At 61.3% G+C, this 52,529-nt stretch carries 58 protein-coding genes (1 of these 58 cut by a window edge); 14 read left to right on the top strand and 44 right to left on the bottom strand.

Features of this window, described 5'->3' with window-relative positions; genetic code table 11:
- The 10 genes from CGS25_RS10905 to paaX form a co-directional block, all read right to left on the bottom strand.
- A partial coding sequence (locus CGS25_RS10905; protein WP_232802364.1) for a thiamine-phosphate kinase occupies positions 1 to 485 on the bottom strand: 485 nt, incomplete at its 3' end.
- Positions 486 to 518: 33 nt separating this feature from the next.
- Positions 519 to 1,031, bottom strand: a complete 513-nt coding sequence (nusB, locus tag CGS25_RS10900) for a transcription antitermination factor NusB (protein ID WP_101675470.1) — start codon at positions 1,029 to 1,031, stop codon at positions 519 to 521.
- The gene (gene ribH, locus CGS25_RS10895; protein WP_089033424.1) at positions 1,031 to 1,501 is read right to left on the bottom strand and encodes a 6,7-dimethyl-8-ribityllumazine synthase; all 471 of its coding nucleotides are present in this window, start codon (positions 1,499 to 1,501) and stop codon (positions 1,031 to 1,033) included. The genes nusB and ribH overlap by 1 nt, the downstream gene beginning before the upstream one ends.
- A 119-nt stretch (positions 1,502 to 1,620) precedes the next feature.
- Positions 1,621 to 2,751, bottom strand: coding sequence for a bifunctional 3,4-dihydroxy-2-butanone-4-phosphate synthase/GTP cyclohydrolase II (gene ribBA, locus CGS25_RS10890; RefSeq protein WP_089033425.1), 1,131 nt, complete (start codon positions 2,749 to 2,751; stop codon positions 1,621 to 1,623).
- A gap of 38 nt (positions 2,752 to 2,789) precedes the next feature.
- Complete coding sequence (locus CGS25_RS10885) at positions 2,790 to 3,458, bottom strand: riboflavin synthase (protein WP_101675469.1); 669 nt, start codon at positions 3,456 to 3,458, stop codon at positions 2,790 to 2,792.
- A gap of 202 nt (positions 3,459 to 3,660) precedes the next feature.
- Positions 3,661 to 4,473, bottom strand: coding sequence for a GFA family protein (locus CGS25_RS19125; protein WP_198588760.1), 813 nt, complete (start codon positions 4,471 to 4,473; stop codon positions 3,661 to 3,663).
- Positions 4,474 to 4,556: 83 nt separating this feature from the next.
- On the bottom strand, positions 4,557 to 5,870 hold the full coding sequence (gene paaK, locus CGS25_RS10875) for a phenylacetate--CoA ligase PaaK (RefSeq protein WP_101675468.1): 1,314 nt from the start codon (positions 5,868 to 5,870) through the stop codon (positions 4,557 to 4,559).
- A gap of 108 nt (positions 5,871 to 5,978) precedes the next feature.
- The gene (gene paaI / locus CGS25_RS10870) at positions 5,979 to 6,440 is read right to left on the bottom strand and encodes a hydroxyphenylacetyl-CoA thioesterase PaaI (protein ID WP_101675467.1); all 462 of its coding nucleotides are present in this window, start codon (positions 6,438 to 6,440) and stop codon (positions 5,979 to 5,981) included.
- A gap of 17 nt (positions 6,441 to 6,457) precedes the next feature.
- Complete coding sequence (gene paaG / locus CGS25_RS10865) at positions 6,458 to 7,249, bottom strand: 2-(1,2-epoxy-1,2-dihydrophenyl)acetyl-CoA isomerase PaaG (RefSeq protein ID WP_089033429.1); 792 nt, start codon at positions 7,247 to 7,249, stop codon at positions 6,458 to 6,460.
- Between the two features lie 304 nt (positions 7,250 to 7,553).
- Positions 7,554 to 8,480, bottom strand: a complete 927-nt coding sequence (gene paaX / locus CGS25_RS10860) for a phenylacetic acid degradation operon negative regulatory protein PaaX (RefSeq protein ID WP_101675466.1) — start codon at positions 8,478 to 8,480, stop codon at positions 7,554 to 7,556.
- A gap of 337 nt (positions 8,481 to 8,817) precedes the next feature.
- Here paaX and CGS25_RS10855 point away from each other — a divergent pair, with 337 nt between their 5' ends.
- The 6 genes from CGS25_RS10855 to CGS25_RS10830 all read left to right on the top strand — a co-directional run bounded on the left by CGS25_RS10855 (position 8,818) and on the right by CGS25_RS10830 (position 15,472).
- Complete coding sequence (locus CGS25_RS10855) at positions 8,818 to 9,969, top strand: ABC transporter substrate-binding protein (protein WP_089033431.1); 1,152 nt, start codon at positions 8,818 to 8,820, stop codon at positions 9,967 to 9,969.
- A gap of 85 nt (positions 9,970 to 10,054) precedes the next feature.
- A complete protein-coding gene (locus CGS25_RS10850; RefSeq protein WP_101675465.1) occupies positions 10,055 to 10,930 on the top strand; it encodes a branched-chain amino acid ABC transporter permease in 876 nt (291 codons plus the stop codon).
- The gene (locus CGS25_RS10845) at positions 10,930 to 11,916 is read left to right on the top strand and encodes a branched-chain amino acid ABC transporter permease (RefSeq protein WP_089033433.1); all 987 of its coding nucleotides are present in this window, start codon (positions 10,930 to 10,932) and stop codon (positions 11,914 to 11,916) included. Before CGS25_RS10850 ends, CGS25_RS10845 begins: the two co-directional genes overlap by 1 nt.
- A complete protein-coding gene (locus tag CGS25_RS10840; RefSeq protein WP_089033434.1) occupies positions 11,913 to 12,701 on the top strand; it encodes an ABC transporter ATP-binding protein in 789 nt (262 codons plus the stop codon). The genes CGS25_RS10845 and CGS25_RS10840 overlap by 4 nt, the downstream gene beginning before the upstream one ends.
- Positions 12,698 to 13,444, top strand: a complete 747-nt coding sequence (locus tag CGS25_RS10835) for an ABC transporter ATP-binding protein (protein ID WP_089033435.1) — start codon at positions 12,698 to 12,700, stop codon at positions 13,442 to 13,444. The genes CGS25_RS10840 and CGS25_RS10835 overlap by 4 nt, the downstream gene beginning before the upstream one ends.
- Before the next feature lie 147 nt (positions 13,445 to 13,591).
- Entirely contained in the window at positions 13,592 to 15,472 is a 1,881-nt protein-coding gene (locus CGS25_RS10830) for a hypothetical protein (RefSeq protein ID WP_101675464.1), read from the top strand.
- 250 nt (positions 15,473 to 15,722) lie between these two features.
- Here CGS25_RS10830 and lepB read toward each other — a convergent pair whose 3' ends face one another.
- Positions 15,723 to 16,490 (bottom strand): signal peptidase I, encoded by a 768-nt coding sequence (gene lepB, locus CGS25_RS10825; RefSeq protein WP_101675463.1) that lies wholly within the window; start codon positions 16,488 to 16,490, stop codon positions 15,723 to 15,725.
- Positions 16,491 to 16,664: 174 nt separating this feature from the next.
- Positions 16,665 to 17,564 (bottom strand): LysR family transcriptional regulator, encoded by a 900-nt coding sequence (locus CGS25_RS10820; RefSeq protein WP_101675462.1) that lies wholly within the window; start codon positions 17,562 to 17,564, stop codon positions 16,665 to 16,667.
- A gap of 147 nt (positions 17,565 to 17,711) precedes the next feature.
- On the opposite strand from CGS25_RS10820, the gene CGS25_RS10815 reads away from it, so the two are divergent.
- Complete coding sequence (locus CGS25_RS10815) at positions 17,712 to 19,130, top strand: acetyl-CoA carboxylase biotin carboxylase subunit (RefSeq protein WP_089033439.1); 1,419 nt, start codon at positions 17,712 to 17,714, stop codon at positions 19,128 to 19,130.
- 17 nt (positions 19,131 to 19,147) lie between these two features.
- Complete coding sequence (gene oadA / locus CGS25_RS10810) at positions 19,148 to 20,968, top strand: sodium-extruding oxaloacetate decarboxylase subunit alpha (RefSeq protein WP_101675461.1); 1,821 nt, start codon at positions 19,148 to 19,150, stop codon at positions 20,966 to 20,968.
- A gap of 214 nt (positions 20,969 to 21,182) precedes the next feature.
- On the opposite strand, the gene CGS25_RS10805 is transcribed toward oadA, so the two are convergent.
- A complete protein-coding gene (locus CGS25_RS10805; protein ID WP_232802363.1) occupies positions 21,183 to 22,895 on the bottom strand; it encodes a tannase/feruloyl esterase family alpha/beta hydrolase in 1,713 nt (570 codons plus the stop codon).
- Positions 22,896 to 23,188: 293 nt separating this feature from the next.
- Entirely contained in the window at positions 23,189 to 24,073 is an 885-nt protein-coding gene (locus tag CGS25_RS10795; RefSeq protein WP_101675458.1) for an AraC family transcriptional regulator, read from the bottom strand.
- 138 nt (positions 24,074 to 24,211) lie between these two features.
- Between CGS25_RS10795 and CGS25_RS10790 the strand changes: the two genes are divergently transcribed.
- Complete coding sequence (locus tag CGS25_RS10790) at positions 24,212 to 24,607, top strand: VOC family protein (RefSeq protein ID WP_089033445.1); 396 nt, start codon at positions 24,212 to 24,214, stop codon at positions 24,605 to 24,607.
- Between the two features lie 18 nt (positions 24,608 to 24,625).
- Here the strand turns inward: CGS25_RS10790 and CGS25_RS10785 are convergent, their stop codons facing one another.
- The 3 genes from CGS25_RS10785 to CGS25_RS10775 all read right to left on the bottom strand — a co-directional run bounded on the left by CGS25_RS10785 (position 24,626) and on the right by CGS25_RS10775 (position 26,183).
- Positions 24,626 to 25,024 (bottom strand): VOC family protein, encoded by a 399-nt coding sequence (locus CGS25_RS10785; RefSeq protein ID WP_101675457.1) that lies wholly within the window; start codon positions 25,022 to 25,024, stop codon positions 24,626 to 24,628.
- 134 nt (positions 25,025 to 25,158) lie between these two features.
- A complete protein-coding gene (locus CGS25_RS10780; RefSeq protein WP_101675456.1) occupies positions 25,159 to 25,755 on the bottom strand; it encodes a glutathione S-transferase family protein in 597 nt (198 codons plus the stop codon).
- An 11-nt stretch (positions 25,756 to 25,766) separates the two neighbouring features.
- On the bottom strand, positions 25,767 to 26,183 hold the full coding sequence (locus CGS25_RS10775) for a VOC family protein (protein ID WP_101675455.1): 417 nt from the start codon (positions 26,181 to 26,183) through the stop codon (positions 25,767 to 25,769).
- 193 nt (positions 26,184 to 26,376) lie between these two features.
- Here CGS25_RS10775 and CGS25_RS10770 point away from each other — a divergent pair, with 193 nt between their 5' ends.
- Positions 26,377 to 26,589: a LysR family transcriptional regulator gene (locus CGS25_RS10770; RefSeq protein WP_198588758.1), complete on the top strand. Its 213-nt coding sequence runs from the start codon at positions 26,377 to 26,379 to the stop codon at positions 26,587 to 26,589.
- A gap of 243 nt (positions 26,590 to 26,832) precedes the next feature.
- Positions 26,833 to 27,555: a LysR substrate-binding domain-containing protein gene (locus CGS25_RS10765; RefSeq protein ID WP_332872159.1), complete on the top strand. Its 723-nt coding sequence runs from the start codon at positions 26,833 to 26,835 to the stop codon at positions 27,553 to 27,555.
- Between the two features lie 128 nt (positions 27,556 to 27,683).
- Here CGS25_RS10765 and CGS25_RS10760 read toward each other — a convergent pair whose 3' ends face one another.
- Together CGS25_RS10760 and CGS25_RS10755 are read right to left on the bottom strand one after the other, a co-directional pair.
- On the bottom strand, positions 27,684 to 27,986 hold the full coding sequence (locus CGS25_RS10760; protein WP_101675453.1) for a HigA family addiction module antitoxin: 303 nt from the start codon (positions 27,984 to 27,986) through the stop codon (positions 27,684 to 27,686).
- Between the two features lie 9 nt (positions 27,987 to 27,995).
- Entirely contained in the window at positions 27,996 to 28,319 is a 324-nt protein-coding gene (locus CGS25_RS10755; RefSeq protein ID WP_332872158.1) for a type II toxin-antitoxin system RelE/ParE family toxin, read from the bottom strand.
- Between the two features lie 210 nt (positions 28,320 to 28,529).
- On the opposite strand from CGS25_RS10755, the gene CGS25_RS10750 reads away from it, so the two are divergent.
- Complete coding sequence (locus tag CGS25_RS10750) at positions 28,530 to 30,119, top strand: Fic family protein (RefSeq protein WP_101675452.1); 1,590 nt, start codon at positions 28,530 to 28,532, stop codon at positions 30,117 to 30,119.
- A 48-nt stretch (positions 30,120 to 30,167) separates the two neighbouring features.
- Here CGS25_RS10750 and CGS25_RS10745 read toward each other — a convergent pair whose 3' ends face one another.
- From CGS25_RS10745 to CGS25_RS19220, 11 genes are all read right to left on the bottom strand, one after another.
- The gene (locus CGS25_RS10745; RefSeq protein ID WP_101675451.1) at positions 30,168 to 30,443 is read right to left on the bottom strand and encodes a hypothetical protein; all 276 of its coding nucleotides are present in this window, start codon (positions 30,441 to 30,443) and stop codon (positions 30,168 to 30,170) included.
- Entirely contained in the window at positions 30,391 to 31,053 is a 663-nt protein-coding gene (locus CGS25_RS10740; protein ID WP_101675450.1) for a nucleotidyltransferase domain-containing protein, read from the bottom strand. Before CGS25_RS10740 ends, CGS25_RS10745 begins: the two co-directional genes overlap by 53 nt.
- 142 nt (positions 31,054 to 31,195) lie before the next feature.
- Positions 31,196 to 31,417 carry a HigA family addiction module antitoxin gene (locus tag CGS25_RS10735; RefSeq protein ID WP_232802362.1) on the bottom strand — a complete coding sequence of 74 codons (222 nt, stop codon included), beginning with the start codon at positions 31,415 to 31,417 and terminating at the stop codon, positions 31,196 to 31,198.
- Between the two features lie 121 nt (positions 31,418 to 31,538).
- A complete protein-coding gene (locus tag CGS25_RS10730) occupies positions 31,539 to 31,844 on the bottom strand; it encodes a nucleotidyltransferase family protein (protein WP_232802361.1) in 306 nt (101 codons plus the stop codon).
- Positions 31,825 to 32,085, bottom strand: coding sequence for a HigA family addiction module antitoxin (locus CGS25_RS10725; RefSeq protein ID WP_101675449.1), 261 nt, complete (start codon positions 32,083 to 32,085; stop codon positions 31,825 to 31,827). Before CGS25_RS10725 ends, CGS25_RS10730 begins: the two co-directional genes overlap by 20 nt.
- 5 nt (positions 32,086 to 32,090) lie before the next feature.
- Positions 32,091 to 32,327, bottom strand: a complete 237-nt coding sequence (locus CGS25_RS10720; RefSeq protein WP_101675448.1) for a hypothetical protein — start codon at positions 32,325 to 32,327, stop codon at positions 32,091 to 32,093.
- Positions 32,328 to 32,472: 145 nt separating this feature from the next.
- Entirely contained in the window at positions 32,473 to 32,931 is a 459-nt protein-coding gene (locus CGS25_RS10715; protein ID WP_101675447.1) for a DUF488 domain-containing protein, read from the bottom strand.
- A gap of 211 nt (positions 32,932 to 33,142) precedes the next feature.
- Positions 33,143 to 33,793 carry an Eco29kI family restriction endonuclease gene (locus CGS25_RS10710; RefSeq protein ID WP_101675446.1) on the bottom strand — a complete coding sequence of 217 codons (651 nt, stop codon included), beginning with the start codon at positions 33,791 to 33,793 and terminating at the stop codon, positions 33,143 to 33,145.
- Entirely contained in the window at positions 33,790 to 35,004 is a 1,215-nt protein-coding gene (locus CGS25_RS10705; RefSeq protein WP_101675445.1) for a DNA cytosine methyltransferase, read from the bottom strand. Before CGS25_RS10705 ends, CGS25_RS10710 begins: the two co-directional genes overlap by 4 nt.
- Before the next feature lie 10 nt (positions 35,005 to 35,014).
- A complete protein-coding gene (locus CGS25_RS10700) occupies positions 35,015 to 35,434 on the bottom strand; it encodes a very short patch repair endonuclease (protein ID WP_232802360.1) in 420 nt (139 codons plus the stop codon).
- A gap of 426 nt (positions 35,435 to 35,860) precedes the next feature.
- Positions 35,861 to 36,088 carry a hypothetical protein gene (locus CGS25_RS19220; protein ID WP_101675444.1) on the bottom strand — a complete coding sequence of 76 codons (228 nt, stop codon included), beginning with the start codon at positions 36,086 to 36,088 and terminating at the stop codon, positions 35,861 to 35,863.
- A gap of 621 nt (positions 36,089 to 36,709) precedes the next feature.
- Here CGS25_RS19220 and tcmP point away from each other — a divergent pair.
- A complete protein-coding gene (gene tcmP / locus CGS25_RS10690; RefSeq protein ID WP_157933808.1) occupies positions 36,710 to 37,516 on the top strand; it encodes a three-Cys-motif partner protein TcmP in 807 nt (268 codons plus the stop codon).
- On the opposite strand, the gene CGS25_RS10685 is transcribed toward tcmP, so the two are convergent.
- The 11 genes from CGS25_RS10685 to paaA all read right to left on the bottom strand — a co-directional run bounded on the left by CGS25_RS10685 (position 37,497) and on the right by paaA (position 48,181).
- Entirely contained in the window at positions 37,497 to 38,249 is a 753-nt protein-coding gene (locus tag CGS25_RS10685) for a DUF5131 family protein (protein ID WP_101675442.1), read from the bottom strand. The genes tcmP and CGS25_RS10685 overlap by 20 nt on opposite strands.
- Before the next feature lie 120 nt (positions 38,250 to 38,369).
- The gene (locus tag CGS25_RS10680; RefSeq protein ID WP_101675441.1) at positions 38,370 to 38,663 is read right to left on the bottom strand and encodes a SymE family type I addiction module toxin; all 294 of its coding nucleotides are present in this window, start codon (positions 38,661 to 38,663) and stop codon (positions 38,370 to 38,372) included.
- Positions 38,664 to 38,785: 122 nt separating this feature from the next.
- Positions 38,786 to 40,651, bottom strand: coding sequence for a hypothetical protein (locus tag CGS25_RS10675; protein WP_157933807.1), 1,866 nt, complete (start codon positions 40,649 to 40,651; stop codon positions 38,786 to 38,788).
- Positions 40,652 to 40,683: 32 nt separating this feature from the next.
- Positions 40,684 to 41,199: an ABC-three component system middle component 5 gene (locus tag CGS25_RS18985; protein ID WP_157933806.1), complete on the bottom strand. Its 516-nt coding sequence runs from the start codon at positions 41,197 to 41,199 to the stop codon at positions 40,684 to 40,686.
- Entirely contained in the window at positions 41,193 to 41,732 is a 540-nt protein-coding gene (locus CGS25_RS10665; RefSeq protein ID WP_101675438.1) for an ABC-three component system protein, read from the bottom strand. Before CGS25_RS10665 ends, CGS25_RS18985 begins: the two co-directional genes overlap by 7 nt.
- Positions 41,733 to 42,142: 410 nt before the next feature.
- Positions 42,143 to 44,194, bottom strand: a complete 2,052-nt coding sequence (gene paaZ / locus CGS25_RS10655) for a phenylacetic acid degradation bifunctional protein PaaZ (protein WP_101675436.1) — start codon at positions 44,192 to 44,194, stop codon at positions 42,143 to 42,145.
- A 250-nt stretch (positions 44,195 to 44,444) separates the two neighbouring features.
- Positions 44,445 to 45,521 carry a 1,2-phenylacetyl-CoA epoxidase subunit PaaE gene (gene paaE / locus CGS25_RS10650; RefSeq protein WP_101675435.1) on the bottom strand — a complete coding sequence of 359 codons (1,077 nt, stop codon included), beginning with the start codon at positions 45,519 to 45,521 and terminating at the stop codon, positions 44,445 to 44,447.
- A gap of 2 nt (positions 45,522 to 45,523) precedes the next feature.
- Positions 45,524 to 46,063 carry a 1,2-phenylacetyl-CoA epoxidase subunit PaaD gene (gene paaD / locus CGS25_RS10645; protein WP_101675434.1) on the bottom strand — a complete coding sequence of 180 codons (540 nt, stop codon included), beginning with the start codon at positions 46,061 to 46,063 and terminating at the stop codon, positions 45,524 to 45,526.
- Positions 46,050 to 46,805 carry a 1,2-phenylacetyl-CoA epoxidase subunit PaaC gene (gene paaC, locus CGS25_RS10640; RefSeq protein ID WP_198588756.1) on the bottom strand — a complete coding sequence of 252 codons (756 nt, stop codon included), beginning with the start codon at positions 46,803 to 46,805 and terminating at the stop codon, positions 46,050 to 46,052. Before paaC ends, paaD begins: the two co-directional genes overlap by 14 nt.
- A gap of 11 nt (positions 46,806 to 46,816) precedes the next feature.
- Complete coding sequence (paaB, locus tag CGS25_RS10635) at positions 46,817 to 47,098, bottom strand: 1,2-phenylacetyl-CoA epoxidase subunit PaaB (RefSeq protein WP_089033462.1); 282 nt, start codon at positions 47,096 to 47,098, stop codon at positions 46,817 to 46,819.
- Between the two features lie 96 nt (positions 47,099 to 47,194).
- A complete protein-coding gene (paaA, locus tag CGS25_RS10630; RefSeq protein ID WP_101675432.1) occupies positions 47,195 to 48,181 on the bottom strand; it encodes a 1,2-phenylacetyl-CoA epoxidase subunit PaaA in 987 nt (328 codons plus the stop codon).
- Positions 48,182 to 48,571: 390 nt separating this feature from the next.
- Here paaA and CGS25_RS10625 point away from each other — a divergent pair, with 390 nt between their 5' ends.
- A complete protein-coding gene (locus CGS25_RS10625) occupies positions 48,572 to 49,831 on the top strand; it encodes a GGDEF domain-containing protein (RefSeq protein ID WP_101675431.1) in 1,260 nt (419 codons plus the stop codon).
- A gap of 23 nt (positions 49,832 to 49,854) precedes the next feature.
- Here CGS25_RS10625 and ribD read toward each other — a convergent pair whose 3' ends face one another.
- From ribD to glyA, 3 genes are all read right to left on the bottom strand, one after another.
- Positions 49,855 to 50,967: a bifunctional diaminohydroxyphosphoribosylaminopyrimidine deaminase/5-amino-6-(5-phosphoribosylamino)uracil reductase RibD gene (ribD, locus tag CGS25_RS10620; protein ID WP_101675430.1), complete on the bottom strand. Its 1,113-nt coding sequence runs from the start codon at positions 50,965 to 50,967 to the stop codon at positions 49,855 to 49,857.
- Complete coding sequence (nrdR, locus tag CGS25_RS10615; RefSeq protein WP_089033466.1) at positions 50,964 to 51,449, bottom strand: transcriptional regulator NrdR; 486 nt, start codon at positions 51,447 to 51,449, stop codon at positions 50,964 to 50,966. The genes ribD and nrdR overlap by 4 nt, the downstream gene beginning before the upstream one ends.
- Positions 51,450 to 51,635: 186 nt before the next feature.
- Positions 51,636 to 52,529, bottom strand: partial view of a serine hydroxymethyltransferase gene (gene glyA, locus CGS25_RS10610; protein ID WP_101675429.1) — the 3' portion only. It continues 363 nt past the right edge of the window; 894 of the gene's 1,257 nt are visible here — the last part of the coding sequence; its start codon lies off the right edge, out of view; it ends in the stop codon at positions 51,636 to 51,638.

The following is a 52,529-nucleotide window of genomic DNA, read 5'->3' as shown; positions in this document are numbered from 1 at the left end:
CGCCCCGGCACCCCGGTCACCGCGATGGTCTGGCCCGGCAGCGCGCCATCGCGGCGCAGCGCCCGGCCCGGCGCCACCGCGCCGGTGGCCTGAATCGCGATGGCCAGCGGACCGCGCGTCATGTCGCCACCCACCAGCGCGATGCCGGCGTCATCGGCCAGCGCATACAGGCCGGCGGAAAACGCCGCCAGCCAGTCTTCGTCGGTGCGTGGCAAGGTCAGGGAAAGCAGGAACCACAACGGGCGGGCGCCCATGGCGGCGAGGTCCGAAAGGTTCACCGCCAGGCAACGGTAACCGATCTCACGGGCCGGCAGATCTTCGGGGAAATGCACCCCGGCCAGGCTGGTGTCCAGGGTCATCACCAGTTGCTCGCCGGGCGGCGGTTGCAGCAGGGCGCCGTCATCGCCGGGGCCAAGCACCACCCCGGCGGCGGCCGCGTCGGCGGCGCGCCGGAAGTAGTGCTTGATCAGAGCGAATTCATCCATGACGGCTTCCTGATCGTCAGGCCCGGCTCCGATTCACGGCCCGGAGGATTCGGGGTCGCTGTCCGCGCCCGGGTCGCCGTCCGGTGCGCTCCGGGAAGCCGGGCGGTGGGCGGCCTCGGCGCTGCGCAAGCGGCGCGCCAGCTTATCCAGCACGCCGTTGACGTACTTGAACGATTCTTCCGCGCCGAACACCTTGGCCAGCTCGATGCCCTCGTTGATGACCACCCGATAGGGCACGTCGATGCGCGATTTCAGCTCGAACGCGCCGATCCGCAGAATCGCCTTCTCCACCTGGGAAAGCTCCTCCACCCGGCGATCCAGAAACGGCCGCAGCGCCTCGTCCAGAGCGGTGACGTCGGCCGGTACGCCATGCAGCAAGGCGTGGAAGTAATCGCGGTCCACCTTTTTCATATCGTTGTCGGCCATAAACTGGGCCTCGATATCACTGAGCGCGGCACCGGCGAGCTGCCACTGGTACATGGCCTGCAGCGCATAGCGGCGCGCCTTGCGGCGAGCGGCGGGTGAGGAAGGAGAGGGAGAACTCATCAAAGCGCCTTGAACAACGAAACCATTTCCAGCGCGCAGAGCGCCGCCTCGGCGCCTTTGTTGCCGGCCTTGGTGCCACTGCGTTCAATGGCCTGCTCGATGGTGTCCACGGTGAGCACCCCGAACGCCACCGGCACGCCGGTGCTGTTCTGCACCGCGGCGATGCCCTTGGCGGCTTCACCGGCGACGAACTCGAAGTGGGCGGTGCCGCCACGGATCACCGCGCCCAGCGCCACCACCGCGTCGTAGTCGCGCTTTTCCAGCACTTTCTTCACCGCCACCGGCAGCTCCCAAGCGCCAGGCACGCGCACGATCTCGATGTCGTCACGGGACACACCATGGCGCACCAGGGTATCCACGGCGCCGTCGAGCAGGGCTTCCACCACGAAACTGTTGAAGCGGGCCACCACCAGGGCGTATCGGCCGCCCACATTGTTGAAGGTGCCTTCGAAGGTCTTGATATCGGTCATAAAGAACTCTTGATCCAGTGAGCCATCAGGCTGAAGGACACCCGGCCGGGCCGGGTCAGCGAGCGTAGTTTACCCGCTCGCGGCGGCGCTTTCCTGCCCAAATTGGCGGGCGGCGGCGTTCAACGCCGGTCCGCGCCCTGCTCCGCCTCGACGTATTCGACGATCTCCAGGCCAAAACCGGACAGCGCATTGAACTTCATCGGCGCGCTCAACAGGCGCATCTTGCGCACACCCAGTGCCTTGAGAATCTGCGAGCCAGTGCCGATGTTGCGATAGGCGCGCGATTCGCCCTTGCTGCGCGGGCTGGTGGTGGCACCGCCGAAAAACGCATCCAGGCGCTCCAGGGTGGGCGCGGAGTCTTCGTCCTGGCCGAGAATGATCACCACCCCGGTGTCCGCCTCGGCCACCGCTTCGAGCACGCGGTGCATGTTCCAGCCGGTGCGCCCGGCCAGCTTGGCGCTCATCAGGTCGCGCAGCGGGTCCACCTGATGCACGCGCACGGTGACTTCCTTGGTGTCGTCGATTTCGCCTTTCACCAGGGCCACGTGCACGTGGCCGTCCACGGTGTCGCGGAACGCCACCAGACGAAATTCGCCGTACCAGGTGTCCAGCGGGTGATCGGACACCTGCTCGATGGTCTGCTCGTTGAGCGCCCGGTACTGGATCAGATCGGCGATCGTGCCGATCTTCAAGTCGTGCTCGGCGGCGAACGTTTCCAGGTGCTCGCGGCGCGCCATGGAGCCGTCTTCGTTCATCACCTCGCAGATCACCCCGGCCGGTTCGCAGCCGGCCATCACCGCCAGATCGCAGGACGCCTCGGTATGGCCGGCGCGGCGCAACACGCCACCGGGCTCGGCCATCAGCGGAAAAATATGCCCCGGTTGCACGATGTCCGAGGCCTGCGCGTTACGCGCCGCCGCCGCTTGCACGGTGCGCGCCCGGTCGGCGGCGGAAATGCCGGTGGTGACCCCTTCACGCGCCTCGATGGACACGGTGAACTTGGTGCCGAAACCACTGCCGTTGCTCTGCACCATCAGCGGCAGTTTGAGCTGCTCACAGCGCTCCCGGGACATCGGCATGCAGATCAGCCCACGCCCGAACCGGGCCATGAAGTTGATCGCCTGCGGCGTCACATGCTCCGCGGCCATCACCAGATCGCCCTCGTTCTCACGATCCTCGTCGTCCATCAGGATCACCATCTTGCCCTGACGAATGTCCTCGATCAGTTCTTCAATGCTGTTGAGTTGCATGTCACTGCCTTTTTGCGTCGGACGTCCGACGTCTGACGTCAGACGCCTTTCAAAAACCCATGCTCGGCGAGAAACGCCATGGAAATGCCCTGCGCGCCGGGTTCGGCGGCGCGCTCGCCGAGCAGCAGCCGTTCCAGGTAGCGGGCAATGATATCAACTTCCAGGTTCACCGGCGTGCCCGGCTTCCAGTCCTGGATGGTGGTGACGTCCTGGGTATGGGGAATGATGTTCAGCGAGAACACCGCGCCATCCACGCTGTTCACGGTCAGGCTGATGCCGTCCACGGTGATCGAGCCCTTATGGGCGATGTAGCGCGCCAGCGCCGCCGGCGCCTCGATGTCGATGCGCACCGAGCGGGCGTCGGGCTGCATCGCCACCACTTTGCCCAGGCCATCCACATGGCCGCTGACCAGGTGGCCGCCCATACGCGTGGAGGGCGTCATCGCCTTCTCTAGGTTAACGCGGCTGCCACTCTTGAGCTGATTCAGCGAGGTCAGCGACAGGGTCTCGCCGGACACGTCGGCGGCGAATGTCGCGCCCCCCTCCAGCGCCGTCACGGTCAGACACACGCCGTTCACGGCGATCGAATCGCCCAGCTTTACATCGGAATAATCCAGCTCGTCGCTGTGGATGCGCAGCGTCACATCGCCACCGCTGGGCGTCAGCGCCGCCACCCGGCCCTGGGCCTCGATGATGCCTGTAAACATGGTATACCTCTGTGCGTCGGGGCCTGTGCCGCCGGGCCCGGTGTCATCGGGATGTCTCGATCCAAGCCCGGCACGCGAAGTGAGACCGCCGGGATAGCCCGGCGGGCGCCTGGGAAAGCGCGAATTCAGAGAGGGCAATAATAAACGCCTGGGGGGAATCCGTCCAAATAACGGCGAAGCGCGTGCGTGCAGCGTGCCAGCGTCAATCCAACGGCTCGCCAAAGCGGATCGCGTTGCCATAGGGGTCATCGACCTGCATTTCGTGCATGCCCCAGGGCTGGCGGGTGAGCGGAAACCGGAACGGTGCGCCCAATGCCTGCAAGGCATCGAACAGCGCTTCGATATGCCGCACCCGCAGGTAGCAACTGCTGGCACTGGCGATACGTCTTGCCTGCTGTTCGCTTTCGGCACGCCAGAAGTGCAGCTCGGCGTCGTCGCGCCGCACGATCAGATGGCCATGCTCGGGGAATTTGCCGATCACCTGAAAGCCCAGCCGGGTGACGAAAAAATCCGCGCTGGTTTCGATGTCGCCGGTCGGCAGCTGTGGAACGGCGGCGTCGAGACATGCGCGGGCGGGGCGGTTCTGCGCTTCGGTGTTAACGGGCGAAGACGAAGAACGGGCGCCCTCGAAACGGGGCAAGTGGTCGTCGATGCGCCACCAGTCGGCCTTTGACGCGACAAAAGCGTGGGACTCCGGACGCACGTCCAGCGGTTCGTTAAGCAGCCCGACCCGGATGCGAAACACACCGGGCGCATCGACATGCCGGCTGTAGACCGGCGAGCCGCATTGCGAACAGAAGGCCCGCCATTTCCCCGCCGAGGATTCAAATTCACGGATCAGATCGCGGCCACGCTCGAACAATAACGCCTCTTCCCGCACCGGCGTATTGGCGGCGAACGCGGAGCCCTGCGCCTTGCGGCACTGCCGGCAATGGCACACCTGAATCGGCGCCAGCGCGCCCACCACGCGAAATGCCACGTCGCCGCACAGGCAACTTCCAGTGTAGGTTTCCATACACGACGGCCTCCCGAATCCGATACCGTGGAAGGCCGTACTCTACCCAGTCGGGAGCGCCCCCGCCACACCCGGAATCGCGCTCAGGCGTTGCGACAATCAAAGACGTGTTTGGCCTTACCCTCGGAACGGGCCAGCACGCCCGGCTCATTGATTTCGATGGCGGTGCTGATGCCGATATGGGTCTTGATGCCGTGCTGAAGCTGTTTGGCCAGTTGCACGCGCACGTCGTCACCGACGGTGCCGGCTTCCATCTTCAGCTCCACCCGCACCCGCACGGTGTCCATGTTGCCGTCGCGCTCAATGTGAATTTCGTAATGGGGCGCCAGTGCCTCGATGTGCAGAATCTGCTCTTCCACCTGAGTGGGGAACACGTTCACCCCGCGGATGATCAGCATGTCGTCGCTGCGCCCGGTGATCTTGTCCATGCGCCGCATCGGCCGCGCGGTGCCGGGCAACAGGCGGGTCAGGTCGCGGGTGCGATAGCGCACCACCGGGAAGGCTTCCTTGGTGAGCGAGGTGAACACCAGCTCGCCGTACTCACCGTCGGGCAGCGCTTCACCGGTTTGCGGATTGATGATTTCCGGATAGAAGTGATCTTCCCACAGGGTCGGGCCATCCTTGGTTTCGATGCACTCCATGCCCACGCCCGGGCCCATCACCTCGGACAAGCCATAGATATCCAGCGCATGAATGCCCATGCGCTGTTCCAGCTCGGTGCGCATGGTGTCGGTCCAGGGCTCGGCGCCGAAGATACCCACCCGCAGGCTGGAGCCGCGCGGGTCGATGCCGCGCCGCTCCATCTCATCGGCGATGTTGAGCATGTACGACGGCGTCACCATGATGATGTCGGGCTCGAAATCCAGAATCAGTTGCACCTGTTTTTCGGTCTGCCCGCCGGACATGGGGATCACCGTGCAACCGAGCTTTTCCGCGCCGTAATGAGCGCCCAGCCCACCGGTAAACAAGCCATAGCCGTACGCCACGTGGATCTTGTCACCGCGGTGGCCGCCGCCGGCGCGAATCGATCGCGCCACCACGCTCGCCCAGTTGTCGATGTCGTTCTGTGTGTAGGCCACCACGGTGGGCTTGCCGGTGGTGCCGCTGGAGGCATGCACCCGCACCACGTCGCGCATCGGCGTGGCGACCATGCCAAACGGATAGTTGTCGCGCAGATCGCTTTTTATCGTAAACGGAAAATTCTTGATGTCTTCCAGGGTGCGAAGGTCGTAAGGGTGAACGCCCTTGTCGTCAAACGCTTTGCGATAAAACGGCACATTGTTGTAGGCGTGGGCCAGACTCCAGCGCATACGTTCAAGCTGCAGTTCGCGCAGCTGCTCAACGCTGCCGGTTTCGATGTCGTCCAAACGATGTTCGGTGTTTGCAGGCATGTTCATTTCCGCCTCTCTTTGTTTTGTTCTCTTCGCCAGCGCGTGAACGATTTCAATCACCACGCCACGCCGGCGGCTGCTCTATGCTCTTTTTTCCCGGCTGTGCGGTTGCATTCAGCCCGACTGAGCGCAGCCCGACTGATCGCAGCCCGACTGAATCACGGTGCCGCGCACCTGGTGGGATTTACCCCGGAACAAGGCCACCAATTCGCCGCGCTGGTTTTCCACGCGCACGTCGTAGACGCCGGTGCGCCCCTTGCGGGCCTGCTCGTCGGCGGTGGCGGTGAGCACATCACCGAGCTTGCCCGGCGCCACGTACTCGATCTGGCAGCCGGCGGCGACCGTGGCCAGGTCATAGGTGTTGCAGGCGAAGGCGAACGCGGAATCGGCCAAGGTGAAGATGTAGCCACCGTGGCAGGAGTCGTGGCCCTGGATCATCTCCTCACGAACCGGCATCTCCAGTTTCGCCCTACCCGGCCCGACCTCAAGGATTCGCATGCCCAGATGGCGGGTGGCAAGATCGCGCTCGTACATGGCGTCGGCACAGCGGCGCGCCAGTTGCTGGGCTTCGGACATGCTCACACTCCCGTCGCTCAACGGCCCTTGAAGGCCGGCGTGCGTTTTTCCATAAAGGCGCTCACGCCTTCTTTGTAGTCCTCGGTGCGGCCGGCCTGGCGCTGCAGGTCGCGCTCCAGATCCAGTTGCTCATCGAGGCTGTTGGCGGCGCTGGCATTGAGCGCCTGCTTGATCAGCGCCAGCCCCTGGGTGGGCTGCACGGCCAGGTGCTCGGCCAATTGGTTGGCGGTGTCCATCAAAGCGCTGTCGTCCACGCAACGCCAGATCAGCCCCCACTGCTCGGCCTGCTCGGCGCTTAATTTGTCCGCCAGCATCGCCAGCCCCTTGGCCCGGGCCATGCCGACCAAACGCGGCAGCTGCCAGGTGCCACCGGAATCCGGCACCAGACCGATCTTGGCGAACGCCTGGGTGAAGCTCGCCGAGCGTGCCGCGATCACCAGATCACAGGCCAGGGCGATGTTGGCGCCGGCGCCGGCCGCCACGCCATTGACCGCGCAGATCACCGGCATCGGCAGCGCGCTCAGGGTGCGGATCAGCGGGTTGTAGAAGGTCTCGATGGAGTAGCCCAGATCCGGCGCGTCGTCGCTCGGGGCCACGTTGCGGTCGGAGAGATCCTGGCCGGCGCAAAAGCCGCGACCGTTGGCGGTGAGCAGCAACACCCGGGCGCCGTTTTGTTGCAGCGAAGAGAGCGCCTCGCGCACTTCCCGATGCATCTGCTCGTTGAAGCTGTTCAGGCGATCCGGGCGGTTGAAGGCCAGGGTAGCGATGCCGTTGGCGTCCTGGCGGAATTCGATGGTTTCAAAGTCCATGCTGTGCAGTCCTGCTTCTTGGCTGGCTTGCTGGCGTGCCGGGGGCGTTCCAGGCGACCGCGCGGACGCCCGGCAGCGATCAATGTGACTTTGAGCATAGCCAAAATATGATACCAGTCAATACACAAAATCTTATTTTCAGTATCGAATCAGAATGCATAGAGCGCCAATCAGAAAACCATGCATCATTATTTTCTTTTATTTTCAATAAGTTAAGCAAATAGGCCCCTGACCTTCTTTCGTGTTACATAAAAAAGACCTGGCCCGACAGCAAAGCGTCATAAAGCCGGGAGCGACTCCGCCCTCAGTCCAGACCGCCGAACCGCTGATAGAACCCTTCACCCGGCTCCGGCAGCGGCCCCTCGGCGGTTTCGGCGTATTCGCCCAGCCATTCTTCCGCCCCGCGGTAGGCCAGGCGGTAGAGGTTACGGCAGAGCTGACGGGCGGCGCGGCCTTCCCAGTCAGAGGGCAACAACTCTTCCGGCAACAGCGGATCGCGCAGCATCAGTTTTCGGTATTCGTGGATCAACAGAACGCGGGCCAGAAAGCACTCACGGGGCTCCAGACGCTTGGCCTTTTTCATCTGATTCCACAGCGGCCGGAACTGCTCAAGGAACTCACGATAGCCCACCGAGAGCTGATCCAGATTCCAGGCTTCGCGCACCTGCAGGCGCAACGGCCGGGGTGCGAAACTCTCCTGATTGCGGGTCTCGAAAATGATCGCGTCGTCCAGGGCGTTGATCTCCTGAAGCGTGGCGTTGAGCTCGGCGCGCTCCAGCCCAGGATGCGCCAGCACGGTGGGGGAAAAACCGCCAAACCCCATGTGCTCCAGCTCCTGGCGCGCCTCGCCGCGCAGCTCGGCGGAAAGCTGATTGAGCACCACCAGCGTCCAGGCGCCGTCCCAGGCCGGCTGGCTGGCGGCATAGACGCGCTTGAAGGCTTTCTCGAACTGACGGCGGCCAGCGGCGGTCAGGCCGTAATAGCTGCGCCGGCCGACTTTCTCGGCCATCAACCAGCCTTCACGGGTGAGCCGGAACACCGAGGTGCGCACCAGCCGCTGGTTGATGCCCATCGGCTCCAGCAGCTCAATCAGACTGCCCAGCCAGATGGTACCGCCGCGCGGCACGATGGCGTCGCCAAACAGGGTGATGATCAGGGAGCCGGTGCGCAGGGGGCGGCGCTGCTGAAAACGCTCGATCAGCAGCCCCAATTGATCGCATTGCAGGTCCACGCCTTATTCCTTTTGCAGAGTTCCTGAAGAAAGGTGCCGGTTCAAATCCGGGCGCTTTCAGGCGAAACATACTACCAAATGGGTTTTCGCCATGACACGCACAAAACACAACAAACCCGCCAAAACGGGGACTTACGTCGCTCCGTCAATATTTATGACACATTATATGTTTAGTTGACATATTTACCGTATCGCTTTATACCTTGCCTCGATAGAACGCTGCGCACCACACGCGCCGTGCCGCCGCCACCGGCCCGGGCCTTTGCTTTTTTCGCACCGCGCGGTGGCGCCAAACAATAAAAACGCCCTACCGGGGCATGACGCCAAAGGTGTAACCATGAAAAGAATAGTGAAACACTTCTCCTCGGCGGCGCTGCTCTGCCTGTGCGCCTTCACCGGCGCCGCTCAGGCCGCCGACACCATCCGCATCGGCTCCTTTCTTTCGGTCACCGGCCCGGCCGCCTTCCTCGGCGACCCGGAGCTTAAGACCCTGGAGCTGTACATCGAACAACTCAACGACAACGGCGGCCTGCTCGGCAAGAAAGTGGAGCTGGTGCACTATGACGACGCCGGCGACGCCTCCAAGGCGCGCACTTTCGTGACCCGCCTGCTGCGCCAGGACAAGGTCGATCTGATCATCGGCGGCAGCACCACTGGCGCCACCATGGCGGCGGTGCCGGTGATCGAACAAGCGAAGATTCCATTTATCTCCCTGGCCGGCGCGGAGACCATCTCCACCCCGGTGAAGAAGTGGGTGTTCAAGATGCCGCAATCCGATCGTCAGGCCGCGCGGCGCGTGCTCACCGATATGAAAGAGCGGGGTTTCAGCAAAATCGGCCTGATCTCCGGCACCGGCGGCTTTGGCGCTTCCGGCCGCAATGTGACCCTGGAAGAAGCCAACAAGATGGGCATCGACGTGGTCGCCGACGAGACCTACAACCCCAAGGACACCGACGTCACCGCTCAACTGACCCGCATCCGCAACACCGACGGCGTGCAAGCGGTGCTGAATTTCGATTTCGGCCAGGGGCCGGCGATCGTCACCAAGAACTACAAGCAATTGGGGATTGAACTGCCGTTTTATCAGTCCCACGGTGTCGCCTCGGACAGCTTCCTGAAACTGGCCGGCGACTCCGCCGAAGGCCTGCGCCTGCCCGCCACCGCCCTGTTGGTGGCCAACACCATCGCCGACAGCGATCCGCAGCACGACGTGGTCACCCATTACAAAAAAGCCTACGAAGAACGCTACCAGGGCTCGGTCTCCACCTTCGGCGGCTACGCTTACGACGGTCTGCAACTGGCGGTGCGCGCGGTCAAAAAAGCCGGCTCCACCGACCCGGCCAAGGTGCGCGATGCTCTGGAAAGCATTCAGGGCTACGTGGGCGTCACCGGCACCTACAACCTGAGCGCCCAGGATCACATGGGCCTTTCCTACGATTCCTTCCGCATTCTCGAAGTGAAGGATGGCCACTGGGCGCTGGCGCAATAACGCCCGCGCCGATCCGCCTCGGCCCGCGCTGCCACCGGCGGCCCGAGGCGCCCCTTCGCCGCTTACCGACCAGCCAGGCACTCTCATGCTAAGCGAGTTTTTCCAGTTCACTTTTTCCGGGGTCACCCTGGGCGCGATCTACGCTCTGGTCGCCCTCGGCTTCACCCTGATCTACAACGCCAGCCACGTGATCAACTTCGCCCAGGGCGAATTCCTGATGATCGGCGGCATGGGCACGGTGGTGTTGCTGGAGGCGGGCGCGCCCTTGCCACTGGCGATGCTCGGCGCCCTGTTGCTGGCCGGCGTGGCCGGCGTGGTGCTCTACAAGCTGGCCATCGCGCCGGCCAAAAAAGCGAACGTGGTGACGCTGATCATCATCACCATCGGCGCATCGATTTTTCTGCGCGGGCTGGCGCAGTTTTTTTGGGGCAAGCAATACCATGCCCTGCCACGCTTCAGCGCCACCGAATCGATCAGCGTGGGCGGCGCCACCCTGCTTACCCAAAGCCTGTGGGTGCTGGGCATCGCCGTGGTGCTGGTGGTGGCGCTGGCGCTGTTCTTCAATCGCAGCCGGCTCGGCAAGGCGATTCTCGCCACCTCCATGAATAAAGACGCCGCCCGGCTGGCCGGCATCAAGACGCAAACCATCCTCACCCTGGCCTTCGGCATCTCCGCGCTGCTCGGCGCGGTGGCCGGCGTGATCGTGGCGCCGATCACCTTCACCGCCTACGACGTCGGCATCATGCTCGGCCTGAAAGGCTTCGTGGCCGCCGCCATTGGCGGGCTCGGCAGCAGCACCGGGGCGATTGTCGGCGGCCTGCTGCTGGGCCTCAGCGAAGCCTACACCGCCGGCTACATTTCCTCGGATTACAAAGACGCGGTGCCCTTCGTGATCATTCTCGCCATTCTGTTTTTCCTGCCCAACGGCCTGTTCGGCAGCCGCGCCGTGGAGCGCGTGTAATGAAAACGCCGTTCCTGCGCTCACCCTACGCTGGCCTGTTGCTGCTCGCCCTGGTGCTGGCTTTGATGCCGTTTCTGGTGCGCAACGATTTCCACTACGACCTGCTCACCAAGATCTGCCTGACCGCCACCGTGGCGGTGGGGCTCAACCTGCTGGTCGGCTACGCCGGCCAGGTCAGCCTGGGCCATGCCGCCTTTTACGCCGGCGGCGCCTACGCCAGCGCCATTCTCACCAGCCAGTATCAGATCACGCCGTTGCCGGCGATGCTGATCGCCGCCGCCGGCGTGGGCGTGATCGCCTGGCTGGTGGGCCGGCCGATCCTGCACCTGAAAGGCCATTATTTGTCGATGGCAACGCTCGGCCTGGGGGTGATCGCCGCCATCGTGCTCAACAACGAAGACCAGCTCACCGGGGGCCCCGACGGCATCGGCCTGCCGCCGCTGTCGCTGCTCGGCCATGAGCTCAGCGTGTTCGGCGAATACCCGTTCGCCGGGCTAACACTGACCGGGGTGGAGCTGTGGTACCTGCTCGCCGCGGCCGTGTTGCTGCTCGCCGTGTTACTGGCGCTGAACATCATCGACTCGCCGCTGGGCCGGGCGCTGCGCGCCCTGCATGGCTCCGAGATCGCCGCCCAGGTGGCCGGCGTCGACACCGCCCGATTCAAGCTGCGCGTGTTCGTGATCTCCGCCGTCTACGCCAGCGTCGCCGGCAGCCTGTATGGTCATTACAGCGGCTTTATCACGCCGGGCATCGCCTCGTTCGAACACTCCATCGAGCTGATCACCATTGTCGTGCTCGGCGGCATGGCCTCCACCTTCGGCGTCATCATCGGCGCGGTGATTCTGGTGTTGATTCCGCAATTCCTCACCGATTTTCAGGAACTGGAAATGGTGGTGTTCGGCGCCATCCTGATGGCGGTGATGATCTTCCTGCCGCGCGGTCTGCTGCCCACCCTGCTCAGCCGCTTCCAGCGAGGTGCCCGATGAGCGCTCTGCTTTCCGTGAATGCCCTGAGCAAGGAATTCGGTGGCGTGCACGCCATCGAGGATCTTTCCTTCGAAGTCGCCCGTGGCGATGTGCACGCCATCATCGGCCCCAACGGCGCCGGCAAAACCACCCTGTTCAATCTGGTCACCGGGCTTTATCAACCGAGCGCCGGCGGCGTGCGGCTGAATGGCCAGGACATCACCGGCCGCCAGCCGCACAAGCTGTGCGAAATGGGCATGGCGCGCACCTTCCAGAATCTGCAGATCTGCATGAACATGAGCGCCGTGGAAAACGTCATGCTTGGCCGCCACCGGCACTTGGGCTCCGGCGCGCTGTCGGCGATGCTGCGCCTGCCCGGCCAGCGCCGCGCCGACCGCGCCTGCCGTCAGCAGTGCCGTGAATTGATGGAATTCGTCGGCTGCGGCGCCTATCTGGAACACGCCGCCTCGGCGATGCCCTATGGCGCCCTCAAACGCCTGGAGATCGCCCGCGCCCTGGCCGCCGAACCGGACATCCTGCTGCTCGACGAACCGGCCGCCGGCCTCAACGCCACCGAGACCGGCGCCCTGCGTGACGTGATCCAGCGCATCGCCGAGAAGGGCATCACCGTGGTTCTGGTGGAGCACGACATGAAACTGGTGATGAGCGTTTCCGACCGCCTGCTGGTGATCAGCTACGGCCGCAAACTGGCCGAAGGCACCCCCAGCGAAATCCGCGAGCACCCGGAAGTGATCGCCGCTTACCTGGGTGGTGGCGCCAACAACAAGCAAGAGGTGCCCGCATGACCTCCGCCGCTCCCTTCAACGCCCTCCCCGACACGCCCAATCTGCTTGAGCTGTCAGGCATCACCACCGCCTACGGCCGCATCGAAGTGCTGCATGGCCTGGAGCTGCGCATCGGCGCCGGCGAAACGGTGGCGCTGGTGGGCGCCAACGGCGCCGGTAAGAGCACCCTGCTGCGGGTGATCTCCGGTCTGCAACCGGCCAGCGGCGCGCTGCGGTTCGACGGCGCCGACCTGGCCCGCACCGACGCCGCCGAACGGGTGCGCCGGGGCATCGTGCAGGTGCCCGAAGGCCGGCAGGTGTTCACCGGCTTGTCGGTGGAAGACAACCTGCTGCTCGGCGCCTATACCCGCCGCGACAAAAAAGCGATTCAGCAAGACCTGGAAAAACAATACCAGCGCTTTCCCATTCTCAAGGACAAGCGCCGCCTGCCCGCCGGCACGCTGTCCGGTGGCCAGCAGCAGATGCTGGCGATGGGCCGCGCGCTGATGGCGCGCCCGCGCCTGCTGCTGCTGGATGAACCCAGCATGGGCCTGGCGCCGCTGATCATCGAACAGATCTTCGCCATCGTTGGCGAACTCAAACAGGAAGGCATCACCCTGTTCGTGGTCGAACAGAACGCCGCCGAAGCCCTGGCCGTGGCGGACCGGGGCTATGTGCTGGAGACCGGGTCGATCGTTGCAGAGGGGCATGGCCAGGCGTTACTGGACAACGACAGCGTCAAGGCCGCCTACCTGGGCGGCTGACTCCGCACAACAGGTTCGAGCCGTTTACGGATGCCGCGCTTAGAAAGGTCCATTGCCGGCAAGGAAAAGAAGTGGGGCGCTACTGGCAAAGTGTTTTATTATCGAAACATCGTTTTGGGGTATCAATAAAATACTGGGGGACAATCCATGCTTCGCAATCATCGCCTGCTACTGGGCGGCGGCCTCGTTGTGCTTATCGCCGGCTGCAAATACGAACTGCCCGACACCAACCTCGTGCTGGGCAGCGACACCAGCTTCACGATTACCAGAGCCATGGCGGACAGCGCCTCTTTTCCTGGCTCAGGCAACTTTAACCCTGCCAGTTGCATTTCGCTGCCCAACGGCTGGTCCGTGGTGCCGCAGGCCACCATCGACAACAGCACCCATGATGCGCCCGTGGTACAGATCACGGACCAAACAGCAAGCGCGGATCGGCTGCAAACCGACCTACCTGTTAGTGGCCACGTCTGGCGCTGTTATTCGGCTTATGACACCGATCAGCCCCTGGGCACGCTGCCCAGCGGCGAGGTGACTTATACCATCACACCGACAACTTTCACTGGTCCCGTGCGTGTAATGACCACGCTGGGCAACTCTGTAAGCAACATCGGCGGCGCTCTTGCCGCGCAAACGATCTACGCGGATGCACTGCCGGAGACCCACGCCCCCCACAGGCTGGCCGTGGACGGCGACCTTATCTACAACAACGTTACTCTGGGCAGCCAGACCCTTAGCTCAATAGTGTTCAACAGCAAGCTGATCGCCACCGGCGTGCCCGGTGTCGGTGCCGGAGTGACTGTCCTCACCCCCCAAGACCAGGCAGCCACCTTGCGGGCGGCTGTTTATCCGAATAGCGCCACCAACTTTTCGGCGCCGGCGGAGGGCGACGGTCGGGCCGCGGTCGCGGTCACGAACCAGGACGGTTCGGTGAATATCTTCAGCAGCGCCGATGGCGATCAGTGGACCACCAGTGCCACCGGCGTCACGCTGGCGAACATCAATACCCGCGCCGCGCTGTCCTTCGATCCCGAGAACAATCGGTGGATATTGTTGGACACCCAGGCGCCGCGCGCCTATTTCCTCTCCAACGCAGCCGACAATCGCTTCACCATGGACATCGACAATCCTGGCCCGGCTCCGGCGCTGGCCTTATCCACTCTGGAAAATGTCTCAGGCGACAGCGCGCTGCCGGCGTTGGTCGGCATTAACGGCGAGGGTCTGGTACTGGCCCGCCTGGTCGGCGATCAATGGCAATACGACCTGCTCAGCTCCACGCTGATTCAAATTAGCGCCCTGGTGGGGCGAATCGAAGACGGCACCTTGTATCTGGCAATGACAGACAACGACAGTGCGCAATCCGCCTTCTACCGCCACCAGATCGGTAGCAATGATGAGCTGCTGCCAGTCGCTACGCTCCCCTTGTTCAACAACGCCAATGACCTGCTTCGCAGCGGCGACAAGCTGCTCCTGGCCACCAGCGTGGGCATAGCGATCAGCGCCGATGACGGCGACACCTGGCACTCTTTGCTCGACGCCGGCGCCCTGCCAACCTTCCAGGAGACGCAGGGCTGGGCCATACAGGAAACGCGCATCAACGCCATTCAAGACAACACTGTCCTCGCCACCATCAAGCTCTATGGGGCGGGAGGCATATACGGCACTGTGCAAACCCAGACGCTAATGGATCTGTCCGATGCCGGCATCAGCCTGATCAGCGGCACGCTCAATGGCGGCCTGCATAGCGACCCGTCTACTCCGGCCACGGTCTGGAGCGACTTGGGGCGAATCGGCAATACACAGTATCGGGTGGCGTTCAAAATGGACGGCAGTCCGGCAGTGGAAGCACTGTCGTTGGATTCCGCTGATTCTCAGGGCGGAGACGATGGCGGCAATGGCAATGGCGACGGCGACGGCGACGGCGACGGCGACGACGAAGGAACCTCCGGTAGCGGTGGTGGCGGCTCCCTGCCGCTGGCCGTGATCGGCGGTCTTCTACTGGCCGCTCTGCGCCGGCGTGCGGCCGCCTGAGCGTTCCGTCGGGCCCGTTTTGGCGGGCCCGGCTTCTCCAGCACTTGATAGGGCGTGGGATGCATTACCCAGCGAGTAGCCGAGCGCGCCAAGCACCACACACACGCGGACATATCGCGGCGGCCAGATAACCACACCACGGCAACCCATGGGCTTCGCGAACCCGTTCCGCCTTATCCAGCAGCTCGCGCTAAACCATACGAATCCACCCCGAGGAAAGCCGCCGGTCCGGGCGGATAAGCCCTAAGCACTACCAGTGCCCCACCATGCGGCCAACCATGTTCCGTGCCGGCACCATGCCCCAGTAGCGGCTGTCGTTGGCGTTGTCGCGGTTGTCGCCCACCATGAAGTAGTGGCCTTGCGGCACGGTGACATCGACCTCGCGCCCAGGGCTCCAATCCGCCAGATAGAGCACCGTGTAGGAATGGCCGCCGAGGGTCTCCCGGTAGCGCTGGCCGCCCTGTTTGTCGGTGGCCACCGGGGTGCCGTTGATCACCCATTGCTTATCGGAAAAACGTAGACGATCACCGGGCAGGCCGATCACCCGCTCAATGAACAGGGTGTCGGGTTGCCGGGGCGGGATCAGTACGAACACCTCTCCGCGTTGCGGCTGATCGGCGCCGAGCTTGGAAATCAGCACGTGATCGCCGGGCTCCAGAGTCGGTGACATGGACGCCGAGGGGATGCTGAAGTAGTCAACCACAAAGCCGCGCACCAGCAGCAGCACGCCGACCAGCACCAACGGAATCGCCAGCGCGCCCCACCAGCGATTGAACCAGCGGCGCGGCGCCCAGGCCGGCGCCTTACCGGCCACGCGGAACGCGTGCACGGCGCCGGCCAGCGCCACCAATAAGCCAACGCCGGCGGGGTAACCCCGCGCCAGCAGCGCGTTGTCGAGCAGTGTCACCAGCACCACCACCAGCAGATAGAACAGCGCCCAGCGCCCGCGCGACAAATACAGAAAAGCCAGCGGCGGCAGAAAAAAACCGACCACTCCGGCAAACCAGCGGTTTGGCATGCGTCACCTTTTTATTGACCAGCGGCGACTATAGAAACCCCATCAGGCCACGTCCAGGGCAGCGCCAGACGCTTGGCACCAGACGCCGGCCCCGATCATCTCCACACCCGGGCCTTAGCTTTAGTTTTAGCGTGCTGCGTGCCGCGTGTTGCGTGCAAGCGCTTCACCCACCCATCAAGCGCCGATCACATCACTGAAAAACGCGTCCGCCACCGGCGTCAGATGCCGCGCGCGCGGATGCGTGATGCACCAGGAGCGCTTCAATGGCAGCCCATCCACCGGCAGCACCGCCAACTCACCGCTGGCCAGTTCACGCTGGCAGGCGTCGGCGGGCAACACCGCCAGCCCCAAGCCGGCGATCACGCCCGCCTTGATCGCCTCCAACGCGCCCAGTTGCTGCTGGTGCGTCAGCCGCACGCCCTGTGCCTGACAATGGTGTTCGAATACCTGGCGAGTGCCGGAGCCGGGCTCGCGCACCAGCAGCGTGTGTCGCACGAACCGCGCCAGCGGCACGCTGTCCGCGCCCAGCAGCGGGTGCCCCGCCGGTGCCACCGCAATCAGCCGGTTTTCCCGGAACGGCACAAAGCGCAGGCTGCGGTCGTCCGGCATTTGCCCCATCACCACCAGGTCATAGCGGCTTTCGCGCAGGCTCTTCAGCGCCTCGCCGTAATTCAGCACGTGCAGCGTCACCGCCACGGCGGGGTGGCGGGCGCAGAAGGCGGCGATGCGCCCGGGCATGAAATACTGGGCGCTGCTTTCGATGGCCAGGCTCAGGGTGCCCTGCATCACACCCCGCAATTCGGCGATCTCCATTTCCAGATGCACCAGCCGTTGCATCAGATCCTCGCCGGCACGGCGCATGGCCACCCCGGCGGGCGTCAACGAAAGCCGCTTGCCGACATAATCGAACAGCGGCTCGCCGATCAGTTCCTCCACGTTGCGCACCTGGGCACTCACCGCCGGCTGAGTCAACGCCAGCTCATCGGCGGCCCGGGAATAGCTTTCCCGCTGACAAACGGTCAGGAAGATGCGCAATTGGCGCAGCGTCAGACGGTTAAGATAGGCAGTATTCATAGTGCCTGTATAGTATGCATGCGCTCACTCATAAGCAATTGCTTATGGTTCATCATAGAAATATCAATTTCTTTGCTCAGGTCTTCTGCCGTTACCGTGCCAGACATTCAGCGGCGAACCACAGGCGAACCACAGAGAGGCCACCGCATGCCGATAACAAAAATCCTCATCGCCAATCGTGGCGAGATCGCGGTGCGCATCGTGCGCGCCTGCGCCGAGCTGGGCATCCGCTCGGTGGCGGTGTACACCGAACCGGACCGCTACGCACTGCACGTAAAACGCGCCGACGAGGCCTACAGCCTGGGCGAGGACCCGCTGGCCGGCTATTTGAACCCGCACCACATCGTCAACCTGGCGGTGCAGACCGGCTGTGACGCCCTGCACCCGGGCTACGGCTTTCTCTCGGAAAACGCGGAGCTGGCCGAGATCTGCGCCCAGCGCGGCATCACCTTTATCGGCCCGGCGGCGCCAGTGATCCGTCGCATGGGTGACAAAACCCGCGCCCGTCAGGCAATGATCGAAGCCGGCGTGCCGGTGACCCCGGGTTCAGAAAACAATCTCAGCGGCCTGGACGAAGCCCGCCGGGAGGCGGAGCGCGTCGGCTACCCGGTGATGCTCAAGGCCACCTCCGGCGGTGGCGGCCGTGGCATCCGCCGCTGCGATAACGAGCCGGAGCTGGCGCGCAATTTTGAGCGGGTGGTGTCCGAAGCCACCAAGGCGTTCGGCAGCGCCGAGGTGTTTCTGGAAAAGTGCATCGTCGACCCGCGCCACATCGAGGTGCAGATTCTCGCCGATCACCACGGCAACACCATCCACCTGTTCGAGCGCGACTGCTCGATTCAGCGCCGCAATCAAAAGCTGATCGAGATCGCGCCGTCACCGCAGCTCACCCCGGAGCAACGCACCTACGTGGGCGATCTGGCGGTGCGCGCCGCCGAGGCGGTGAGCTACACCAACGCCGGCACCGTGGAGTTTCTGTTCACCGGCGATCAGGTGTACTTCATGGAAATGAACACCCGGGTGCAGGTGGAGCACACCATCACCGAACAGATCACCGGCGTGGACATCGTCCGCGAGCAAATCCGCATCGCCGCCGGCGAGCCGCTGGCCTATCAGCAAAGCGACATCCGCCACCAGGGCTTTGCCCTGCAGTTCCGCATCAACGCGGAAGACCCGAAAAACAATTTCCTGCCCAGCTTCGGCCGCATCAGCCGTTACTACGCGCCCGGCGGCCCGGGGGTGCGCGTGGACACCGCCATCTACACCGGCTACACCATTCCGCCCTACTTTGATTCCATGTGTCTGAAGCTGATTGCCTGGAACCTGAGTTGGGAAGGCGCCCTGGATCGCGCCAAGCGCGCCATCAATGACATGCGCCTGCAGGGCGTGAAAACCACCGCGCCCTATTACCTGAAGATTCTCGATGACCCCGGTTTTCGCGGCGGCCACTTCGACACCGGCTACGTGGACGCGCACCCGGAATTGCTCAACTACTCGGAAAAATCCAACCCCGAAGAGATCGCGCTGGCCATCGCCACGGCCATTGCCGCCCACACCGGGCTTTAAGCGCTGGAGATCCCGACATGAATGCGAACGCGAAAAAAAGCAAAAAAATTGAAATCACCGACGTGGTGCTGCGCGACGGTCACCAATCTCTGATCGCCACCCGCCTGCGCACCGAAGACATGCTGCCGATCTGCGAGCAATTGGACGCGGCCGGCTTCTGGTCGTTGGAAGTGTGGGGCGGCGCCACCTTCGACGCCTGCGTGCGTTTTCTCAAGGAAGACCCCTGGCAGCGCCTGCGGCAACTGCGCGAAGCGCTGCCCAACAGCCGTCTGCAAATGCTGCTGCGCGGCCAGAACCTGCTTGGTTACCGGCATTACGGCGACGACGTGGTGGAGGCCTTCGTGGAGCGGGCCGCCGCCAATGGCATCGACGTGTTCCGCGTGTTCGACGCCATGAACGACCCGCGCAACCTGGAAACCGCCCTGCGCGCCGTGAAAGCCAACGGCAAGCACGCCCAGGGCACGCTCTGCTACACCACCGGCCCGGTGCACACACCGGAACGCTTCGTGGAATTGGCCAAACGGCTCGCCGAGCTGGGCTGTGACTCCATCGCCATCAAGGACATGGCCGGCCTGCTCACGCCGTTCGCCACCGGCGAGCTGGTGGCCGCGCTGAAAAGCGCCGTGGAGCTGCCGCTGTTCCTGCACTCGCACAACACCTCGGGGCTGGCGCCCCTGTGCCAGTTAAAAGCCATCGAAAACGGCGTGGACCACATCGACACGGCGATCTCGCCGTTCGCCGGCGGCACCAGCCACCCGGCCACCGAATCCATGGTCGCCGCCTTGAAAGGCACACCCTACGACACCGGCCTGGGCCTGGAAAAACTGCAGCCCATCGCCGACTACTTCCGCGAAGTCCGCAAGAAATACCACCAGTTCGAAAGCGACTACACCCGTGAAGACATTGGCGTGCAGATCAATCAGGTGCCCGGCGGCATGATGTCCAACCTGGCCAACCAGTTGAAGGAACAGGGCGCGCTCGACAAGATCGGCCAGGTGTTCGCGGAAATTCCCCGGGTACGCCAGGACCTGGGTTATCCCCCCCTGGTCACCCCCACCTCGCAGATCGTCGGCAGCCAGGCGGTAATGAACGTGCTCGCCGGGGAGCGCTATAAGACCATCACCAACGAAGTAAAGCGCTACCTGCTCGGCCACTACGGCGCCGCCCCCGCCAAAGTGGACGCCACCCTGCGGCGCCGCGCGGTGGGCAATGAGGAAGTGATCGACGTGCGCCCGGCGGACCTGCTGCCCCGCGAGCTGGACAAACTGCGCGCCGACATCGGCGAGCTGGCGCACAACGAAGAAGACGTGCTGACCTTCGCCATGTTCCCGGACATCGGCCGCGCCTTTCTGGAAGAGCGCGCCGCCGGCACCCTGAAACCGGAACCGCTGCTGCCCATCGGTGACGTTCCCGGCGGTGGCGCCGACGTGGCCGGCCAGCCCACCGAATTCATGATCGACGTGCACGGCGAAACCTACCAGGTGGCGATCACCGGCGTGGGCCTCAAGGGCAGTGATAAGCGCCGCTTCTTCCTGACCCTGGACGGCATGCCCGAAGAAGTGATCTTCGAACCGCTCAACGCCTACCAGAAAGGCGAAGGCGGCGGCCGCAAGCAGGCAGGCCACCCCGGCGACGTCACCACCAGCATGCCCGGCAACATCGTCGACGTGCTGGTCGCCGAAGGCGACGAGGTGAAGGCCGGCCAACCGGTGCTGGTGATCGAGGCAATGAAAATGGAATCCGAGGTGCAGGCCCCGGCCAGCGGCACCGTCAACGGCATCTTTGTCGCCAAGGGCGACCGGGTGACACCGGGGGAAGTATTGATCGAAGTGCGCTGATTTTGCTGACGGACAGGATGCTTGCGCATCCGGTTCTGCCTTGCCACCGCGACGCCACCCTGGTTGTCGCGGTTTTTTTTTGCCCGCGCTTTCACTCCGGCAGCGCGCCTCATACAGTCGCCCGGAAACGGAAGATCCCAGCTTCACCCACACGTGCTTCCGTGATGTCGGGCGAAGCCGGGATCAGTGTCCGGCCGTGGCTAAAGCATCAGGCCTATTCCGTGCACTCGAACGACGCCGCTTCCATCGGGTCGCCGCCGTCCACGTAACGGGGCCACGCCGGGTAGTCGCACAGCGGCCGGGTGCGGCCCGGCTCACCCACGGTGTCCGTGGTGATCTGATTTTCCGGCGCGGTGTCTTTTTCCACCCAGTTTTCCAGCGCCGTCAGCGAATCCCAGGTGGCGTTGAAGCTGAGGCTGGCCGCATGGCCGAAGCCCGCCACTTCATAGAAGCGCACGAACGAATCCACCTTGTCTTGCCCCATCTGATTCAACAACCGACCGTAGTACATCTCGGTGGCACGGGTGCTGACCAGCACGTCCGACATGCCGTGGGCCAGCAGCAACTTGCCGCCGCGCGCCTCGAATTCGGAAATGTTGGTGCCCGCGTTGAGGCCCACGCTGAGCTCACTGATGCGCTGCGCGTATTCCGGCGCCGGGTTGATGGGATCCAGATTATAGGAATTGAACGTGGCATCGCGGGCCACCGAATACTTGACCCACTGATCCACCAGCACACTCAGGTACGGGGCGTACTGCGGCATGGCCGGATACACCGGCGCGGTGTAGCCAAAATTCAGAAAGGTCACGGTGTTGCCCACCGGCGTGACCGTGTCGATGCCCAGGTCCGCGCCCCACACGTTGCTGCCCGGGTAACCGGTTTCGCCGCTGGCCAGCGGGAAGTTGAACGTCACGCCTTTGTCCATGGTTTTCAAGGCGTTGATCTGCGCATCGGACAAACAACTGTCGCCGTCGTCCGCGCCGTTGGCACAACGCAGCGGGTTGCCGTTCACGGTAGCCGTGGCGGGATCAAAAATGGCGTTGCACTGGCGCTGATCATTGATCAGATCATCGGCGAGGCCATCCAGTTCGTCACAGGCTTCCCGGGCCGCGTCCAACAACAACTGACGCTTGGCGAAACTCGGATAGGCCCCGGGCTGCGACAGGGCGCGGCTGTAGGTCTGCCCGGCCAGCAGCGCTTCCGCGTCGTTCCAGGCGGGATACCAGGCAATGGCGCCGTCCCAGTCGTCCGGCCAGCGCTGAATGCTGGTCAACGCCTCGCGGCCGCCGGTGGAGCCGCCAGCAAAATAGCTTTGCTTGGGCGCGCTGGCGTAGCGCTTGTCGATCAGGAACACCGCCGCATCGCGGGTTTTCTTCAGGGCGTCGCCGGCGAAGTTGTCGACGGCTTCGTCGTTCAACCCCCAGCGGCCATCCTGGGAGCCCAACGCATTGGCCTGGTGCCCGGAATCGCTGGCGAAGGTGGCGTAACTGCGCCCCAGTGGCGTGGGTTGATCCACCGCCCCCTGGGCGATGTTGCCGGTGATCGCCGGAATGGTGCCGTTAAAGCCGCCGCCGCCGAACATCAGCGCCTTGGAATTCCAATCCTCGGGCAGCGCCACCTTGAACAGAATGTCCGGCGCCTGCGGGTCCACCGGCGCGATGCGCCCGGACACCAGGCAATGCTCCGGCACCGCCGCCGCGCCGCTGCCGCTGGCCGCCACCACCTGGGCCTCGGTGACCGCGCCACCGGAGGTGGCCAGATCCATGGCGGTGGACGGGATTTCCATGCCCGCCAGTTGTTCGCAGGACATCGGTTGCCGCTGCGCCGACGACGAGCTGCCGCCGTCGCCGCCGCAGCCCGCCAATAAGATGCCGGAGGCACAGCACATGGAAATGCCCAGCCACTTCAAGCCGCTTGTTGTGTTCATCGTTCTCTCCCGGTTTTATCGTTATTTGATGGGTATTTTTGGTGTTGCCCGCAGCGGCCCGGCGCCCCGGCTCACACCGGTCGCGCCCGCTCAGAGCGCGGCCTGACCCAAGGCCCCGAACACGCTGTATACGGATCATAAGTGTTTTTCTTTAAATATTCACTCTTGTGTGAGTTAGCTTTTGAAACAACAAAAAAGCGCCAAACAGACCGACAGTATCCACCCACCGCCCCGCCAAGTCTTATCGCATCTGGATCGTTCAAACCGGCGGCTTAGGCCGCCCAGCGCGGTGGCTACCCCCGCAACCCGGCCACGATCCGCGCCGCGTCCCTGGACGGCGGCCGGCCAAAAGCCCGGGCATATTCGCGGCTGAACTGGGTGGGGCTTTGGTAGCCCACTTCGTGGGCGGCGCGGGTGACGCCATAGCCGGCGGCCACCAACAGAGTGCGCGCCTGCAGCAGGCGCAACTGCTTCTGGTACTGCAGCGGGCTGAGATTGGTGACCGCCTTGAAGTGACGGTGGAAGGCGGACAGGCTCATCGCCGCCTCTTCGGCTAGCGCTTCCATGCGCAGCGGCCGCGCGTAGTCGCGCCGCAGCCGCTGAATCGCCCGGTTCACCCGCGCCAGGGTGGTGTCCGGCGTGGCGATGTCGCGCAGCATCCAGCCCAGCGGCCCCTGCAGCACCCGGTAGAGAATCTCGCGCTCGTAGGCCGGGGCCAGAGCGGGGATATCGTCGGGCCTTTTCATCAAACGCAGCAGACGCACCCAGGCATCCAACAACTCCGGCGTCATCGCCGCCACGGAAAATCCCGCGTCCCGGTCACCCCGGCTGGCAGAATCAGGCAAATCCGACAGCAGGTCCGCCAGAATCCGCGCGTCCAGGGTCAGGCTCACCGCCAGGTAGGGCTCGCCGGACACCGCCGGGCGCACCACCCCCGCCGCCGGCAGATCCACCGACATCACAAAGTAGGTAGCGGGGTTGTAATGCAAGGTCTGCCCGCCCACGGTCATTGACTTATTGCCCTGCAAAATCAGATTGATCATCGGATCGTACACGGCGGCCAGATGGTGCTCGGGAATCGCGCCCTGGACCATCGCCACGCGAGGAATGCCGGTCTCGGTGCGACGGTTCTGGGCGTGGGCGGCCAACGCGCGCAGTTCGTTCAGTGAGTCGTTCATCGCCGTATTGGACGCCGGCGCCGCCGCCGGCACAAGACAGAAAGCAGAAACAGGCAGGTTTCAGACAGGAACGGAGCGGCCCGGTTTCCGGCGCAGCGCTATCGTGTAATCACCCCCTCGCCCCAATCAGGAGACACCATGCTCGATCACATTTTCGTATCCGTCAGCGACCCGGAACGCTCCATCGCCTTCTACACCCGGGCGCTGGCGCCGCTGGGCATCGTCAACCGGCACGACTACCACGGCAAGGACGGCCCGCCGGGCCACCCGGACCTGAAAGGCTTCGGCGCCCACGGCCGCATCTTCTTCTGGCTGCGGCCCGGCCAGGTGGACGCCCGCGCCGCGCACATCGGCTTCGTCGCCGACAGCGAGCAAGCCGTGGACGCCGCCTACGCCGAGGCCATGGCCGCCGGCGCCACCGACAACGGCGCCCCCGGCCCGCGCCTGCACTACGACCCGCGCTACTACGCCGCCAACGTGCTCGACCCGGACGGCTACAGCCTGGAATTCGTGTACAAAAGCTGGCAGCACTGAACGTCGGCGAGCGTGGCTTTAGGCGGACACCGCCTGGCACACCACTTCCACATTGACGCCGTCCGGATCCAGCACATAGGCGGCGTAATAGTGGTCGTGGTAATGCGTCCGAACCCCCGGCGCGCCGTTGTCGACCCCACCCGCCGCCAGCGCCGCGCGATGAAAGGCATCCACCACGGACCGCTCCGCCGCCGCGAACGCCACATGCGTGCCCGCCCCGGCCTGCTCGTTATCGTGCACCCACAAACGGGGATAACCGTCTCTGCCGAAGCCGTGGCGCGTGCCGCCACTGCGGGTGCGCTCCGGCCCGACCGTGATAACGCGGACCATGCCCAGCGGCGCCAGCGCCTGCTCATAGAAACGGCGCGACACCTCGGCGTCGCGCACCGCGAATTCCACGTGATCCAGTAACGTCATAGTGTTGTCCGCCTGAAGGTAGCGTTTCGGGGCCGGCCATTCGCCGGCCCGTCCATTGTGCCCCATTCTATGCAGGCGCCACTGGCCGGAAACTGGCGAAGCCCTGCCTGATTGTCGCGGCAACCTAATGCCCGCTATTCGATCCCAGGCATGCCGGCGTAACCCGGCAGTGCCTTGATGCGCTCGATCCAGGCGCGGATCGCCGGGTACGGCTCCAGCGACACGCCGCCTTCCCAGCCCAGCGCCAGATAGGGAAACACCGCGCACTCGGCAATCGTCGGGCGGCCCATGGCGAGCCATGGATGCTCGCTCAGGTGTTGCTCGATCAACGGCAGCGCCCGCGCACTGATCTCCAGTGCCCTTTCTTTGTCCAACGGGTAGCCGAACTTATCGATCAAGCGCGCCGCGTTGGGACCGTGATTGATCTCGTTGGCGGCGGTGGACAGCCACTGCATCACGTCGCCCTGGTGGGCGGCGCTGTCCGGCCACCATTGGTGGCCGCCGTAGCGGCGCGCCAGATACACCAGGATTGCCTGGGAGTCGCGCAGGACCACATCACCGTCTTCCAGCACCGGCACCTGCGCCCAGGGGTTCAGATCAATAAACGGCGATTGCTTATGTTCGCCGGCGGCCAGATCCACCGGCACCAGTTCCACATCCAAGCCCACCAGAGCGGCGAACAGACGCACCTTGTAGGCGTTACCGGACAATTCCATATCGTAGAGTTTCATGGCGAGTCTCCTTATTCGGTTTCGGGCAGCAGCTGGTTGAACTCCAGCACGTTGCGGTCGGGATCGCGGATAAACAGGGTGATGCGGCGCGGGCCCAGGCGGTGGATGCCCTCGGTGATCTCGATGCCGGCCTGGTCCAGCCAGTCCTTCAGGGCATAGAGGTCGTCCACCACGAACGCCGGGTGGGTGACGCCCGGCAACTTCACCGGCTCGTCCAGCAGCACGTTGCGGCCATGGGGCAGGCGCGTGCCGTTGAAGATCAGATTGATGCGCACGCCGTCCGGCGTCTCCATCTCGTTGGCCTCGGCCTTCTCGAAACGGCGCACCTCCGTGAACCCGAGCTGCTCATAAAACGCCACCGCCTCCTGGCGGTCGCTGACGCGGATGCCCACATGGTCGTACTCGCGAATGGACTGCGGTTGTTTCATCACTGGCTCCTTCTGTGAAACAGGGATCGCCAGTAAACGCCCATCGCCGGATTCAAAAAATCGCCGGGAGCGATTTTTGACGTCGCGTAAGCGACGGCCCGCAGGGTGGCCGCCATGGACGGCGGCCACAATAAATGGTGCCAACCTGTTAGCTTTATTCAGTTTTTCGTACAAATGGAGCCGCGCACCTCCCATGGACAAACTCAAAGCCATGAGCACCTTCGTCGCCATCGTCGACCAGGGCAGCCTCTCCGCCGCCGGCGACAAGCTCGACCGCTCCCCCGCCGCCATCGTCCGCACCCTGGCCGGCCTGGAACGCCACCTGGGCGTGCGCCTGCTCAACCGCAGCACCCGCCGCCTCGCCCTCACCGACGAAGGCCGCGACTACCTGCAACACTGTCGTTAGTGCCCTGTTCCCTGAATAAGTGACCGTCAGCGTGCCCCACAAAGGCCGTGGTTAGGCGCCGTCCGCAGCCAATGGCCATAGTCCTTGGCAAGGACGGCAACACAGCCACGGGCTTTGTGGGGCTCGCCCTTCGGGAAGGCAGGGGCGCCATCGTGGCGGCGTTGCACTGTTTGCCCATAGCACCACTATGGCCTGCACAGCACGCCTAGCCACGATGGCGCCCCTGCCTTCTGACGGTCACTTATTCAGGGAACAGGGCACTCAATCCTCGCCGACATCCACGCCGCCGAAGCCCGCCTGGACGGCCAGCGCGACGAACCCGCCGGCACTCTCTCGATAACCGCCCCGGTGATGTTCGGCCACCTGCACCTCACGCCCCTGCTCAACCAGTGGCTCAAACAGCACCCGCAAATGCGCGCCGACCTCACACTCCTCGACCGCGTCACCGACCTGCTCGAAGAAGGCTTCGACCTCGCCCTGCGCATCGGCCACCTGGCCGACAGCACCCTTATCGCCCGCCCCCTCGGCCACACCGGCTACGTGCTCTGCGCCAGCCCCGAGCTCCTCGAACAACGCGGGCACCCAAGCCACCCCCAGGACCTCGACGACTGGCCCACCGTCTGCTTCGCCCCCGCCGGCAGCACCTGGCACTTCCTGGTGGACGGCAAACCCTGGTCACAGCGCATCGACCCGCTGATACGCGCCAACCAGATCGACACCCAACTCGCCGCCGCCCGCGACGGCCTCGGCCTGTGCCGCGTGCTCAGCTACCAGGCCCAACAGGACTTCGAACGCGGCACCCTGGTGCCCGTGCTCACCGACTACGACCCGCCGCCGATGCCCGTGCAGTTCGTGTTCCCGCACAGCCGGTTGCTGTCGCCGCGAGTGCGGCATTTTATGGAGGCGGTGGAGGGGGCGTTGAAAGCGAGGTTGGCGGGTGAGACCGGTAAGAGCCTGGCTACTTGAAGAGAATCGGCTCGGACCGTGAGCCAATTAGCGCGCGGATTCGGTTCATCAATCGCCGAACAAGGAGCGTACCCACTTTGGGTTTCCACCTACCCAGAGTGGGTATTTAGAAGAATCGGCGGCAGCGCCTAAGCGCTCTCGCGCTCATTCCAGGGACGGATAGCCGCCAGCGTCTCCGCCAGCTCGCGCTCCGCCACCTCCGTATCGTGCTCCACCTGCGCACGCAGCCAATAGCCACGGGACAGGCCGAAGAAACGACACAGGCGCAGATCGGTATCCGCGGTGATGGCGCGCTTAGCGGCGACGATATCGCCGATGCGCTGAGCCGGCACGTCGATCTCTTTAGCAAGGCGATATTTGGTGATACCCAGAGGCTTGAGGAATTCCTCGAGAAGCAGCTCACCGGGCGTCACGGGTGCAATGCGAGTCATGATGCCCTCCTAGTGGTAGTCCACGATCTCAACGTCCGCAGCCCCGGCGGCGGTCCACCGGAAACAGAGACGGAACTGATCGTTCACTCTGATACTGTGCTGCCCCTTGCGGTTTCCTTTCAGGGCTTCCAGGCGATTGCCCGGCGGCACTCGAAGATCGTCCAACCGCTCGGCAATCTGCAACTGCCGAAGCTTACGCAGCGCGACGCGCTCGATAGCAACGAAACGTCGGACGCGCCTGCCGCTCGCCAGCGCTTCCGTGTCCTGGCATTTGAACGAACTGATCATTAGCAAATGATAACGCACCGCGTTATTAACGTCAAGCGTTATCATGTAGGTACACACGGCCCAGACCCTGCAATGCCAGCTGTGAGACCTTCCCAAGATTCAGTAATTTGAACGGGCTTGCAGTAAAACGGCCGGAAATCGCTAAAATTTCAGTAAATTGACCGGAACCGGCCGGTGGCCCGGCCGTTTTACTGCAAAAGCCCCTATTCCCGGCTATTCTACTGCAAAACCGGCCAATTTACTGAAGAGGGCTCTATGTCCACACCGCTCGGCTACCAATGGCTGATCCAACACTATGTCCTGCGCGCACTGCCACTGGATGAGTGTGCGTATGTCAGCAATATCCGCGGCGGGCGACAAAGCACCCAGCAAGGGGGGCAGGTCGTCCACCGCTTTGAGCCGAACTACGACCCCGGCGAGACATTGGCGGGACAAATCCAGTTTGCGCTTCGCTATGAGGGAGTCAACCTGCAGGTCCTTTCCCTGCTCTTCGCAAAAACGGGCCCCGAGGAACTGGTTAAGTGGCTCCTCGACAGCCCCCAGTCCCAATACGCCCGGAGAGCCTGCTTCCTGTTTGAATGGTTGACCGGGCAGCAACTTCCCATCGAAGATCCGGTCCCATCACGGGCCCGGTACGTCCTGGCTGTCGATCCCGCGCATCACTTCGTCTGGGAACATGGCGAGCGCAGCAAACGATTCCGGGTCACCAACAACCTCGCCGGGCCGCCTTCGTTCTGCCCCCTGGTCAGGCGCACGGATTACCTGAATGACATGGTCCGCAAGGATCTCCGCAAGAGCACCTTCGAGACCCTGGCCCGGTATGACGAAGACCTGCTAAGGCGCGCGGCCGCGTTTCTGTATCTCAAGGAGACCCAGTCCTCGTTCGAGGTGGAGCGGGAAAAGCCGAGCCCCAAGAAGGCACAGCGTTTCGCGGACATGCTGAGACAGGCGGATGCCCACGAACCGCTCACCGAAGAAAGGCTGGTCGAGCTGCAAAACACCGTGATTGATCCCCGCTTTCACGAGTTCACCTGGCGGCACCGACAAAACTGGATTGGCAAGGATCTTGGCCATCGCCAGCAAATCGATTTCGTACCCGCCAGACCGGAAGACCTCCAGAAGCTGATGGACGGGTTGCTCACAATGTCCTCAAACCTGAGCGACGACCTGGAAGAGGTGCGGGACCAAGAGAAAAACGATAAGAGCCCCTCGCTAGTCGCGGACTTCGTCAACCAGCGCTTTGAAGTGTATGTTCCGCCCATGGACCCGGTGATCGCCGCCGCCTGCATCGCCTTTGGTTTCGTCTACATTCATCCCTTCATGGATGGCAACGGCCGCATCCACCGCTACCTGATTCACGATACCCTGGCCAAAGCCGGGTTTACCCCGCGCGGCATCGTCCTGCCAGTATCAGCGGTGATCCTGGCCAACCTGGATGACTACATCGAGACGCTGGAGCACTTCTCCAGGCCCCTGAATCGGTTCACCGACTACAACCCGGACACGCCAGACATCCCGGCCGTCGGCAACGACACCGTTTATTTCCGCTACCCCGACCTCACCCGACAAACAGAATTCCTCTACCGGGCCCTGGAGCGCACCGTCGAGCACGACCTTCAAGAGGAAATCGACTTCCTACTGGGCTTCGATCGCGCCTGCCGGGCATTGAACGGGTTGCTGGACTGGCCGGACCACAGCCTGGAACTGTTTGTGCGGGTCGTGCGGCAGAATGACGGACTGCTTTCAGCCAATAAGCGCAAAAGCCATTTTGATTGGATGACAGAGGAGGAGATTGCGGAGGCAGAAAAACTTGTTCGAGAAGCCTTCTCTATGAATTCCGAGTGAACTGCGGGTAACGGCATGAGCCCCAGACTGTCCACCTACCAACAACTGTCAAGCAATCCTTGACAGTTCAATCCGGAAGCAAGCCGTGCGCTGCGGAAGCATGTACGGCTGATCTGCCACCTGCAGGCGAAGGGCCGTAAGCGCCAGGGCGTGAGCCGCGTTGTAGGCGAGATCGAAGCGGCTTTCCAGGCTCAGGCTTTCCCGCTCGGCATCGGCCAGCCGGCGCTGCCCGGAAAGGAACAGACCGCTCAGTTCCGTCTCGACCGGCGGTTCAGGTTTGAGCTGGCCGGTGCGGGCCAGATTCTCCAGAGGGTTGGAAGTCATCGGGTAAGCGTCCTTGCAACAGTATGGTGTCCCCCGAAAGCACCTTGCTCAGGAACGGGTTGCCGTTCCTCAACCGCTTTTCGAACTCCGCGTTGGTGTACAACGTCGGGTTGATCGGCCGCCCCAAGGCGCTCTCCACATCGGCCAGCATCCCGTAGGCCGATTCAAGAGTCAGAGTATCGGACACCAGCAGCAGGTCAATATCGCTCGCCGCCGTGGCCCCGCCCTTAGCCACCGAGCCGTAGACCAACGCCAGTTCAATGGCCTCCGGAGAGGCCGCCAGCGCCTGTCGCAGCGGCTCCACCAGCCCCACGGTCTTGCGAATCAGCCCCACCAGCTCGGCATGGATCGGCGACTCAGGATTTGCCTGATAGTGCTTCTGATTGCCCACCCGAAACACCCGCACCAACCCGCTATCGGCCAGCTTCTTCAGCTCCCGCTGCACCCCGCCGGACCCCATGCCCAGCAGGCCGATCACCTCGGCGCCGAAGAAGCTCCGCTCCGGCTGGCCGAACAGCAGCCCCAGCACCCGCTGCTGGGTGCTGGAGAACAAGGCGTCGGCCAGGGAGAGGCGACCGGGATTGGTTTCGGTACCGTGATTTATACCCATAATGGGTAACTATAGACCCAGTATGAGTACCCTCATATAGGAAAACCCATATTGAACTCTCCCGAAACCCTAAAATGGGTATTCGGTCTGGACCACCGGTCAAACGCCTTCCCGGTCACTCCAAGGACGAATGGCCATCAGCTCACGGCCGCCTCTGCATCATGCTCCACCTGGGCCCGCAGCCAATAGTCACGGGACAGGCCGAAATATCCGCGGTGATGACGCGCTTACCGGCGACGATATCGCCGATGCGCTGCGCCGGCACGCCGATCTCTTTAGCAAGACGATATTTGGTGATACCCAGGGGCTTGAGGAATTCCTCGAGAAGCAGCTCACCGGGCGTCACGGGTGCGATGCGAGTCATAAGCCTCCAAGATTCAGTAATTTGACCGGGAATGCAGTAAAACGGCCGGAAATCGACCTTCTTGCAGTAAATTGGCCGGAAAATTAACAGTCAGTCATCCAGAGCGGCATCCCGGCTCCCTTCAAACATAAACGGCTTCAGCTTCAACATAGGGCCTGAGCTCCGGACGTAGCGCCTTGTCCGTCACCAGATCCACGGGACGCCCCAGCAAATCCTTGAGATAGAATTGCAAACCGAAATAGCGGGCGGACGTGGCTGGCCCGTCGAAGATCACTAGAATATCCACGTCGCTGTCCGCACTGGCTTCGTCCCGGGCCACCGAGCCGAAGAGCGCCAACGACCTGACGTCGAATTCACGGACCAGGAAAGACCAATGGGCACGCAGGGCTTTTAGCGTTTCGGCGCGGTCAACCACCGTGGCCATCATTGAGACGTTGTAAATTCAACCAGAAAGCTGGCGTGGTGCCCAACACCTCGGCAAGCAAGGTCGCCGTCTCGACGGTTACGCGGCGGCGATTGCTACAGAGCTCTTTTACCGTTTCCGAGGTCACACCCATCGCCTTGGCCAGCCCATCTTGGGTAATGCCTAGAGGCTCAAGAAACTCTTCTTCGAGCATCACGCCAACGCTGGTGGCCGGGTGCGCCGGGGCTCTCAATACATTGGCCATAACGCCTATTCCTTCTCGGATCGGTAGAATGCATCGCTTTCTTTGCCGTCAGGCCATTCTTCAGGCAACGCAATCCGACCTTGGAGAAATCCCAGCCGAGCCGGCCGGGCGGCAGGATCGCTATCCTCATGGAGTGGCGCACCGGGCCCCGCCGCGAGTAGCGCTTTCATGATATCTTCATAGCTGGATTCTTCAGGCTGGGCCTCAACAATGGCTATCAAGCGACGCTTTGGATCCGACATCTCGCTCCTCTGACCAGGCTTTCTCTTCCATCACCGGATCATGAATTTCGCTCTCATGATGAACGAACGCAACAGCCAGGCAGATTCGAATTTTTAATGTTCTGTTGGCATCCACGAGATAGCCGATTGAGCGCTCCGCGCTCGCCTAAAGAGCGCCAGCGGACTTCTTGACCAAAAGGTGATTAATCACAATGCACGGCTGCAGTTTCCGGCTGGCTTCGGCGACCAAACGGCGATGGCAGAAAGCAGCGTCCGCCTCAAAGCAGATCAGACAGGAACGACTAGCGCTGGACTTCGCGACCATCCGCTGCAGGGCTTCGGTCTGAGTATCGATGTACCTCAGAAAATCCTTCTCATAGCTAACCCAGTTTCCATCCTGCTTGTACCGTTCCCGTATCGGCTTGGGGCAGCCCAATTCTCGAAGATGACAATAGTCGATACCCGCGCCGGCCAAGCATTTCGAAAGCGCTGTTTTGGAGAAGCCTCGCTTACGGGAGATAGGATATTGGCGCACATCGATAACCTGATCGACGTTCGCATCAAGAAGAAGCCCGACAAACGTCTCGATATCGACTCCTTCGTAACCGGCGGTGTGAATCAGCATGGCGGCTACCTATGAAACGAAGGGAACTTGCGTGGCCATTTGCCTCTTCGCGGGCAATTGTCCCCATGCTCAAGCCATGAGCGATGTAGCACCAGGCCATGCCGGAGGCATACCGCCCTGCCTGGGTCTGAGCGGGGGAAGTATCGGCACCTATTGCTGCCACGAATTAATGCTGAATCCCGCTCATGGAAGAACGAGCAAAAGACGATCCTTAACTCGTTATCAGTACATTGTCCGTGCTGGGCGGGTTGTTCTTCAGGTAGTCCTTGATCTCGGACGTGATTTGGGAAGAACTTTCCGAGCGGGGCTCGCATTTCTCAGCCCACGCTCTACCGGGATGGAGCACGTCCCATCTGGGCCGCATTCCCTTGTGGCGCCCCTTGCCGGGATCATGGTTGCCAAACCCATCGATCAGTTTATTCCAGATCGGGTTGAACTTGGCGATGAGGAGCGATTCGCCGAGCGGAATCCAAATGTCGTCGACGATCAGATAGCGGCAGTGAAAGTCCTTGGAATCCAGGTTTTCGGCCTCGCGAACGCTCTTAAGGTGCTGCTTGATGCGATTGAACAACACCCTGCCCGGCTTGGCTTCCAGATCGCCGCCTTTCCGTGCACCCGACGGCACGGCCTTACCCACGTAAATCGGAGCTCGAAAAGCATCATCGCGATTCGCTTCGGCGATGACCTCGTAGCCCTCGAAGTCTCCCGTGTAGTAAATGGCATAGATTCCGGCGCCTTGGAAGGCTTCGAGCTCTTCCAGAGGGAACACGGGCTGGCGGAGCATGGCTTGGCCCACGCTCTCGCCGAGATGCCGTTTGTCGAGAGGATTGAAGGGTACGACGGAACTCTTTTTATCGCTCATGCAACGCCTTGTTGTCGGGCGCGTGCCTCCAGCTGTATCCGTCGTTCCATGAGTTGTTCTCCAACGGATGCCGCGATGGTTCGAGCCAACGCGACGGGCACGGCGTTCCCCAATTGCCGCATGGTCTCGGTCCATGAGCCATGAAAAACGAAGCCGTCCGGGAAGGTCTGAATCCGGGCGGATTCGCGAACACTAAAATATCTGGGCTCGCCATTGTCAAGAATCATCATGTTCTCGCCCCCGGGCACGCCATGGTCGCCGGCCTTGAGCGTCTTGGCGGGGAGATCCAGGGGGCTGCCGGTATGGCCGGGGTAAACCTTGGCGCCGGGCTGGTGGCGATGATTGAAGAAATCATGCGGCTTGCGCTTGCGCGGATCGGGAATGCCCTGGAGAGCGTCGCGGACCGTGCGCCACGGTTTCAGCGACGCCAGCGGCAGCGATGAACTCAGCCTCTTGACCCGGTTCTCCAGATTCGCCGGGACAGAGGGGCGCTTGCGCGTAGAGATGCCATGCCGATCCCAATACTCGCCGGACACCCACTGGGAATACAGCAGTGCATCGTGGCTGTGGGTCAGGTCCGGAATGTTCCAGCGAATGTCCAGGTCGGAACGGAAACCCACGATGAACACGCGCTCCCGCTTCTGTGGGATGCCGTAATCCGCGGCGTTCACCAGGTTGGTGACGATGTTATACGTCAGGCCCGTGCGATGCAGCGCGCCGGAGGTCTTTTCCCGCTGCAGACGTTTGAAATGGGCGATCCAATCCTCGCCGGACTTTCGGCACGCTTCGGGAAATTCCAACTGGAGCTTGATGTACTCAAAGTAATTGCTGAAGGCGGGCCGCAACAGCCCCCGCACGTTCTCCACGATGAACGCCTTGGGCTTGAGCCGGCGCACCACTTCGGCGGTGGCGGGGAACATGTCTCGTTTGTCGCCGAAAGCCTTGTGCTTACCGCCCATGGAGAAGGGTTGGCAGGGCGGCCCGCCAGCCAGGAGATCGATATCCTCGGGAATGGACGACCAATCAAAAGCGCGCACGTCGCCTTGCCAGACCGGCCACTCCTTGACCACCGGGTAGCCACGCTTTTGATTCTCGCGAATGGTGTCGCAGGCCCACCGGTCCCACTCCACCACCGCCATTGGCTCGAAACCCGCCAGTGAGGCGCCCAAGGCCAAGCCGCCAGCGCCCGCGAAAAGCTCCACTGATTTCACTGGTTCCCTCTCACGCTTCTTCTTGGGTTAGAAAAGCCTCGACCTCGCGGGCCACGGCGTCCAAATCTCGCAATTCGCACTCCCAAACGACCAGCACCCGCCAGCCCAGCCCGGCCAGCGCCTGCTGATGCCGCAAATCCCGCTCGCGGTTGGCCTCCAGCTTGGTCCGCCAGAACGCCACCCGAGACTTCGGCATCCGGGTCAGGCTGCAGCCGGGATGACGATGCCAAAAGCAGCCGTGCATGAAGATCACTGCCCTTCGGCGGGGAAACACCAAGTCCGGCGTCCCTGGCAGGTCGCGGCGGTGAAGCCGGTACCGGAACCCGAGGCCATGCACCAAGCGCCGCAACTTCATCTCGGGTTTCGTATCCTTGGCCTTCACGCGCGACATGCGCTCGCTGCGGGCCTTGGGCGAAAGGGTGTCCGACACGGGCTCTCTCTGGGATGGCGGCTCAATGCTGGTCGCCATGATAGTAGAGATGGGCCCGCTGGGCACCCTCGGCGCGGACACCCAAAAAACTGTACATAAGGACAGTTGTTCGCGCAAGTGGCTCGGCACTAACCGATCGAAGCTCCATCGGTTACCCCGGAGGCGTTTTCCGGGGACCGTCGTGGCGCGGAACGAATCTAGGATGCCGGAAATGCCCTGGTCCTAGCGCGACGGCACACGGCATTAGATGGCTTCGATAGCCAGAGACGGCGCGTATGTACGGAATCCAAGGATTGATTTCTGTCCACTGGAAGACTTTGAGGGGGTAGGGCGGGGAACAGTTGCCTGGGACTTGGTAGTCTGCCAGGCAATAAGCCTCACTGCATGGCAACTACTGCACGGCTACTATCGAGTGGCCTCCTTCGATCATCTCATAGCCTCAAAGCGGTACTCATTGAGATTGCTGTCCATCCCCGCCAGGAATACTCTTCCCCCTTCCACCGTCAAAAATAACAGCCCTCTTCTCATTGCCTCGACACCATCGGCTATATCTCCCCAAACGCCGGCAACATCCTCGCCACGGATCGATAGCACAAGAGGATTCCCTCCGGCACTATTGAAAGAAACCTTTAAATCGATTCGCTCCTTGGACATGTGGACGCAGGCAAAGCCAAAGGCTGGGCGCCATCCGGCGCTATACCATCTTATATTCTTAGCGTTGTGATATCGCCTCCTTGACCTCTTGGCATTTTCCAAGAACGTTCGACCGGATACTTTCCGATAACAATCCTTGTCAGACCGACTATCCGTACATGGATGTTTAGGCCAAGGCGGGCCAATTTCATCAAAATAGACTCGACCATCGTCAGGAGATTTATAGAACCAAACCAACTGGCCGCAAGCCGGGCATCTCGCATTTGGCTTTAAAAAGCTCCGACGGTCTCTATATTGCCAAGACAACGCATGTCTATCCCGATCATAAGCCAAGCGCGCCATATACGATTTCTCATCGTGTTTTTCTATAGGGCGCACGATTTCATCAATAGTTCTGAATATCATGAACCTACCTATTTACTTGGCGTGGCCCTCGATTGGACCACAAAGCCGAGACTCGGTTCTGATATAGGTCAGTGAACGCTCACTTTGATAAATCTCAAATCTATTTACAGCCGCCTTGCTGAAAGGTCGAGATCATAGATAATGAAGGAAAATCTACTCACGGATGGGGGACAATAAGCCATGACAAGGCATAGCTTCGGCGGCGATTGGACAAGAGTGAAACTGGACACCCTGGAGAAGTACCTGGATATCTATACAACCGCCATGAAGAATCAAAAATTCAACTTTCACTATGTGGATGCTTTCGCGGGGACTGGGCAGCGGGATGGTGAGGATGACCCCACTCATTCTCTCATCAAGGAGATCGAGACGTTAAAGGGGTCGGCAACGCGCGCCCTTGAGTGCAAAAAGCCTTTTGACCACTACCATTTCAACGACACCAATCCTCACCACGTCAAAGCCTTGAGAGAATTGGCGGCGCAGCACCCCGACAAGAAGGTCAATGTAACCCAAGAAGACGCCAATGTTTTCGTGCAGCACTTCTGCCACGACATGCGCCCGATGGATCGGGCCATCGTTTTCCTCGATCCCTACAGCTCGGAACTCGAGTGGTCGACCCTCAAAGCCATCAGGAATACCGAGAAAGTGGACCTTTGGCTTCTTTTCCCGATATCGACGCTGCTCAGGATCACACCCAGAAACGGGCCCCGTGACGAGTGGGGCAGCGCGATCGAGCGCATGCTGGGAACTTCGGATTGGAGAGAGCTGTACGAGGAACAACCGCTCACCATGGATCTCTTTGGTGAGCACAGGGAGGAGGTTCGGCGGCAGGACTACAAAAAAGTCGTCGATTTCGTCACGACACACCTACGGCGGCTCTTCCCTTTCGTTGACGATCCATTCCATCTGGATCAGCGCGGCCGCTTATTGTTTCTTCTCTATTTCGGCGTCTCAAACTCTAGCCCTGCTGCCCAGGGACTGGCCCGGAACCTCTCCGCAGCGATCAGGAAATCTCTGAAATAGGAATTCTGGGGTATTCTTCGTACAACCGACCGTCCAAGAGGCGGCCGTTTGCCTTTTTACTTCGTTTGACGCCGTCCTCACCCCAAACGCCCCACTGCTTGAAGAAGAAAGGAACTTGCGCGGCGTCGCATTCCGCTTGAACATTTCGCACCCATTCCATCTTCATGGGCCGGGCCTTGTAGCCGGACTCGCCGCCAACAATCACCCAATCGATACCGCTCAGATCGAACTCACCAAGGTCCTCCAGCAATGGTTCCACGGATAAGAACCTAACCTTTGCAGCGACGCTTCTAAGGTAGGGAATCCGAGGCAGGCCGTACTTACGGTCCTCCACCGATACGCCCAGCCACACATTCGGCGGCACCGGGCGGCTGGAGTAATAGTCGCGAATACGCTCCGCGCGCTTGGTCAAAATCTGGTAGGTATGCTGCGGAGTCTCACTGATGACCTCCATGACCCGATCAATGTACTGGTCGGGAACGCCCTCATGGAAGAGATCGCTCATGGAGTTAACAAAATACACGGTAGGCTTACGCCGGCGCAGCGGCTGCTCGAGACGCTCCGGCATCAGCCGCAGGGCGAACCCGTCTTCATAGCCGGCGGCGTTCATCGCCTTGAGGCGACGTGCCATGACCTCGGCGTAGCAGTGCTTACAGCCGGGGGAGACCTTAGTGCAGCCGGTGACGGGGTTCCAGGTCTGTTCAGTCCATTCTATGTCCGAGTAAGTGCTCACTTTATGCCTTCCTGTACTGCGCGACCCTGGGGCGCAGATTACACGCCTCGCAACACCGTTGCACCATGTGAAAAAGGCGGATAATACCGCCGCCCGGCAAAGCGGCGGCACGGGCGGCGATCAGGCGCCGGAAGGCTCCGGGGCGGCGGAGATCACAAGGCGCCCCTCGCTGACCTCAACCTGCAGGGACGTGCCGACGTCGAAGCCGGCTTCCGCAAGCCAATAGCCTTTGACGTGTACCCAGGGTACGGGCGGCCTGGGTTGTTTGAGGCGATGGACGCGGACGGGATCGAAGGATTGGTAATATTGCCCGGGATGCACTTTGAGGTGCCGGGTGTAGGGGAAATCGCGGTTGGATTTGCGGGTTTCGCTTTTACCCACGCGGGCGCGTGGCTTATGATTCCGTTCAGCCATGATGGACTCCGTATCAGTCTGTTGTGGTTAGCTGTCTTCGGGTGTTGCCGCACCCGGAGGCAGTGCTTTTACTCTAATGCACACACCGCAAAAACGTCAACTCCGAAGAGGAAAGCCCGCCCCTAGCTATTGTTAAAATTCAACGTATGCATTCCTTTTTTATAATATGGGCCGACACAATAGGAAGTACCATCAAGATCAGGCGCAATCATCGACGTAGTAAATATCAACTGGTAAGCCGCTCGAATACTTTGACACTCGCGCATGATGAGATGCTGAAAATTTTGGCTCCTCTCCTCCCTCATCCCTTTATCCTCAATATTATCCATAAGCAACAAGCTGGGGAGTCTAGCTTCTTTGTCATCAACGGTTTCTAGGAATATAGCTAACCGAACACAGTTTTTCAAAATAACCATCGAGCTAGCGGAAAACTTACCTTTATTGTTAACAAACATTTTATCTTTAGCGAAATCAAAAGCGACCTCATCTGCACTATCAAAATCTTGTTCGTACCCATCATCTTCGGACAGCAGCTTTTTTGCTCTTTCCTCAATGCGAGAGTTAACATCCATAAAGCGTTGCTTCTGCTTATTCACCAATTGATCAAGAAGGTCTTGTATTCGACTTATTTCCGAGTTGGCTTCTATTTTTCTATTTCGAAGATTTTCCACTTTAATAACATCTGCTTTACGATCTTCAAGAGCCACCATTTGACTACGACAAAAACCAACTTTAGATGAAAGCTCCGAAATCAAAGCTTCTCTATCGTTTACTGAGGAGAGCATGCTGTTATATTCAACCTTTGCCTCCTCAAGCTTTCGATTTATTAAAGGAACCGCTGCAGAAAGCCGCTCAATCTCTGATTTAAACCTTTCTATAAGAGAAAAACTTTCTTTTATTTGAAAATCTATCTCGTTCAGCATACTTATATAGCCGAAATCACGATTTTCCGAATCGTGCTCTTGCTTACAAAGGTGGCAGACTTCTTCTTCAGCATGTTCGGCAAGCGGCTGCAAACACACTGGGCAATACTGGAACTGGACTCCGCCCATTAAAAAATAAGTCGTTTTTGAGCTGCTTAGTGCTCTTTTCCGGTCCTTCAAAGACCGGAGGAATAGTTCGGTATCTACAAGCTCCGTGCGTAAAGAGTGAAGACTTTCGTCTATCCCTTGTTTTTCTTCGGAAAGCTTATCAATTATCGAAACCAGCTTTTCCAAGTGTCCGGCCAACTCAGGCGCAAGATCTGCATCTTTACCAGTGCGGATATCGCGAATTTTTTCTAGAATCTCATCCACTTCTTTTGATATTTCACCGATCTTACCATCAAGAGCCTGCATGTTTATGGAGGAAGCTTCATTTCCGAAAAATCGGTATATCGCCGAAAGCTCGGCGTTCACCTTATCAAATTCACGGTTTGCTTGTATTAAGTCCTGCCTTACGTTATGAGCCTCAAGATCATCTATGCCGAGAAGGTACTCACCGATTGCACGCCTATATATAGGGTTATCATAGGTATTATCTTCTTTGAGCAACTTAGTGATTGACGACAACTGATCCACATACATCAGCCTAAGTATTTGGTGCATTGTTAGGTTTTTTTCCTCATCCGTCTTATGACGAGGCAGCCCCAACAATTCAAAAATACGTTCCGAAAAACTTACTTTGTCTTTACTTCTTTTATAAGGGTAAGAGTACCAACCATCTGTCTCGCCAAGGACACCACTAAATCTTCCTTCTCGAATAAGCATCTTCTCTTGACCGGACTCTGATATATCTCTTTTGAGGCAATATGGCTCACCGTTTATTTCCACCTCCGAAAGCACCCAATCGCACACCCTTTGCTCGTCGGTCCACTCATTAACGACCGCACCCAAGGAGTAATTAAGGAGATCCATGACCGTGGACTTGCCAGTTCCGTTATCACCCCTAATAATATTCACGCCTTCATGGAACTCTTCATTGTAAACAAACCCACCCGACTTGCTCACGACAAATCTCTTTATAACCATCCTTGATAAACTCATACCTCCTCCACGTCGTACCGAAACTCAAGGAGTCCGCTACGCTTTTTCAGGCCCGCTTTCCCAGTCAGCTTTTGCGACGGCAGCTCGTTAACTATCAAGTGGAACCAGTTCTCTTGTGCATTTAAATCCGATTCCAGAAGACCAACCAAATCGTTAGGTAAATTATTTTTTGTTCTTTCAATATATCCCTGCTGGAAAGATTCAATTGATAAAATCTTTTTTGCAAGAAGACTTTTTATAGCAGCCATTTGAATCACTTTAATTTGTGCCGCCACCCTTCCCGCATTCCGCATGAACTCATAGGGCTGTCTAATGCCTTTCACAACCTTCCTATAGGCTCGCAACTCAGATGGAAAGGGGCTTATTTCTTTTAACAAATGCGGAAAAAGGACATATAAATCCTGGATTATTATTAAATCCAAAGGTATTCTCTCGATTGAAGAGTTCTCAACAATAAGAAGAATTCTATACACACAATGATTAACATCATAAGCCGGATGATAAATTAACATATTCCATCCCACCTCACATGACACTTCCCTGTAAGAAAATAAAGCATGCCGGACACGCTTTCTGTGGTAATTAAACTATCGTACTTAATAACCGCCTTATGGATAGGGCACAGAATTTCTTCAAAAATAACCTCGTCAACCTTCATGTCGCCAGAATTTGAATTTATTAGTGGTCTTATTTTTTGTTTCCATATTGATATTATGGCAGATAATATCTGCACATAGACATGCTGCTCAATCGCTAGGAGCTGATTCTTGGCCACCCTCCTTTCAAACTTATTTTTTAAATACGTCGCGTCAGCAACCAAGTCACCCCTGCCACCTGCATTTAATTTTTCTTCCAGGCCCACGATCTCCCTATTAGGATGGCTATTAACCAAATCAGAAAGATCTTCTATAAAATCAACCAACTCTTCATCATCGCCAAATTTCTTTATTATAATATCAATCGCTTTTTCCAAACTACTTAGAGGCGCAAAGATATTATCCCCGTTATGAACAGAATTGTCTTTATAATTTAATTCGACGTCCATGCACTAAAACCTGTTATCACCATTATGGGTAGAGTTGTTTTTATAAGTAACGGAATTTATCTTCTTGGCGATTCCGTCATTCCTTTTCTTTCTCAGCAGAGAAAAAATAAAAACGAAGAATAGAACAAGGACCAAGAAGATTGTTATCAGGAAAACTCTTTCACTACCGAAAAATTCAACCATTGAATCAGAATAGATGTATTTCATTAGCACAAACAGCAAAAAAAGAGGAACTCCAGGCAATCCTACAGATAAAAATATCCTTTTTGTCATGTCATCCATGTCCCCTCCTCAAAACGCTCAAACCGGAATAAGTACTGAGAATACAACAAAAAAAGGCCGCCCCAAAAGGAGCGGCCATCACCAAGGAAGCCTTGAGTTAAATAGTAAGGACTAACTCACCATGCGAGTTATGCGTCCCCTTTCTTTTTCGCTACGAGCGTGAGGATGTCGTAGCTGGCGACCAGCTCGTCGTCCTGGTTCTTCACCTGCACATCCCAGACCACCACACCTTGCGGGGTGCCGTCAGGGGCGGCTTTGCCTTGGTCGATTTTTCGTTTGCAGGTGAGGCGGGCCTGGATGGTGTCGCCGGCGCCGACGGGGTTGATGAAGCGCAGGGTGTCGAGGCCGTAGTTGGCGAGCACGGGGCCGGGGGCCGGGGAGACGAACAGGCCGGCGGCGGCGGAGAGGAGGAAGTAGCCGTGGGCGATGCGTTTGCCGAATTGGGAGTCTTTGGCGGCGATGTCGTCGAAGTGCATGTAGAAGTGGTCGCCGGAGAGGCAGCCGAAGTTGACGATGTCGGCTTCGGTGACGGTGCGGCGGTGGGTGAGCAGGGATTCGCCGATGGCGAGGTCGTCGAAGTGGCGGCGGAAGGGGTGCACTTCGGTTTCGAGGACGTCGGCGCCGCGCACGTATTCGCCGGTGACGGCGGCGAGCATAGACGGAGAGCCCTGGATGGCGGTGCGTTGCAGGTAGTGGTGGACGGCGCGGATGCCGCCGAGTTCTTCGCCGCCGCCGGCGCGGCCGGGGCCGCCGTGTTTAAGCATGGGCAGGGGCGCGCCGTGGCCGGTGGATTCTTTGGCGGCTTCGGCGTTGAGCACTTGCAGGCGGCCGTGGCGGGCGGCGAGCACGGGGATGGTACGGGCGGCGGTTTGCGGGTCTTTGGTGGCGAAGGTGGTGACCAGGCTGCCTTTGCCTTTGGCGGCGAGTTCGACGGCTTCGTCGAGATCGCCGTAGCCCATCAGGGTGCTGACGGGGCCGAAGGCTTCGATGTCGTGGGCGCCGCCGTCGGCGTGGGGGTCGCGGCTGCGCAGCAGGCGCGGGGCGAAGAAGGCGCCGTTTTCGGTGCCTTTGCCAATAAGCTGCGGTTCACCGTTGCCACCGAAAATGCATTCGCTGGTGTTGAGCAGGTCGTTGACGGCGACGGTGACGTCTTCTTTCTGGGCGAGGGAGGCGAGCGCGCCCATGCGTACACCTTCTTCGTCCGGGTCGCCGAGGGTGATTTTTTCCAGGCGCTGGATCAGGCGTTCGGCGAACGCGTCCAGGTGCTGTTGGGGCACCATGATGCGGCGGATGGCGGTGCATTTCTGGCCGGCTTTGACGGTCATCTCGCGGACGATTTCCTTGGCGAGCAGGTCGAACTCTTCGTCGTCGGGGGTGACGTCCGGGGCGAGGATGGCGCTGTTGAGCGAGTCCGCTTCGGCGTTGAAAGGGATGGAGCGGTTGATGACGTTGGGGTGCGCGCGCAGTTTGCGGGCGGTGTCCGCGGAGCCGGTGAAGGTGACCATGTCCTGTTCGTCGAGCTGGTCGAGCAGGTCTCCGGTGCCGCCGATGATCAGTTGCAGCGCGCCTTCCGGGAGGGCGCCGGAGTCTTGCATAAGACGGACGCAAGCTTCGGTGACGTAGCTGGTGGCGGTGGCCGGTTTGACGATGCAGGGCATGCCGGCGAGGAAGTTGCCGGCGAATTTTTCCAGCATGCCCCAGACCGGGAAGTTGAAGGCGTTGATGTGCACGGCAACGCCACCGCGCGGCACCAGGATGTGGGTGCCGGCGAAGTGGTTGTTTTTGCCCAGCGGAATCACCGGGCCTTCGTGGAGGACGTTGCCGGAGGGCAGCTCTTTGCGGCCCATGCTGGCGTAGGCGAACAGGGTGCCGAAGCCGCCGTCGATGTCGAAGGCGTTGTCGCCTTTGGTGGCGCCGGTGTGGCGCGACAATGTGTAGAGTTCCTTTTTGTGTTCTTGCAGGTACTGCGCCATGGCCTTGAGGCGGGCGGCGCGTTCCTGGAAGTCGAGTTTGAGCAGTTCCTTAACGCCGGTGGTGCGGCCGTAGTGCACGGCGGCGGCGAAGTCTGGGGTGTCGTCGTGGGTGTGGGCGACGATCTCGCCGTTGATGGCGCTGGCCAGCGGTTTACCGGGCTGGCTGCCGAGCCATTGGCCGGCGAGGTAGCTTTGGAGGACGGTCATGGCGTGGCTCCTTTCTATCTGCGTATGAAACGACGGCCTCTTGGGCCGTCGCCGGTTGTTTGGTGCGCTCGGGAGCCTCCGGGCGGTGCCGGCGTCGTTTCCGGCGTCACGAGCGGCCCGCCATCAAGGCGTGGACGCGCCGGCGTGGTGGCGCCACGTCAAGCGGCCACAACGCGGAGGGCGGGCCGATCGTGGCGCCCCGCAGGGCGGCGCAGCCGCGGAAACGACGCCGGCATCGTTCGGAGGCTCCTTATGGTTGATCGAAGTCGAGAACCACCTTGTCGGTGATCGGGTAGCTCTGGCAGGAGAGCACGTAGCCGGCGGCGACTTCGTAGTCTTCCAAAGCGAAGTTGTTGTCCATTTCCACTTCGCCTTCCACTACTTTGCAGCGGCAGGTGGAGCAGACGCCGGCCTTGCAGGAGAACGGCAGGTCGGCGCCGTTGTCGTTGGCGGCGTCGAGGATGTTCTTGGAGTCGCGGGGCAGCTCGATTTGGACTTCGCGGCCGTCGGCGATGATGGTGACCTGCGTTTTGGCTTCGTCGGCGGACACCTCTTCGACACGCCGGTGTTGGCGCTGCGGCTGGCCTTCGACGCCGAACAGTTCGAAGTGCACGCGGCTTTTGTCCAGGCCGTTGGCGACGAGGCGGTCGCGCACGACCTCGGTCATGGATTGTGGGCCGCAGAGGAAGGCGGCGTGCAGGTTCGGGGTGTCGAGCCAGCGGGAGAAAATGGCGTCGCATTTTTCCGCGTCGATGCGGCCGTTATAAAGGTCCACATCCTGCTGCTCGCGGCTGAACAGGTAGATGACGTTGAAGCGGCCCAGGTAGGCGTTTTTCAGGTCGCTGAGCGCTTCGCGGAACAGGGTGGAATTGCTGGAGCGGTTGCCGTAGAGCAGCGTGAAGCGGCTATGGGGTTCGGCTTCCAGGGTGGTTTTGATGATGGAGAGAATGGGCGTGATGCCGCTGCCGGCGGCCACGGCCAGGTAGTGGGCCTGGCGCTCCGGGTCCAGGTCGATGTGGAAGTGGCCGCTGGGCGGCATCACTTCCAGGCTGTCGCCTTCCTTAAGCTCGCCGTTGGCGAAGGCGGAGAAGCGGCCGCCGGGGACTTTTTTCACCGCCACGCGCAGGTCGCCGTCGTTGACGCCGGTGCAGATGGAGTAGGAGCGGCGTACTTCCTCGCCGTCCATATGAGTACGCACGATCAGGTGCTGGCCCTGGGTGAAGCGGAAGGCGTCGTTCAGTTCCGGCGGCACGTCGAAGGCGATGGACACCGCTTCGCGGGTTTCCGGGCGCACTTCACGGATGGTCAGAGAATGAAATTGGCTCATGATTAAAGGCACTTAAAGTAGTCGAAGGGTTCCAGGCACTCGCGGCATTTATAAAGCGCCTTGCAGGCGGTGGAGCCGAATTCGCTGACTTGCACCGTGTCAGTGCCGCCGCAGTGCGGGCATTCGGCGGGGCCGGGATCGTGCAAGGTATCGCGGCCCTGCCCTTTCGGCGGCGGCGCGATGCCGTAGGCCTTGAGGGCATCGCGGCCGTTGTCGGTGATCCAGTCGGTAGTCCAGGCCGGCGCCAGCACCCGTTCGATGCGCGGGTTCTGGAAGCCGATGTCTTCCAGGGCTTCGCGCACGTCGCGCTCGATCACTTCCGTGGCCGGACAGCCGGAGTAAGTGGGCGAGACCTTAACGTGCAGGCTGTCGTCGCTCCATTCCACGGCGCGGATCATGCCCAGGTCGACGACGCTGACCACGGGCACCTCCGGGTCCATCACCTGGACGAGACAGTCCCAGGCGCGGGGCAAATCCGCTTCGCTGAGCGGTTCGCCCCGGAAAGGCTGACGCTCGCGAAAAATAAAATCACCAGGTTGCATCGGGGTAGGCCCGCGGCAGGGACTGCATCTCGGCCAATAAGAAACCGAGATGCTCGGTGTGTTTGCCGTTCTTGCCGTCCATGTAGAAGTGGCGCGCCGGTTCCGGCAGGTCCAGGCCGGCTTCAGCGAACACGCGGGCCACTTCGGCGCGCCAGGCGTCGCCCACGTTGCCGGCGCCGATGCCCGCTTCGGCGAGCTGGTCCTCGATCTCATCGGTGTCGGTGAGCTCGTAGGTGAAGCGCCACAGGTTCTGCACGGCGTCGGTAAGACGGCGGTGGCTTTCTTCGGTGCCCTGCCCTAACCGCAGCATCCATTCGCTGGAGCGACGGCGGTGGTAGGTGGATTCTTTCAGGCCCTTGGCAGCGAGGCCGGCGATGCGTTCGTCGCTGGATTCGGTCAGGCCCGTGAGCACCAGGTGGTGCCAGACGTCGAAGAAAAATTGCTTGGCCGTGGTCACCGCGTAATCACCGCGCGGCTGTTCGGCGATCAATAAATTCCGGTATTCCCGTTCGTTGCGGCGGAAGGCGAGAAAGTCCGCGTCGCGGCCGTCGTCGCGCAATTCGGCGGCGTAGTCGTACCAGTTGCGCGCCTGGCCGAGCAGGTCCAGGCCCACGTTCATCATCGCCACTTCTTCTTCCAGGGCCGGGGCGTTGCCGCACCATTCGCAGAAGCGCTGGGCGAGCACCATGTCGGTGTCGGCGAGACGAAGAAGGTATTCGACAAGAGCTTGATTGTTTTGCATGGCGACGCTCATCACATCTGATCCACTTCCGGGGGCAGCTTGTAGAAGCTGGCGTGGCGGTAGACCTTGTCGTCGGCGGGGTCGAAGAAGGGTTCTTTTTCGTCGCCGGCGCTGGCGGTAATCTGCGCGGCGGGCACCACCCACAGGCTGACGCCTTCGCTTCTACGGGTGTAGAGCTCGCGGGCGTTTTCCAGGGCCATGGTGGCGTCGGCGGCGTGCACGCTGCCCACGTGTTTGTGGTTGAGGCCGTGCTTGCTGCGCACGAAGACTTCAAAGAGGGTCCATTCAGCCATGTTCGTTTTCCGGTTGGTGCTGCGTCTTTTCCGATGGATTACGCGGCCAGAGGCCGCGCCTTCATCCTGTATCCTGAATCCTGCATCAGCGCCGCCTCAGGCGGCGTTCGCTTTCTGCTTGTCGGCGTAGGCCACGGCGGCGTCACGCACCCACTGGCCTTCGTCGATGGCGTTCTTGCGCTGCTGAATCCGCTCCACGCCGCAAGGGCTGTGGCCCTTGAGCACGTCGAAGAATTCCTGCCATTGGATTTCACCGAAGTCGTAGTGGCCGGTTTCCTCATTCCATTTCAGGTCCGGGTCCGGGGCGGTGCAGCCGAGGAATTCCAGTTGCGGCACGGTCTGGTCGAGGAAGCGCTGGCGCAGGTCGTCGTTGCCGTGGCGTTTGATTTTCCATGCCATGGATTGCGCGGAGTTGGGCGAGTCCGCGTCGGAGGGGCCGAACATCATCAGCGACGGCCACCAGAAGCGGTTGATGGCGTCCTGCACCATGGCTTTCTGCTCGTCGGTGCCTTCGCGCATCATGGTCAGCAGGATTTCGTAGCCCTGACGCTGGTGGAAGCTCTCTTCCTTGCACACGCGAATCATGGCCCGCGCATAGGGGCCGTAGGAGCAACGCTGCAGCGGCACCTGGTTGACGATGGCGGCGCCGTCGACGAGCCAGCCGATGGCGCCCATGTCCGCCCAGGTGAGGGTCGGATAAGTGAAGATGGAGGAGAACTTCACCTCGCCCCGGTGCAGCTTATCGATCTCGTCGTCGCGGTCGGCGCCCAGGGTTTCCATGGCGCTGTACAGGTACAGGCCGTGGCCGGCTTCGTCCTGGATCTTGGCCATCAGTTGCAGCTTGCGCTTGAGGCTGGGGGCGCGGGTCAGCCAGTTGCCTTCGGGCAGCATACCGACGATTTCCGAGTGGGCGTGCTGGGATATCTGGCGAATCAGCGTCTTGCGGTAGCCGTCGGGCATCCAGTTCTTGGGCTCGATCTTGGTTTCCGCGTTCACCTTCTCTTGAAAGTGCCGCTCTTCCGGGCTCATTTCATCCAGGCTTTTCAGGCCCTTGCTGCCGGTGTCCACCTGTTGTGCGTACATGGTTTCTCTCCCTGCCGGGCATCGCCCGCCCTGCCAACTGGGTGGCGGTGATCCGCCAATGTGTTTATTTTTATACGATACATAATTTCATGTCAAATTACTATTTTCGTGTCATTTCTGAAAGCGCCGATCACGCCTTGACCAGAAATCACTCTGAACGGCTCTATTTCCGGGTTTTCACCGCTTTTTCGCCACCTTACAGGCCACCATCCAAGGCCGCCGATTCCGCCCTGATACAATGATCCGATACATTACCCTCCACTCTTAACCACCATGAACAGGCATTCCCAGGCGCGGTTGCCCAGCCCGACGCGCGGATAACACAGCGGCGCTCTGGCGCTTTTTTGCTACTCTTCGCCGAGGGGAGCGATTCGTTATCGATGGGGCAATATGCCTGATGAAATTGTGGCCACCGGCTTGATCGCGGGGGGCGAGGACACCTGGACGCTGTGGGTGAAGATCATGGCCACCGGCGCCACCCTGGCGCTGCTGCTGTTGGCGGTGTTTACGCTGGCGCTGTACCGGCACCGCGACCGGGAGGCGCCGGTGGCGTTGCATTTCACCCTCGCCAATCTGTTCGCCACCGCCTACGTTACCGGCGACATCGCCGTGGGCATTCATCTGCGCCAGGGCCAGCCGGACCAGGTGATGCTGCCTTATCGGCTGTCTTTGGCGGCGGTGGTGATGGCGCTGGTGGCCTTCATCTGCTTGCAGAGAGTGCTGCGCCAGCGCGACACGCCGGCCGGCCCGCTGCTGGCTCTGTATGCCACGGGGCTGCTGTTTTCATCCCTGCTGTGGCTGCGCCACCCCTGGCTGATTATCGCCAGCGATCGCTTCATGGTGAGCGGCAATGGCGTGTTCGCGGATTACGGCACTGGCGCGGCGCCGTTTTTCGGCGTTTGCCTGCTGCTGTTCGCGATGGCTTCGTGGCGTCTCCTGCACCGGGCGCGCCGCGCCGGCGGCGTGCTGGTGTGGCGATTGACCGTGTTTGGCTTCGCGATTTTCTTTCTCGCCGGCGTCCACGACACGCTGCGCGAGCTGCGTGTGGAATTGCTGCCGTTCAGCGCCCTGACCCTGGGTTGCGCCTGTTTCCACCTGGGCGCGTTCGCGGCCATGGCGATTCATTACTCACGCACGCTCAGCGAACGCACCCAGCACAGCCATCAGCTTCAACGACTCACCGACGAAGCCAACCGCGATCCGCTTTCCGGGCTGTTCAATCGGACTTATCTGGAGAACCGGCTGGATCACCTGGGCGGTGCCGGTGGCGGCTTGCTGTTTATCGATCTGGATCACTTCAAGCTGGTCAACGACCGCTTCGGCCACGGCCATGGCGACCGGCTGATTCGTCTGGTGGCGGAGCGCCTTCGCAGCACCATGCGCGAGGGCGACATCGCCTGCCGCTGGGGCGGCGATGAATTCGTGGTGTACCTGGCCGAGGCCCACTCGAATTCCGCGCCGCCCATCGTGGCGCGGCTGCTGGCCGCCTTCGCGACCATCGAGCTCGATGGTGTCACCGGCATCGACATTGGCGCCAGCATGGGCTTTGCCGAGCTCACCGATGTGGATTGGCGCGACACCTTAAAGCGTGCCGACGAAGCGCTCTATCGGGCCAAGTCCGAGGGCCGCAATCGGCTCTCCATTGCTTAAAAGCGGAAAGGGCATTCGGAATATCAGGCGGGGATCAGCGTCACACCCAGATCGTCGCCGACCCGCCGAACGTCGCGCCATTGCAGCGGGACCCGCTCCACCATGCGCGCGAACGGCAGGGCGAACAGGCCACGGGCGTCGCTGCCGAGCAGGGTCGGCGCCAGATAGACAATCAACTCATCGAACAGGCCTTCGCGCACGAAAGCACCGGCCAGGGTGGCGCCGCATTCCACCAGAATTTCGTTGCACTCACGGCGCGCCAGCTCGGCGAGCAGGGCCTGAAGGGCGCCCCCCGACTCGGAAGCCGGCCGGTGCATCACCTCGGCACCGGCGGCTTGCAGGGCGCTCTCGCGCCCCGGGTGTGCCTGGCCACCGACGATCAGACACCGCCCCTCGGCGGTGACCACCGGCGCATCCGCCGGGGTGCGCAAACGCCGATCCAGAATCACGCGCAGCGGCTGGCGCACCGTGTCGCTGCCGTAATCGGCGAGCGTCCATTGTGCTGGGCGCACCGTGTAGGAGGGGCGGTCCGCCAGCACCGTGCCAATGCCAGTGATGATTGCCGAGCTGCGCGCGCGCAGACGCTGCACGTCTTCGCGGGCGGCGGGGCCGGTGATCCATTGCGATTCGCCACTGGCCATGGCGGTGCGCCCGTCCAGGCTGGCGGCGGCCTTGATGCGAATGTAGGGCCGCTCGCCGCGCATGCGGCGGATAAAGCCCGGGTTCAACGCGCGGGCGTCGTTTTCCTGCAAGCCGATCTCCACGGCGATACCCGCTTCGCGCAATGCGCGAAAGCCGTTGCCGGCCACTTGTGGGTTGGGGTCTTCCATGGCGGCGACCACTCGCGCCACCCCAGCCTGAATCAACGCGGCGGCGCAGGGGCCGGTGCGGCCGGTGTGCGAGCAGGGCTCCAGGGTCACGTAGGCGGTGGCGCCGCGCGCCTGCTCGCCGGCGGCGGCCAGCGCGTGGCGTTCGGCGTGGGGTTCACCGGCGCGGGCATGGAAGCCCTCGGCGATGATCTGGCCGTGCTTGGCGATCACGCAGCCAACACGGGGATTGGGATCGGTGGTGTACAGGCCGCGCCGGGCCAGTTGCACGGCGCGAATCATGCAGTGCTGATCGAAGGCGCCACTCATGCGTCGCCCTTGCCGCCGCCTTTCTTTCCGCCCGCCTTGCGCAGGCGGTCCACTTCGGCGGCGAATTCGGAGATGTCCTGAAAGCTGCGATACACCGAGGCGAAGCGCACATAGGCCACATCGTCGAGCTGCTGCAGGGCTTCCATGACCCGCTCGCCCAGTTCCCGAGCCGGCACTTCCCGCTCGCCGGTGGCGCGCAATTGGTGACAAATACGGCTGATCGCCGCTTCCAGATCTTCCAGGCTGACCGGCCGCTTTTCCAGCGCGCGCATCATGCCGGCGCGCAATTTGTTCTCATCGAACGGCTCGCGGGTGCCATCGGATTTGATCAACCGGGGCATCACCAGCTCGGCGGTCTCGAAAGTCGTGAACCGCTCGTTGCAGCTCAAACACTCACGCCGCCGCCGCACCTGGCCGCCATCCGCGACCAGCCGGGAATCGATGACTTTGGTGTCTTGGGCACCGCAGAACGGACAATACATGGCGGCCTCCGGCCAGAACAAACACGTTGAAAGTGAAAAGTTAAAAGTTGAAACGCGGGCGAGGTCACTCTCTTTTGGGCGCTTCAGGCCGCGCTTAAGGAAAAGGCGCGGCGAGCAGCGTCAAATATCATGACGAGGCCCGCGCGCGCCTTCAACTTTTAACTTTCAACTTTTAACCGCGTCTTCTTAGCGCTCGTAAACCGGCAGCCGCTTACAGATCTCACCGACCTTGCCACGCACTGCATCGATCACCGATTCGTCGCCCATGTTGTCGAGGATGTCGCAAATCCAGCCGGCGAGGGCGGTGGCGTCGGCTTCATTGAAGCCACGGCGGGTGATGGCCGGGGAGCCGATGCGCAGGCCGGAGGTGACGAAGGGCGAGCGCGGGTCGTTGGGCACGGCGTTTTTGTTGACGGTGATGTGGGCGCGGCCCAGGGCGGCGTCGGCGTCTTTGCCGGTGATGTCCTGCTTGATCAGACTAAGCAGGAACAGGTGGTTCTCGGTGCCGTTGGAAACCACGTCAAAACCCCGGTCGATAAACACCTTGGCCATCGCCTGGGCGTTTTTCACCACCTGCTGCTGGTAGGTCTTGAACTCCGGCTCCATGGCTTCCTTGAAGCAGATCGCCTTGGCGGCGATGACGTGCTCAAGCGGGCCGCCCTGGCCACCGGGGAACACGGCGGAGTTGATCTTCTTCTGCAGGTCTTCGTTGGCCTTACCCATGATCAGGCCGCCGCGCGGGCCGCCCAGGGTTTTGTGGGTGGTGGTGGTGGTGATGTCGGCGATGCCCACCGGGCTGGGGTAAACACCCGCGGCGACCAGGCCGGCCACGTGGGCCATGTCCACCAGCAAAACGGCGCCCACTTCGTCGGCGATGTCGCGAAAGCGCTGCCAATCCACTACTTGGGAGTAGGCGGAGAAGCCGGCGACGATCATTTTCGGTTTGTGCTCACGGGCCAGCTTGTCCACCTGGTCGTAGTCGATCAGGCCGGTGGCGTTGTCCAGGCCGTATTGAATGGCGTTGTACATCTTGCCAGAGAAGTTCGGCTTGGCGCCGTGGGTGAGGTGGCCGCCGGCGTC

It is taken from the genome of Alloalcanivorax mobilis, assembly GCF_002864685.1.
Classification (GTDB): Bacteria; Pseudomonadota; Gammaproteobacteria; order Pseudomonadales; family Alcanivoracaceae; genus Alloalcanivorax; species Alloalcanivorax mobilis.
The sequence above is the reverse complement of the archived record's forward strand: the minus strand, read 5'-3'. Positions and strand labels throughout refer to the sequence as shown.

What these genes read in the sequence shown, in the direction of transcription:
- nusB (WP_101675470.1), bottom strand. Translation starts at nt 1,031, where the DNA reads ATGAGTTCTCCCTCTCCTTCCTCACCCGCCGCTCGCCGCAAGGCGCGC.
- ribH (WP_089033424.1), bottom strand. Translation starts at nt 1,501, where the DNA reads ATGACCGATATCAAGACCTTCGAAGGCACCTTCAACAATGTGGGCGGC.
- ribBA (WP_089033425.1), bottom strand. Translation starts at nt 2,751, where the DNA reads ATGCAACTCAACAGCATTGAAGAACTGATCGAGGACATTCGTCAGGGC.
- CGS25_RS10885 (WP_101675469.1), bottom strand. Translation starts at nt 3,458, where the DNA reads ATGTTTACAGGCATCATCGAGGCCCAGGGCCGGGTGGCGGCGCTGACG.
- CGS25_RS19125 (WP_198588760.1), bottom strand. Translation starts at nt 4,473, where the DNA reads ATGGAAACCTACACTGGAAGTTGCCTGTGCGGCGACGTGGCATTTCGC.
- paaK (WP_101675468.1), bottom strand. Translation starts at nt 5,870, where the DNA reads ATGAACATGCCTGCAAACACCGAACATCGTTTGGACGACATCGAAACC.
- paaI (WP_101675467.1), bottom strand. Translation starts at nt 6,440, where the DNA reads ATGTCCGAAGCCCAGCAACTGGCGCGCCGCTGTGCCGACGCCATGTAC.
- paaG (WP_089033429.1), bottom strand. Translation starts at nt 7,249, where the DNA reads ATGGACTTTGAAACCATCGAATTCCGCCAGGACGCCAACGGCATCGCT.
- CGS25_RS10855 (WP_089033431.1), top strand. Translation starts at nt 8,818, where the DNA reads ATGAAAAGAATAGTGAAACACTTCTCCTCGGCGGCGCTGCTCTGCCTG.
- CGS25_RS10850 (WP_101675465.1), top strand. Translation starts at nt 10,055, where the DNA reads ATGCTAAGCGAGTTTTTCCAGTTCACTTTTTCCGGGGTCACCCTGGGC.
- CGS25_RS10845 (WP_089033433.1), top strand. Translation starts at nt 10,930, where the DNA reads ATGAAAACGCCGTTCCTGCGCTCACCCTACGCTGGCCTGTTGCTGCTC.
- CGS25_RS10840 (WP_089033434.1), top strand. Translation starts at nt 11,913, where the DNA reads ATGAGCGCTCTGCTTTCCGTGAATGCCCTGAGCAAGGAATTCGGTGGC.
- CGS25_RS10835 (WP_089033435.1), top strand. Translation starts at nt 12,698, where the DNA reads ATGACCTCCGCCGCTCCCTTCAACGCCCTCCCCGACACGCCCAATCTG.
- CGS25_RS10830 (WP_101675464.1), top strand. Translation starts at nt 13,592, where the DNA reads ATGCTTCGCAATCATCGCCTGCTACTGGGCGGCGGCCTCGTTGTGCTT.
- lepB (WP_101675463.1), bottom strand. Translation starts at nt 16,490, where the DNA reads ATGCCAAACCGCTGGTTTGCCGGAGTGGTCGGTTTTTTTCTGCCGCCG.
- CGS25_RS10820 (WP_101675462.1), bottom strand. Translation starts at nt 17,564, where the DNA reads ATGAATACTGCCTATCTTAACCGTCTGACGCTGCGCCAATTGCGCATC.
- CGS25_RS10815 (WP_089033439.1), top strand. Translation starts at nt 17,712, where the DNA reads ATGCCGATAACAAAAATCCTCATCGCCAATCGTGGCGAGATCGCGGTG.
- oadA (WP_101675461.1), top strand. Translation starts at nt 19,148, where the DNA reads ATGAATGCGAACGCGAAAAAAAGCAAAAAAATTGAAATCACCGACGTG.
- CGS25_RS10805 (WP_232802363.1), bottom strand. Translation starts at nt 22,895, where the DNA reads ATGAACACAACAAGCGGCTTGAAGTGGCTGGGCATTTCCATGTGCTGT.
- CGS25_RS10795 (WP_101675458.1), bottom strand. Translation starts at nt 24,073, where the DNA reads ATGAACGACTCACTGAACGAACTGCGCGCGTTGGCCGCCCACGCCCAG.
- CGS25_RS10790 (WP_089033445.1), top strand. Translation starts at nt 24,212, where the DNA reads ATGCTCGATCACATTTTCGTATCCGTCAGCGACCCGGAACGCTCCATC.
- CGS25_RS10785 (WP_101675457.1), bottom strand. Translation starts at nt 25,024, where the DNA reads ATGACGTTACTGGATCACGTGGAATTCGCGGTGCGCGACGCCGAGGTG.
- CGS25_RS10780 (WP_101675456.1), bottom strand. Translation starts at nt 25,755, where the DNA reads ATGAAACTCTACGATATGGAATTGTCCGGTAACGCCTACAAGGTGCGT.
- CGS25_RS10775 (WP_101675455.1), bottom strand. Translation starts at nt 26,183, where the DNA reads ATGAAACAACCGCAGTCCATTCGCGAGTACGACCATGTGGGCATCCGC.
- CGS25_RS10770 (WP_198588758.1), top strand. Translation starts at nt 26,377, where the DNA reads ATGGACAAACTCAAAGCCATGAGCACCTTCGTCGCCATCGTCGACCAG.
- CGS25_RS10760 (WP_101675453.1), bottom strand. Translation starts at nt 27,986, where the DNA reads ATGACTCGCATTGCACCCGTGACGCCCGGTGAGCTGCTTCTCGAGGAA.
- CGS25_RS10755 (WP_332872158.1), bottom strand. Translation starts at nt 28,319, where the DNA reads ATGATAACGCTTGACGTTAATAACGCGGTGCGTTATCATTTGCTAATG.
- CGS25_RS10750 (WP_101675452.1), top strand. Translation starts at nt 28,530, where the DNA reads ATGTCCACACCGCTCGGCTACCAATGGCTGATCCAACACTATGTCCTG.
- CGS25_RS10745 (WP_101675451.1), bottom strand. Translation starts at nt 30,443, where the DNA reads ATGACTTCCAACCCTCTGGAGAATCTGGCCCGCACCGGCCAGCTCAAA.
- CGS25_RS10740 (WP_101675450.1), bottom strand. Translation starts at nt 31,053, where the DNA reads ATGGGTATAAATCACGGTACCGAAACCAATCCCGGTCGCCTCTCCCTG.
- CGS25_RS10735 (WP_232802362.1), bottom strand. Translation starts at nt 31,417, where the DNA reads ATGACTCGCATCGCACCCGTGACGCCCGGTGAGCTGCTTCTCGAGGAA.
- CGS25_RS10730 (WP_232802361.1), bottom strand. Translation starts at nt 31,844, where the DNA reads ATGATGGCCACGGTGGTTGACCGCGCCGAAACGCTAAAAGCCCTGCGT.
- CGS25_RS10725 (WP_101675449.1), bottom strand. Translation starts at nt 32,085, where the DNA reads ATGGCCAATGTATTGAGAGCCCCGGCGCACCCGGCCACCAGCGTTGGC.
- CGS25_RS10720 (WP_101675448.1), bottom strand. Translation starts at nt 32,327, where the DNA reads ATGTCGGATCCAAAGCGTCGCTTGATAGCCATTGTTGAGGCCCAGCCT.
- CGS25_RS10715 (WP_101675447.1), bottom strand. Translation starts at nt 32,931, where the DNA reads ATGCTGATTCACACCGCCGGTTACGAAGGAGTCGATATCGAGACGTTT.
- CGS25_RS10710 (WP_101675446.1), bottom strand. Translation starts at nt 33,793, where the DNA reads ATGAGCGATAAAAAGAGTTCCGTCGTACCCTTCAATCCTCTCGACAAA.
- CGS25_RS19220 (WP_101675444.1), bottom strand. Translation starts at nt 36,088, where the DNA reads ATGTCCAAGGAGCGAATCGATTTAAAGGTTTCTTTCAATAGTGCCGGA.
- CGS25_RS10680 (WP_101675441.1), bottom strand. Translation starts at nt 38,663, where the DNA reads ATGGCTGAACGGAATCATAAGCCACGCGCCCGCGTGGGTAAAAGCGAA.
- CGS25_RS18985 (WP_157933806.1), bottom strand. Translation starts at nt 41,199, where the DNA reads ATGTTAATTTATCATCCGGCTTATGATGTTAATCATTGTGTGTATAGA.
- CGS25_RS10665 (WP_101675438.1), bottom strand. Translation starts at nt 41,732, where the DNA reads ATGGACGTCGAATTAAATTATAAAGACAATTCTGTTCATAACGGGGAT.
- paaZ (WP_101675436.1), bottom strand. Translation starts at nt 44,194, where the DNA reads ATGACCGTCCTCCAAAGCTACCTCGCCGGCCAATGGCTCGGCAGCCAG.
- paaE (WP_101675435.1), bottom strand. Translation starts at nt 45,521, where the DNA reads ATGAGCCAATTTCATTCTCTGACCATCCGTGAAGTGCGCCCGGAAACC.
- paaD (WP_101675434.1), bottom strand. Translation starts at nt 46,063, where the DNA reads ATGCAACCTGGTGATTTTATTTTTCGCGAGCGTCAGCCTTTCCGGGGC.
- paaC (WP_198588756.1), bottom strand. Translation starts at nt 46,805, where the DNA reads ATGCAAAACAATCAAGCTCTTGTCGAATACCTTCTTCGTCTCGCCGAC.
- paaB (WP_089033462.1), bottom strand. Translation starts at nt 47,098, where the DNA reads ATGGCTGAATGGACCCTCTTTGAAGTCTTCGTGCGCAGCAAGCACGGC.
- paaA (WP_101675432.1), bottom strand. Translation starts at nt 48,181, where the DNA reads ATGTACGCACAACAGGTGGACACCGGCAGCAAGGGCCTGAAAAGCCTG.
- CGS25_RS10625 (WP_101675431.1), top strand. Translation starts at nt 48,572, where the DNA reads ATGCCTGATGAAATTGTGGCCACCGGCTTGATCGCGGGGGGCGAGGAC.
- ribD (WP_101675430.1), bottom strand. Translation starts at nt 50,967, where the DNA reads ATGAGTGGCGCCTTCGATCAGCACTGCATGATTCGCGCCGTGCAACTG.
- nrdR (WP_089033466.1), bottom strand. Translation starts at nt 51,449, where the DNA reads ATGTATTGTCCGTTCTGCGGTGCCCAAGACACCAAAGTCATCGATTCC.